Origin of the sequence: uncultured Roseobacter sp. (assembly GCF_947499265.1) — a bacterium.
In the GTDB taxonomy this organism is placed as follows: Bacteria; Pseudomonadota; Alphaproteobacteria; order Rhodobacterales; family Rhodobacteraceae; genus Roseobacter.
The window spans coordinates 283,123-339,310 of record NZ_CANMNK010000002.1; the positions used below are offsets into that span (position 1 = coordinate 283,123).

Below are 56,188 nucleotides of genomic sequence, written 5' to 3' on the forward strand. Positions count from 1 at the left end.
AGCCGCGATGATCTGGTGGCCGGGCTCATTCGGCATGGCCATCGTCACGCCCGTGCAGTGGTGGGTGAGGATGATCTTGAACGTCTTGTGCGTGAACAGGCCCGCCCCGGCGATATGGTGGTCTGCCTTGGCGCGGGGACCATCAGTGCCTGGGCCAACGGCCTGCCTGCGCGGCTGCGCAGAGGCGCCGCCTGATGTTGCTTTGGGCCGCAATCCTGTGGGTTTTTGCCTCTGCGGCGGTCGCAATGCTGCCGATGCGTCATCAATATATTCCGGGCGTTGCCTTGCTGATTGCAGCACCCTTGTTGATCCTCTGGATCGGGATGGAGGTTGCATGGTGGGCGGCGGTGCTGGCCCTCTTTGCCTTCATATCCATGTTTCGTAACCCGTTGCGTTTTTTTCTCGCCCGCGCCCGTGGGCAAAGACCGGAGATCCCTGAATGAGCCTCTCGTTGATTTTGGCCGCCTGCTGGGCCGTGGCGGCAAACGTCCTGGCGATGACGCCGAGCAAGGATCACCACTGGCGCAATGCCTATGTCCTGATCGCCATCGGCATTCCCATCGTTGGGTTCGTGACCTGGCAACATGGGCCCTGGATTGGCATGTTGGTATTGGCGGGCGGCATGTCGGTGCTGCGCTGGCCGGTCATTTACCTGGGCCGCTGGATCAAGCGCGTGACCCTGCGATAGGCTTGGCCGATGAGTGACATGCCAGAGGTTCGCGGGCGCCTGACGCCCAATCGTGCATTGAGCGATCTGACGTGGTTGCGCGTGGGCGGACCCGCCGATTGGCTGTTTCAACCGGCTGATCTTGAGGATTTGCGCGATTTTCTGCGCAATCTGCCTGCGGATGTTCCGGTGTTCCCAATGGGTGTCGGATCCAACCTGATTGTGCGCGATGGCGGCTTGCGCGCTGTGGTCATTCGCCTTGGGCGCGGGTTCAACAGCATCGAGATCGATGGCACAGCTGTGATGGCGGGGGCGGCAGCTCTTGATGCGCATGTGGCAAAGAAAGCGGCCGACGCGGGCCTTGATCTGACGTTCCTGCGCACAATCCCGGGCAGCATTGGCGGGGCCGTGCGCATGAATGCGGGCTGTTATGGCAGCTATACGGCGGATGTCCTGATCGAGGCGCAGGCTGTCACACGCAGCGGCGATGTTGTGACCTTGCGTGCTGATGACCTGCAATTCGCCTACCGGCAAAGCCATTTGCCGGCGGGATGGGTGCTCACACAAGCGACGTTTCAGGCGCCACCGGGAGACCCCGCGGAGTTGCACGCGCGCATGGCGGATCAGATCGCCAAACGCGACGCCACGCAGCCAACCAAGGACCGCAGCGCAGGCTCCACGTTCCGCAACCCCGCCGGTTTTTCCTCCACCGGTCAGTTGGATGATGTGCATGATCTCAAAGCCTGGAAGGTTATCGACGACGCAGGATTGCGTGGGGCGCGGCAGGGCGGGGCGCAAATGAGTGAGAAGCATTCGAATTTTCTGATCAACACCGGGGAGGCAACAGCGGCGGACCTGGAAGGATTGGGGGAAGCTGTGCGAAAAAAGGTTTACGCCCAAAGCGGTATCACGCTAGAATGGGAAATCATGCGCGTCGGCGAGCGTTAACGGGGCATTAACCAAACCCTCGCCAGAGTGCAGAAAGAAAATTAGCGGTGAACCGGCGCAAAAGTCGGAGCTAAAAACAAATAATGGACCGAAACGGTCCGGCAAAGAGGCACCAAAGTGGGTCAGTCGAGCAGGACACCCCAGCGTGTGGCGGTATTAATGGGCGGCCCTTCGGCTGAGCGCGAAGTGTCTCTGTCGAGCGGGCAAGCCTGTGCAGCCGCCCTGCGGGGAGAAGGATTTGAAGTGATCGAGGTCGATGCAGGCCGCGATCTCTGCACGGTTCTCGACGATATTTCACCGGATGCGATCCTGAATTGCCTGCATGGGCGGTGGGGTGAGGATGGTTGTGTGCAGGGCCTGCTGGAATGGATGGGGATGCCCTATTCGCATTCCGGCGTATTGTCCTCCGCGCTGGCCCTGGACAAACAACGCAGCAAGGATGCGTTTGTTGCTGCAGGGCTGCCCATTGTCGACAGTGTGATTGTCCCTGCCGAGGACGTGCGCAAGCGGCATGTGATGCCGCCGCCCTATGTGGTCAAGCCCAACAACGAAGGGTCTTCGGTTGGGGTCTATCTGGTGCATGAGGCCAGCAACGGGCCACCGCAGCTCTCCGATGACATGCCTAAGGACGTCATGGTGGAGGCCTTTGCGCCGGGCCGCGAGTTGACCACCACTGTGATCGGGGATCGTGCACTGACCGTGACCGATATCCTGACGGACGGTTGGTACGACTATGATGCAAAATACAAACCGGGCGGCTCGCGCCACGTCGTGCCCGCTGATGTGCCGTCGGAGATCTTCGATCTGTGTATGGATTACGCGTTGCGGGCGCATAAAGCTTTGGCTTGTCGCGGTGTCAGTCGTACCGATTTTCGCTGGGATGAAAGCAAGGGTGCTGACGGGTTGATCCTGCTCGAAACCAACACTCAGCCCGGCATGACCCCGACCTCGCTGACGCCGGAGCAGGCGCAGGCCTGCGGCATGACATTTGGTCAGCTCTGCGCCTGGATGGTGGAGGATGCCTCATGCGATCGCTGATGTCCCGCAGGCCCGCTGCAAGCGACCCGGCACCGTCGCGGTGGGCTTGGCGCATGCAGCGGTTGATGCTGACGCCTGCGTTCTTGCTGATGCTGCGCGCGGGCGTGCCCATGGCGCTGACCTTTCTGGCGGGGGCCTGGTACCTGTCGGACGACGGGCGGCGACAAGCCATTCACGACACTGTCGCCGAGACACGTGCCAGTTTCGAGACACGCCCGGAGTTCATGGTCCAGCTGATGGCCATCGATGGCGGTGACGACGCGCTGGCCGAAGACATCCGCGAAGTGGTGCCGCTCAATTTCCCGGTCAGCTCCTTTGACCTCGATCTCGTCGAAATCCGGAAGACAATCGCAGCGCTTGCACCGGTGAAAACAGTGGGGGTTCGCATCCGTCCGGGCGGTATCCTGCAGGTTGACGTCACCCCACGCAGACCCGTTGCAATCTGGCGCGGACGCAAAGGGCTGATCCTGGTGGATATCACCGGCACGCATCTGGGGACGCTGCCCAAACGCATGGACCGCCCCGATTTGATGGTGATCGCTGGCGAAGGGGCCGAAGCGCAGGTCAAGGAAGCGTTGAGCCTTTACCGGGCCGCGGCCCCCTTGGGCGGGCGGCTGCGTGGCATTGTCCGGATGGGCGCGCGGCGCTGGGACGTCGTGTTGGATCGGGGTCAACGCATCCTGCTGCCCGAAACCGATGCTGTGGAAGCGCTGGAGCGGGTGATTGCGCTGGATGGGGCACAGGACATTCTGGCGCGCGACGTGGTGCGGGTCGATTTGCGGCTGGGCACGCGACCGACCGTACAGATGAGCGAACAGGCCACGGCATTGTGGTGGGACATAAAACAGTTTTCGGGGCAATAGAAACAATGGATTTATACGACAGCCAGCGCCAGATGCGGAACATGCGCAAGGCGGCCATGCAACGCGGCGTGGTGGCCATTCTGGATGTGGGCAGCTCCAAGATTTCCTGTCTGGTGCTGCGGTTCGATGGCACCGGCGATCTCGGGGATGAGGGCGAAATCGGATCCCTGGCCGGGCAGTCCGGGTTTCGGGTCATCGGCGCGGCCACGACGCGGTCCCGCGGGGTCCGGTTCGGCGAGATCTGCGCCATGCAGGAAACCGAACGCGCCATTCGCACCGCCCTTCAGGGCGCTCAGAAAATGGCTGGTATCCGTGTTGATCATGTCATTGCCTGTTTCGCCGGGGCCGAGCCGCGGTCCTACGGTCTGGATGCGCAGATCGCGCTAGAAGGGCAGGCGGTCGATGAACAGGATGTGGCGCGCGTGCTGGCGGCCTGCGATGTGCCGGATTACGGACCGGGCCGCGAAGTGCTGCACGCGCAGCCGGTGAATTTCGCCATCGACCACCGCTCCGGTCTCAGCGATCCGCGCGGGCAGTTGGGCAATGCGCTCTCGGTGGACATGCACATGCTGACCATCGACGGCGCGGCGGTGCAGCATCTGGCGCATTGCATCAAACGCTGTGATCTGGAGCTCGCGGGCATTGCCTCATCGGCCTATGTCAGTGGCATTTCCGCGCTTGTGGAGGATGAGCAGGAATTGGGCGCAGCCTGTATCGATCTCGGCGGCGGGTCCACGGGCGTGTCGATCTTCATCAAGAAACACATGATCTACGCCGATACCGTACGCATGGGCGGCGACCATGTGTCCGGGGATATTTCCATGGGGCTGCAGGTGCCGATGGCGATGGCCGAGCGGATCAAGACCATGCACGGCGGGGTGCATGCCACCGGAATGGACGACCGGGAGATGATCGAGATCGGCGGCGACACCGGCGATTTTGAGCACGACCGCCGGACGGCCAGCCGCGCCGAAGTGATCGGGATCATGCGGCCCAGGGTCGAGGAAATTCTGGAGGAGGTGCGGGCGCGTCTGGATGCGGCTGGTTTCGACCACTTGCCCAGCCAGCAGATCGTTCTGACCGGCGGCGGCAGCCAGATCCCGGGGCTTGATGGTTTGGCCAGCAAAATTCTCGGACAACAGGTGCGGTTGGGGCGCCCCCTGCGGGTACATGGGTTGCCGCAGGCGGCAACTGGTCCAGGATTTGCATCCGTGGTTGGGCTCACGCTCTTTGCGGCGCATCCGCAGGACGAATGGTGGGATTTCGATATTCCGGCTGAGCGTTACCCGAACCGGTCGCTGAAACGCGCCGTCCGCTGGTTTCGCGATAACTGGTAAGACTTTAGCGAATCACGATGACGCGTCGCGTGCGTTGTGATACGATTCCACTAAGGCCCATAAGAGGCCCGAGGCGACCGAGCAGTCGTCCTGAAATTGCTGACCACGACGCGCTAGCGCGGATCAGATGCCCTGCATCTGGCCGAATCCCCTGCGCGTTTTCTAGCGTCTTGATGCGCGATTTGCGCAACATCTTGCCAAAGAACACTCCCTGAAGCGGAGTGAGGCCGGATTTGGGCCATATTTTGTGGCGAAAATGCGTTTTTTGCGTGACGCTGCGGCGCTCAAAGGGTAGTGTCAAGCCGGAATAGGCACAAAAACACCCGCGAATGCGGGGCAGCAGCACAGGCGGATTTTACCATGACCCTTACTCTTTCCATGCCCGGACAGGCAGATCTCAGACCTCGTATCACCGTGTTCGGCGTTGGTGGTGCCGGTGGGAATGCGGTCAACAACATGATCGAGAAGGAGCTCGACGGCGTAGAGTTCGTCGTGGCCAATACCGACGCGCAAGCGCTGCAGCAGGCGAAATCGGACAACCGGGTGCAACTGGGCATCAAGGTCACCGAAGGTCTGGGCGCGGGCGCCCGCGCGACGGTTGGGGCCGCCGCCGCTGAGGAAAGCATTGAACAGATCGTCGACCATCTGGCCGGCGCGCATATGTGTTTCATCACCGCAGGTATGGGCGGCGGCACCGGCACCGGGGCCGCACCGATCATCGCGCAGGCTGCGCGCGAGCTGGGTGTGCTGACCGTTGGTGTCGTGACCAAACCCTTCCAGTTTGAAGGCGCCAAGCGGATGCGTCAGGCCGAAGACGGCGTTGAGGCGCTGCAAAAAGTTGTCGACACGCTGATCATTATTCCAAACCAGAACCTGTTCCGTCTGGCCAATGAAAAAACCACCTTCACCGAAGCCTTCTCCATGGCGGATGACGTGCTTTATCAGGGTGTTAAGGGGGTGACCGACCTGATGGTCCGTCCGGGCCTGATCAACCTCGACTTTGCCGATGTGCGCGCCGTGATGGACGAAATGGGCAAGGCAATGATGGGCACGGGGGAAGATGACGGCGAAGATCGCGCCATCCAGGCCGCCGAGAAGGCCATCGCCAACCCGCTGCTGGACGAGATCAGCCTGCGTGGCGCCAAAGGTGTCCTCATCAACATCACCGGCGGTCATGACCTGACCCTGTTTGAACTGGACGAGGCGGCAAACCGCATTCGTGAGGAAGTGGACCCAGAGGCCAACATCATCGTGGGTTCCACGCTGGATACGGATATGGGGGGCCTGATGCGCGTCAGCGTCGTGGCCACAGGCATCGACGCGACGGATGTGAACACCGAAATGCCCGTACCGCGCCGCTCTTTGTCCCAGCCGCTCAAGCCTGCAGAGGTTGTTGAGGAAGAAACGCCAGCACCGGCAGTGGCCGCCGTGGCCACGATGCCTGAACCTCAGGAAAGCGTGGTCGCCGAAGCAGCGGAAGAGCCCTCGCTCTTTGAATCGCTGGACGTGCACCAGGCCGCTCCCGAGGATACGCGCGACGATGTTTTTGCACATGACACACCCGCGCAGGATGACGACGATCTGCCGCCCCCGGCCTATCAGCCGCAGGTTGCCGCCTTTGAACCCAGCCGTGTTGACACGGATGTCGAGCCCGAAAGCTTTGTCGCACCCCGTGCGCCGACCCCCGGAACACCATCGCCAGAAGCCATGGCGCGGTTGCGGGCGGCTGCGCAAAAAGCAGCGCCACAGCAGTCCGCCCCACGGGAGGTCGCTGAACCTCGCGATGCGGCACAGGGTGATCGCCCCCGCTTCGGGATCAATTCCCTGATCAACCGGATGACCGGACATGCTGAAGGCGGCGCACAGCCTGCGCCGCGCCAGCAACCCCCTGTGCAACAGCGCGCGCATGAACCTGCGCCAATGCCCCAGGAACAGGCGGATCCGGATCAGGAGCGGATCGAAATTCCCGCGTTTTTGCGGCGTCAGGCGAACTAAATACTTCACGAAATTCGAAGAAGGAGCCGCAGAGATGCGGCTCTTTTTTATTTAAAAACAGTAATTTAGGGCGTGGCAGGCGTCTTTGTGCTCAAATGTAACAGATGTGTTTCAGTCGGTTGCAAAGATTGAGTTGAGGCTGGAGCGATCAACCCATAGTTACCATTGCAACCGGGCCAAAGGGCTCGAAGAATGTGGGGCAACCAGTGCAGACGACGATCAAATCACCGATCAGCTTTTCCGGCTGTGGTCTTCATACAGGCCACAAAGCCACCGTGACGATCCGTCCGGCGGGTGCCGAACATGGCATCTGGTTCTCGCGCACGGATATTGCCGTCGGTGATCGCCTGATCCCCGCGCGCTGGGATGCCGTTCTGCGGTCGCCCCTCTGCACAAAAATCGAAAATGGTGCTGGCCTTCAGGTGTCCACCGTTGAGCATATCATGGCGGCGCTGGCCGGCTGTGGCGTGCACAACGCGCTGGTTGAAATCGACGGTCCGGAAGTGCCGATCCTGGATGGATCTGCGGTCCCATTCGTGCGCGGTATCATGCAACGCGGACTGCGGAAGCTCGCAGCACCCGTGCGCGCCTTTGAGGTGTTGAAAACCGTAACGGTCACCGATGGGCTTGCATCTGCAACGCTGGCCCCGGCGGACACGCTGCGGATCGATTTCGAGATTGATTTTGACGACCTGGCGATCGGCCATCAGAAGAAGTCGCTGGTGATGAACAACGGCAGCTTTGCGCGCGAGCTGTGCGACAGCCGTACCTTCTGCCGTCAGGCGGATGTGGATGCGATGCGCGCGAACGGCTTGGCCCTGGGCGGCACACCTGGTGAGAACGCAGTTGTTTTTGACGGTGAGCGGGTCCTGAGCCCCGGCGGTCTGCGCCACAGCGACGAGCCCGTGCGTCACAAGATGCTGGACGCGCTGGGTGACCTGGCGCTTGCCGGGGCGCCGTTGATCGGACATTACACCGGCGTGCGGGCCGGGCACTCCCTGACCAACACGCTTTTGCGCAGCCTCTTTGCAACGCCGGATGCGGTGCGCATGGTGGTCTGTGATCAAAGCACGGCATCGCGGCTGCCGGGCTACGGCCTCGTCTGGGACGAGATCCCCGCGGTCGCATAAGGTCATGTCGCGGCTTGGCGGCAAGAGGCCTCTCATTTTCCCAAGCTTTCTCACCCTCGCGTTCACAAAGGATGCAATGGGCGTTTTGCATGGGAAATTTCTATGCTAGGACCTCTGAGAGTTGACGTGAAATGCAGCTCACAGGGGTACGGAGCAAAGGTGGCAAAGCATGAGTAGGCTTGGGTCGCGCCAGCGGTGGGTAGCTGCGGTGTTGGTATCAACAACATTGGTGGCGTGTGGTGACGGGAATCCCGGGCGCACCACAGGTAATTTCTTTAACCCACAGGAAATTCCGCTTGAAACCTATTCTCCGGAACAGATTTTCGAGCGGGGTGAGTTCGAGCTCACCCGGAGCCGACCCGATGACGCGGCATTCTATTTCGCCGAGATCGAGCGGCTTTATCCCTATTCCGATTGGGCGCGCCGGGCGCTGATCATGCAGGCGTTTTCCTACCACCGCGACCAGGACTACCCCAATAGCCGGTCGGCGGCGCAGCGGTTCATTGATTTCTACCCCGATGATGAAGATGCCGCCTACGCCCAGTATCTTCTGGCGCTGAGCTATTACGATCAGATCGATGAGGTCGGTCGCGATCAGGGTCTGACATTCCAGGCGTTGCAAGCGCTGCGCGAAGTGATCGAACGCTATCCGGACAGCGACTATGCACGCTCCGCCATTTTGAAATTTGATCTCGCCTTTGACCACCTGGCGGGCAAGGAAATGGAGATCGGACGCTACTATCTGCGCCGCGATCATTACACCGCTGCGATCAACCGTTTCCGCGTCGTGGTCGAGGATTTCCAGACCACGTCGCACACCCCGGAAGCGCTGCACCGTCTGGTTGAAGCTTATCTGTCACTCGGTCTGACCGATGAGGCGCGGACCGCCGGGGCGATCCTCGGCTTCAACTACCGATCCACCGATTGGTACGAGGACAGTTTTGCGCTGCTGACCGGGCAGGGGCTCACGCTTGAGGCCGCTGGCGATGGTTGGTTGCGTCAGGTTTACCGCCAAACTGTCAGGGGCGATTGGCTCTGACCCGGCGGGGATAACGGAAAAGGCCAATGCTGCGCGGGCTCGATATCTCCGACATGCTCATCATCGACCGGTTGGAACTCAGCTTCCAGCCGGGGTTGAATGTGCTGACGGGCGAGACCGGCGCGGGCAAATCCATCTTGTTGGACTCTTTGGGGTTTGTGCTCGGCTGGCGCGGTCGCGCGGACCTTGTACGCCAGGGCGCGGCGCAGGGCGAGGTCACCGCGTGGTTTGATCTGGTCGAGGGGCATCCGGCCCATGCCATTCTGAGCGAGGCGGGGCTGCCGGGGGGGGATGAGTTGATCCTGCGCCGCATCAACACGGTTGATGGCCGGAAAACCGCCTGGATCAACGACCGGCGGTGTTCCGGAGAGGTGCTGCGGCGGCTGTCGGAAACGCTGGTGGAACTGCATGGCCAACATGATGACCGCGGGCTGCTTAACCCGCGCGGACACCGGCTGATCCTGGATGACTTCGCCGGGCTGGACAAAGCCAAGGCAAAGTGCCGCGCCGCTTGGACCGAAAAAGGCAAGGCCGCCAAGGCATTGGCCGCGGCGGAGGCGGCAATGGCGATGATCCGGGAGGAGGAGGACTTCCTGCGCCACGCGGTTGCCGAACTGGATGCGCTGAGCCCGGAACCCGGCGAAGAGGCCACATTGGATACGCAGCGCCGGGCGATGCAAAACGCCGAGAAAATCCGCAGCGATGTGGTGCGTGCGCATGAAATACTGAGCGGGCAGGGCGCCGAAGCGGCGCTCAGTGACGCGCTGCGCTGGCTCGATGGCGCAGCTGAACAGGCGGAGGGGGCGCTCGAAGCGCCCATGGCCGCGCTGTCACGGGCGCTTGTCGAGCTGGATGATGCGACGGCGGGCATTTCCGCGGCGATCGAGGGGTTGTCGTTCAACCCCATAGAGTTGGAAGATACCGAAGAACGCCTCTTTGCCATCCGCGCCCTGGCGCGCAAACATGAGGTGCTGGCAGACGATCTTGCCGCTTTTGCCGATACCCTGCGCGGCAAATTGGCGGCCCTCGACGCCGGGGATGCGGATCTAGCGCAATTGGGCCGGGATCTGGCGGCGGCAGAAGCCGCCTATGACGCCGAGGCGGCACACTTGACCAGCGCACGCCAAAAAGCAGCCAAAGCACTGGACGAGGCTGTCACCGCAGAACTCGCGCCGCTCAAGATGGAGCGCGCGGTTTTTGAGACGCAAATCACCGCGGATGCACCCGGCCCGGAAGGCGCCGATGCCGTGGCCTTCACCGTGGCGACAAACCCCGGCGCGCCCTCGGGACCTCTGAACAAGATCGCCTCCGGTGGCGAACTGAGCAGATTTTTACTGGCGCTGAAGGTTTGTTTGACCAAGGGGCAAAGCGGGCTGACCATGATCTTTGATGAAATCGACCGCGGCGTAGGCGGCGCGACCGCAGATGCGGTGGGGCGCCGCTTGGCGACGCTGGCCAGTGACGGGCAGGTTCTGGTGGTGACGCATTCGCCGCAGGTGGCCGCCCTGGGCGCGCATCACTGGCGCGTGGAAAAACGCGTGGCCGCCGGCATGACGACCTCCACCGTGACGCCCCTGCCGACACCGGAGCGGGTGGATGAGATCGCGCGCATGCTCTCGGGGGACACGATTACAGAAGAGGCGCGGGGTGCTGCGCGCGCGCTTCTGGCCGGGTAGGACCACCAAGGGGCTTTCCACACATCACCGGGTGGCCTAGACAGGAAGCAGCCAGAGTAAAGTTGATGTCCAGCCCAAAGCGATCCATCCTGTCCCAGCAGCTTGATATAGCGCTGACCACCTGTCGGGATGGATTGCGGGTGATACGCCACCGCGGTCCCAATCAGATCCAGTTCTGGTTCATCGCCCTGGCCATCGGGATTGCGGCTGGCTTTGCTGCGCTGTTTTTCCGCAAGGGCGTCAATGCGCTGCAGACCTATCTTTATGGCACCGAGGACGTGCGTCTGCTGCATAGTTTTGCGGAATCGCTGCCCTGGTATCTGATCCTGATCATCCCGATCTGTGGCGGACTGGTGGTGGGGCTGATCCTGCATTTCTTTACACCCGACGGGCGCGCACGGTCTGTGGCGGATGTAATCCACGGCGCGGCCATGAATGACGGGCGCGTGGAGACGCGTGCAGGTCTCGCCTCGGCGCTGGCTTCGATGATCACGCTGGGCACGGGCGGATCGACCGGCCGTGAGGGACCGGTGGTGCACCTGGCCGCCGTGATTTCCACCTGGGTGAGCCGCCGCATGCACGCGGACGGGATCACCGGGCGTGATTTGCTGGGCTGTGCCGTGGCCGCCGCCGTATCGGCCAGCTTCAACGCGCCGATTGCCGGGGCGCTCTTTGCGCTGGAGGTGGTGCTGCGCCATTTTGCCGTGCATGCCTTTGCGCCCATCGTGATCGCCAGTGCCGCTGGCACGGTGATCAACCGTTTGGAATTTGGCGATGTTACGGAGTTTGCGCTCTCGACCACGGGGGCCGTGCAATTCTATCAGGAAATGCCAGCCTATCTGATACTGGGCCTTGTCTCCGGTCTGATTGCGGTGGCGCTCATGAAGGGGATTTTCTGGGCGGAAGACCTTGGCACTCTGGTGCAGAACAAGATCAGGCTGCCGGGGTATCTGCGCCCCGCCCTTGCCGGGGTGATGCTGGGGGGGCTGGCGATCTATTTCCCCCACATCATCGGCGTGGGTTATGAGACCACCTCGCTGGCGCTGACCGGGCAGCTGGCGCTGTGGAACGCCATCGTTTTTGCCATCCTCAAGGCGGTCGCGGTGGCGATCACCATGGCGGGCCGTATGGGTGGCGGTATCTTCTCGCCGTCGCTGATGATTGGCGCGCTCTCCGGTCTCAGCTTCGGGCTGATTGCCACAAGCGTCTTTCCGGATGTCTCCAGCTCGGTCACGCTCTACGCGCTGACCGGCATGGGCGCTGTGGCCGCCGCTGTGCTCGGCGCACCGATTTCAACAACGCTCATCGTGTTTGAGCTGACGGGTGACTGGCAGACGGGGCTTGCCGTGATGGTCGCCGTCTCCATTTCCACGGCTCTGGCGTCACGGTTGGTGGACCGCAGCTTCTTCCTCACCCAGCTGGAGCGGCGTGACATCCACCTTGCCGCCGGGCCGCAGGCCTATCTGCTGGCGATGTTCCGCGTCGGCTCCGTGATGCGCGCCATGGATGATCCACGCGCGGCGACCGAGGAGGAGTGCTGGGAAATGATCGGCGATGGTGTCTACATCGACAGCAACGCAACGCTGGAAGCTGCTATGCCGATCTTTGAAACCGGCGTCCGGTTCATCCCGGTCGTGACCCTCAGCGCCGACGCGTCGCCGCCCGAATTACACGGCGCGCTTTTCCACGTGGATGCGTTAAAAGTCTACAATCGTGCATTGGCCGCCACCGCCGCCGAAGAGCATTCCTGATCAGATCTGCTCCACCGTCACATCGCCATTGGTGTAAAAGGCCAGATGGTCCTTGATCCGCGCCACACCTTCCTTGGGTGTCTCGTAAGACCACACAACGTCCGACAGCGTCGTGCTTTTTGTCACCACCGAAAAATAGCTGGCGTCGCCCTTGTGCGGGCAATGGGTGGATTTTTCGGTGCGATCCAGAAAGGCCATGGCGATGTCATCACGCGGGAAATAAATCACCGAAGGGTAGTCGCCCTCGACCAGTTCCAACGCATTGGCACTTTCGCCCAGAACCGCGCCACCTGCGCGCACACTCCAGGTGCCTTCAGCTTTGCGGATGGTGATATGGTCGGCCATAGACGCGTCTCCCCCTGATCGTCAAACTGTACCTGCGCTCGCTTGGTAACACCCTCATGACATCCGCAGGGGCCTCAGATCGGCGCAGTTGCCGCATCCAACCATGTTTTTGCAGCGGGCGATAGCCGGGGGGCGATCTTTTCTGCAACCTCAGCGTGATAGCTGTTCAGCCAGTCGCGTTCCGCCGCGGTCAGCATCTCCGCGACAATCAACCGCCGGTCGATGGGCGCGAAGGTCAGTGTCCGCCAGTTCAGCATCTTGCGATGACTGTCGCCGCCCGGCAGGTCGGGTGCTTCCTGCGCCACGATCAGGTTTTCGATGCGGATGCCAAACGCCCCCTCGCGGTAGTATCCCGGCTCATTGGACAGGATCATGCCAGCCTCAAAGGGCACATGGCTGGTTCGGGCGAGCCGTTGCGGACCTTCGTGCACGCTCAGATAAGCGCCGACCCCATGACCCAACCCGTGATCAAAGTCCTGGCCCGCCAGCCACAGCGGCATCCGGCCAATGGCCTCGATGTCGCGCCCGGCAAGACCTTCCGGCCAGCGCAAGCGGCTCATGGCGATCATACCCTGCAGCACACGGGTAAAGGCTTCCATGGCCTCACGCGGCGGCGTGCCAATGGGGATCGTGCGGGTGATATCCGTGGTGCCATCCAGATACTGGCCACCGCTGTCGAGCACGATCAGCTGGCCGTCTTCCAGCTCACTGTCGGTCTCTTCGGTCACGCGGTAATGCATGATCGCACCATTGGGGCCGGTTCCGGCGATGGTCTCAAAGCTGATGTCCTGCAGCGCGTTGTCATTGCGCCGAAAGGTCTCCAGCCGGGTCACAACTTCCGTTTCACGCAAACTACCCACCGGTTGCGCATCAAGCCAGGCCAGCAGCTCGACAATCGCCGCCCCATCGCGCAGGTGCGCCGCCGCGCTGCCTTCGATTTCGGCGGCGTTTTTGCGCGCTTTCGGCATGGCGCAGGGGTCCCCGGCAAAGGCCGCGCACTCCCCCAGACGTTCCGACAGGATGAAAGGCACCGTGCCCCTGTCAACCCGCACCGGACCCTCCAACGCGGCCACGGCGTCCAGCAGGTGGTCGGGCGCATGCTGCCTGACATCAGGGCCGAGGTGATCCCCCAGCTCCACCAGTTTCTCCGCCGCCATGAACAGATCCAGCGACCCGTCATCGTGCAGAATGGCAAAGCCCTGTGCGATTGGATTGCGTGGAATATCGGCGCCCCGGATGTTCAGCAGCCAGCATACCGAATCCGGCAGGGTAATCACCGCCGCCTTGTGCCCGTCGTCGCGCAGCTCCGCCGCAAGGCGCGCGCGTTTGGCGTCATGGCTTTCACCCGCAAATTCGAGGGGGTGGATTTTCGCATGCGCCAGGGCCGGCGCAGGTTGATCCTCCCAGATACGATCCACCAGATTTGCATGCGCGCGCATGGATATGCCCGATGTCTCCAGCGTCTTTTCAAGCGTTTCAATCTGCCCCGCACTGTGCAGCCAGGGATCAAACCCCACGACACCGCCATTGGGCAGCTGTTCAGTCAACCATGATCCAAGCGAAACATCAGGCCAGGGCACCGGTGTGTAGTCTTCCGCGACCTGCGCCTTGACCTGGGTTCGGTACCGCCCGTCGATAAAAACGCCCGCGATCCCCGTCAGCGCGGCACAGAACCCGGCGGAGCCCGTGAACCCGGTGAGCCAGGCCAGACGCTCATCGCGAGGGGCAACATATTCTCCCTGATGCGCATCGGCGCGCGGGATCAGAAACCCATCCAGCCCGTCGCGCGCCATTTCATCGCGCAGCGCTGCCAGACGGGGTGGCCCCTGTTCGGGCCGCGCGGTCACCTCAAAGGTCTGAAACATGCCACTCCCCCTGATTTCTTCTGGCCAAAAATATCCCCCGCGGAGCGTCCCGCCGCATCAGCTTGCGCGTTTGATGCCCATGATACGCGCCCGCGCGCGGGGATCGCTGTCAAAAAGCGCCGCCAGCTGTTCGGTCATCGCACCCGCCAGTTGATCCACATCCGTAATGGTCACCGCGCGGTCGTAATAGCGCGTCACATCATGGCCAATGCCGATGGCCAGCAGCTCAACCGCGCGGCGTTTCTCGACCATGGCGATCACATCCCGCAGGTGTTTCTCTAGGTAATTCGCCGGGTTCACCGACAGCGTGCTGTCATCCACCGGCGCACCGTCGGAAATCACCATCAGGATCTTGCGCGCCTCATGCCGCATCAGCATACGGCGGTGCGCCCATTCCAGCGCCTCACCGTCGATGTTCTCTTTCAACAGCCCTTCTTTCATCATCAGACCCAGGTTGGGCCGGGTCCGCCGCCAGGGCGCATCAGCTGATTTATAGATGATGTGGCGCAGGTCGTTGAGACGCCCGGGTTGCTGCGGACGGCCCTCACCCAGCCAGGCTTCCCGCGCTTGCCCGCCTTTCCACGCCCGCGTGGTAAAACCCAGGATTTCAACCTTCACATTGCAGCGCTCCAGCGTGCGGGCCAGAACATCCGCGCAGATCGCCGCAATTGAAATCGGCCGCCCGCGCATGGAGCCGGAGTTGTCCAGCAGCAGCGTCACAACCGTATCGCGGAATTCGGTGTCTTTTTCGACCTTGAACGACAATGGCGTGGTGGGGTTAGCCACCACCCGCGCCAGACGCCCGGCATCCAGCATGCCTTCTTCCAGATCGAACTCCCAGGACCGGTTCTGCTGCGCCTGCAAGCGGCGTTGCAGCTTGTTGGCAAGGCGACTGACCGCGCCCTTCAGCGGTTCAAGCTGTTGATCGAGGTAGGCGCGCAGGCGTTCCAGCTCGATGGGATCGGCCAGATCTTCGGCACCGATTTCCTCATCATGATCATTCATGTAGACCAGATAATCCGGGTCTGCTTCGGAGGCAGGCGGTGGGGCAGGCGGCTCCATAGGCGCCTCGCCATCGGGCATCTCGGCCTCTTCACCCATCTCCTGATCTGCCATGTCATCCATGGAGACCTGCGCCTGTGCGGCGTCCTGCTGCTCTTCTTGCGATTGCTCGGGCGAGGCATCCGCCTCTTCGTCGTCTTGATCATCCTGACCTGTGCTGTCGGGATCGGACTCCTCCTCCGCGCCTTCTTCGGCTTCGTCTTCCTGATCCTCGTCAATCTGATCGGGGTCGTCGCCCAGCTGATCGCCATATCCCAGATCGGAAATCAACTGACGGGCAAATTTGGCAAAGGCCGCCTGATCGCTCAGCGTCTCATCCAGGTTTTCCAGCGTCCCGCCGCATTGCTCCTCAATGAAACCACGCCACAATTCCATCACGTTCTGCGCACCAGACGGCAGCTCCCGCCCCGTGGCCAAGTGCCGGATCAGATAGCCCGCCGCTGTGGCCAGGGGCGCATCCGCTGCTTGCGTGACCTGATCATAGCCCTTGCGCATCGCCTCATGCGCGATCTTGGCATCAATATTGCCAGCGGTGCCCGGCATGTCGCGTGCACCCATGGCTTCGCAGCGCGCCGTTTCCATCGCCTCATAGAGGTCTTTCGCCATCTCCCCCTGCGGCTCATAGCGCGCATGGGTCTGACCATTGTGATAGCGCCGGTTCAGTGCCAGCGCATCCGCCGTGCCGCGTGCCAGCATCACCTCGTCCCGCGTCATCCGGCGGCTGACTTGGGGCAAGCGCATTGCGTCGCCCGACATGCCGGCAGGGTCCACCGAATAGGAAACGGTCAACTCCGGATCATGGGCCATGACCTTGGTCGCTTCTGACAGCGCCTTTTTGAACGCATCAGCCGGGTTGTCTGACGGTTTGCTCATCGCTCTTTGCCTTTCGTCCCTTGCGGCAGGGTCGCGTCCCCCGTGGCCAGATCGGCCAGCAGGGCAACATGCACATCCAACGCATCAATCACTCTATACCCCGGATCATGCCCGTCAAAGGCCAAACCCAGATCGGTCCCGGCGAGCACGATGGCCTCCGCACCCTGATCTTCGACCATGAGACGCCCGGCTTCGAAAAATAACGCGCGATCCTCTTCGGTGCAGGTGCCACGCAGGGCCATATCAAGATAGATGCGCGCCACCCGATCCATGTTCTCCGCAGGAGCGAGTGCTTGCGTGGTCTGCAATTGACCGTAAAGGCGCGTGCGCATGACAACTTCGGTGCCCAACAGCCCGACAGTCTTCAGTCCCTGCGCAGCGAAGTAGGCGTCCAAGGGGGTGACGCCGCTGATCAGCGGCAGAGGGCTGATCGCCTCGGTTTCCGCGTAACAAAAATGGCCGCCCAAGGACGTGATCGCTGCGCAATCAGCGCCCGCAGCTTGCAAGCGCCCGATGAGCTCCGCATAGATCTGCGCCTGTGCCGCGCGGTTATCTGCCAGATTGTTGGCCACCAGCTCATCCGAGCTTGCCTGCACAATCGTCAGTTCAAGCTTTTTCCCGCGTTCCCGCATCAGCGCCGTCAGCCGCTGATAGTAAACCACCGTGGCTGCCGGGCCGATACCGCCGATCAACCCGATGTGCATGGACCTATCCTAAGCTCACGCTGGCAGCGCTCTCTGGCAATTCTTCGTCAAAGAGGCGCTGGTAGAATTCTGCCACGGTCTGACGCTCCAACTCGTCACACTTGTTGAGGAAGCTGAGGCGGAAAGCATAGCCGACATTGCGGAAAATTTCAGCGTTTTGTGCCCAGGCAATCACCGTCCGGGGTGACATCACCGTGGAGAGATCGCCGTTCATGAAGGCCGTGCGCGTCAGGTCCGCAACCGTGACCATCTGCTTGACGATCTTGCGGCCTTTTTCGGTATTGTAATGCGGGTTCTTGCTCAGCACGATCGCCGTCTCCGCATCAATGCTGAGGTAGTTCAGCGTTGCCACCAGCGACCAGCGGTCCATCTGACCCTGGTTGATCTGCTGTGTGCCGTGATAGAGGCCGGTGGTATCGCCGAGGCCAACGGTATTGGCCGTTGCAAAGAGGCGGAAATAGGGGTGCGGCTCAATCACCTGGTTCTGATCGAGCAGCGTCAGCTTGCCGTCCACTTCCAGCACCCGCTGGATCACGAACATCACGTCCGCGCGACCCGCGTCATATTCATCAAAGACAATCGCGGTCGGATTGCGCAGGGCCCAGGGCAGGATACCTTCTTGAAAATCAGTAACCTGCTTGCCGTCCTTCAACTTGATCGCGTCCTTGCCAATGAGGTCGATCCGGCTGATGTGACTGTCGAGGTTCACCCGCACGGCCGGCCAGTTGAGGCGGCTTGCAACCTGTTCGATGTGCGTCGATTTGCCCGTGCCGTGATAGCCCTGGATCATCACCCGGCGGTTGTGCTGGAAACCGGCAAGAATCGCCAGCGTCGTGTCGGGGTCGAATTTATAGGTGCTGTCGACTTCCGGCACCCGGTCACTGCGATCTGAGAACCCCTTGACCACCATATCGGTATCAATGCCAAAGACGTCGCGGACGTGGATCTCTTCGGTGGGCTTTGTGTTGATGTCCAGTGCGCCGTCGGCCATGAGGTTTCACCCTTATAGAAAGAACAAGAATTCGGAGCCGGTCAGGCCCGGCTCATCTGGTGCAACATATATCGGGCATGTGCAAGGGGAAGGGGCGTGCCAGTTGGCGCAAATCGGTAGCGCCATCAATCCTTGAAGTTGCGGCTGCCCTTGATTTGATCCCAGGCCCAGACAACCTCCTGCAACTGCTCTTCCTGGCTGCGGTCACCGCCGTTCATATCCGGGTGCAGGACTTTGATCAGCGCCTTATACGCCTTGCGAACCTCCGGCTTGGTCCAGGTGTCCTTGGCTTCCAGAATTTCGAGCGCCCGGCGCTCGGTGGGCGGCAGGCGACGACCCGCTTGTGCACCGCGTCCGGGGTTTTGCGTGGCATTGGCGCCCAGCACCTGATGCGGGTCTTCGATGCCCAGCCGTGCCCAGGCGCGCGCCTCCGGATCGCCCATCGGTTTGGTATTGCGTTCCCAAACCTTGTCCTTGGACATCTGCGCGTTCAATTCGGCCTCGGTGGTGCCATCAAAGAAATTCCACTTCAGATTATATTCCCGCACGTGCGCCTGACAGAACCAGAAAAAATCATCCAGAACGTCCGGCGCCTTTGGCGCGCGGTACTTGCCCGGCTCGTTGCATCCCTCATGATCGCAGATGCGTGTCGACGTCTCGGAGGCGCCGGACATGCCACGCCGACCGCGTGGGTTTTTCTTCTTGGAAGAAGAGACGGACATATCGAATCCGAAAGGATCTTGTTTTGGCATATTGGCACCTATACGAGTCGAGGCCGCTTAGTTTAGACTGCACACCGAAAGAGTGAAGGGGTCGGGCGAAAAAAATGTCGAAACGACAAGAGATTGAGGATCGGTTGCGCGAAGCTTTTGCACCGCGCGAACTGGAAGTGGTGGATGACAGCGAAAGCCATCGTGGCCATGCAGGATATCCCGAGGGGGGTGAAAGTCACTTTAACGTGGCGATCCGTGCCGAGCAGTTCAAGAGCATGAACAGACTGGCGCGGCACCGGGCGGTGCATGCAGCGCTCGGGCCCAAGCTGATCTCAGAGATCCACGCGCTTGCGCTTGACGTGGATGTTTAGCAGCACGGGCTAGTCTTCTGTTTTTTCGGGATTTCTGCTGGCCGCGAGTTGTTTCAGTGAATTCGTCATGCCTGCCACGTCACTGGGCTCCTCAACGCCATTGTCGCTGAGCATTCGGGTAGCGCCTTCGCTTTGCGAGGCATCGTCATCGGGTGTTTTGGGCGGAACAATGACCGGTTCCTTGCGGATTGGATCGGTCTCTTCCGCCGCTTCCTCCGCGTCTTCCAGGGGCTGGGATGCGATTTCCGCGACCTGCTTGCGAAACACCAGAACGTTGCGCCAGGAGGTCGTTGATGAGGTCAAACCGGAGCGCTCAACCGAGGGCAACGTTTCCGCGCGCTGATATTCCCAGCCCTCTGCCGCCATTTGGTTCATGACCTCTTCGAGCGCGTGAGAAAACCGGTCCTCGGGTGTCTTGATCCCCTTCGCCTTGACGCCGCGATTGGGGGCGGTGATCACCCGGTATTCGAACTGTGGCATAATGCCTCTCCAAACTTGTGACGTGTTTTATAGCAAGCTCGACAGCATGCGCCAATTGACCGGATGCCGTCAGGCCAGCACCCGGGGTGCGGGGTCACCCCTTGAGCTTCTGTGCCACCAGCTGGTTGACCGCCTTGGGGTTGGCTTTACCGCCCGTGGCTTTCATCACCTGTCCAACAAACCAACCCGCCAGTTTCGGGTTTTCCTGCGCCTTGGCGACCTGCTCGGGGTTGGCGGCGATGATCTCATCGACCGCAGCCTCAATCGCACCGGTATCGGTAACCTGCTTCATGCCACGCGCCTCGACGATCTCCGCAGGGTCGCCGCCTTCGGTGTAGACGATCTCAAAAAGATCCTTCGCGATCTTACCCGAAATCGCATCAGAGGCGATCAGGTCAATCACGCCGCCCAATTGCGCAGGGGTCACGGGGCTTTCAGTGATGTCCTTGTCGTCCTTTTTCAGCCGTCCAAAGAGTTCGTTGATCACCCAGTTCGCCGCCATCTTGCCGTCACGGCCCGCCGCCACGGCTTCGAAGTAGCCCGCCGACTCCAGATCGGCGGTCAGCACCGAAGCATCATAATCGCTCAGCCCGAAATCGCCGATAAAACGGGCCTTCTTGGCGTCGGGCAGTTCGGGCAGGGTGGCACCGATATCATCGACCCAGGCCTGTTCAATCACCAGCGGCAGCAGATCGGGATCGGGGAAATAGCGGTAATCATGCGCCTCTTCCTTGGAACGCATGGAGCGGGTTTCGTTTTTGTCTGGATCATAAAGCCGCGTTTCCTGATCAACGGACCCGCCTGCCTCAACAATCGCAATCTGGCGCCGGGCCTCGATATCGATGGCGGCCTGAATGAACCGCATGGAGTTCATGTTCTTGATCTCGCAGCGGGTGCCAAGGTGCGAGAAATCCTGTGTCGCCTGGTATTTCTCATAATCGCCCGGTCGGCAGATCGACACGTTCACATCTGCGCGCATCGACCCCGACTGCATATTGCCGTCACAGGTGCCCAGATAGCGCAGGATCTGGCGCAGCTTGCCTAAATAAGCGGCGGCTTCCTCGGGGCCACGAATATCGGGGCGCGAGACAATTTCCATCAGCGCCACGCCGGTACGGTTCAGGTCCACAAAGGACATGTTCGGGTCCATGTCGTGGATCGATTTGCCCGCGTCCTGTTCGAGGTGAATGCGCTCGACGCGCACCAGCCGTGCCGTGCCGTCGCCCATTTCCACCAGCACTTCGCCCTCGCCGACGATGGGGTGGTAGAGCTGGCTGATCTGATACCCCTGCGGCAGATCCGGGTAGAAATAGTTCTTGCGGTCAAAGGCGCTTTGCAAATGGATCTCGGCCTTGAGGCCCAGGCCCGTGCGCACCGCCTGTTCCACGCAGAATTCGTTGATCGTCGGCAGCATGCCCGGCATCGCGGCGTCGACGAAGGACACGTTGTTGTTGGGCTCGGCGCCGAATTTCGTGGAGGCTGCGGAAAAAAGCTTCGCGTTGGAGGTGACCTGCGCATGCACCTCCATGCCGATCACCAGTTCCCAGTCATGTTTGGCGCCTGCAATGGTCTTGGGTTTCGGCGTTTCAAAGGTCAAGTCAAGCATTGCGGTCCCTCGTCAGGCAGGTCTGATCGTGCCAGAGGTCTTAGGCCAGTGTGCGGAGTGCTGCAAGCCCCCGCACCGCCCGTTCAGTTGCTTGTGGGCAGGTCGCGCCAATGAATTTCGAATGTGCCCTCGCGCTGGTCGGGCAAGGACGCACGCCGCATCATCCGACCCTCTGCCACGAAATTATTGTTGATGCGCACAACGATCAGACACCAGAACGGTTTTGCCAAATCCACGGTCACGATGTTCAACGGATTGTTCGGCGCAAGCGTGATGATCTGCGCCGGTTCATTGTCCGCGTTGCACATCAATCTGCTTTCAGATGGCAGATCAAAGGCAAGCGCGGCATGGACCTTTGCAATGTCTTCATAGATGGGCAGGTGATCCCCTGTGAGCGTGAAATAGGCTCGGGCACATTGCAACATACGCATGTGCAGCGTGTGCAGGCGCGCGCGCGGGTCTTCGGACGGTGCGGCACAGGGAGGATTGGCGGGCAGCTGCGCGTTGCGGTGCCAGTCGATCCAGTCGCCTGTATCCCAATGGGTTGCGTCGGTGGGTATCTCGCCCATGATGCGTCCTTTCTTCTCGTCTAGCTCGGTTCTGCCACGGGACCATCCGCGGTGAAAATGATGCGATGCCCGGAGGCGATTTCGCGTTTGAAGAGATCCGCAATGATGCGCAGCGCTTCTTTCTGTCCGGCCAGGGCAAAACCCCGGGCGGATTTTACGGTGAGGTTGTTGTCAAAACCAACTGCCGCATGCGCCCAGATCATTGGGTGCAATTCGGTCATATGGTTGCGGACAATCCCGCCCGCGCAGGCGGCGATGCGGGCGCGGGTCTGGTCGGCCGTGTCACACCCGGTCAAATTGCCGCCGATGGTATGGGCGCAATAGGCCGCGAGCAGATTGACCATATGCTGGTTCGGGGTGCGGGCGAGGATGTCGTGCAGACCTTCGACAAAGAATTCCAGATCGAGGTTGGCGCAGGCGACGTCGTCGCCGGACAGCGCGTCGAACATCACCCAGGTATAGGCGCCAGCGCCCCAAACGTCCTGCGTCCGGGCCGCTGTTCTGCGGGCTTCGAGCTCAAGCTTTTGATAGCTGCCGAACCAGCGTGGTGACAGGAAGTTGCCCATGGCGCGCATCGGGCCGGGATTGCCCGGGGCCAGATCGATGAGCGCCTCGTAGTCGGCGGCGAGCCGGTCGCTTTGGTCGTATCCCACGCCGTGCAACGCGCATTTCGCCGCCGCCAATGTGGGGGATTGCGTTTCAGCCACGGAAAACCGGGCAAGGATATCGCGGGCACGGTCAAAATGCGCCTCAAAGGCGTCCCGGTTGCGCCGCGGCACCTGACTGTCCCAACCGGTGCCGCGCCAGGCCCAGGCGATGTCCATATGCGCATGGGCCACCACCGTGGACAGGAGCATATCATTGCCCGCTTCCGCCAGCACTTCCTCGAGCGCTTCGATCCCGCGCAGCATGGGTGCGCCGCGGGCCGGACGCCCGTCAAAAAGCGCATGTTCTACGGCCAGCACCACGTCGGAGCGCGCGCCATAGCTCAGCAAATCGGCTACTGGCATGGCGCTCGGGGTCGCACGCCGGGCATCTTCGGCCAGCCGGATATCCTCGACCAATTCGGTCCAGCGGTCCTGACGCGCCAGGAACTGTCCACGCATCTGATGCGTGTCGCGCGCAGTTTCTTCCGCGGTAGGATTGGGGCAGGCGATCATCAGCGCTCCTTCAGGGCGTACACTTGGCGGGTGCGCGGCGTGAGGGGAGGTCTCATCGGAGAATTTTGCCGCCCTACGGACGCTCCGGCGAAACGGCGCCAACGAACCTTTGGCAACACGGTACAGCAGTGACATTTACAAATTCCAACTTCGGTAACAGATTTAAACATTGCGGTTCTTTTGGGCTGAATAAAGGCGGTCGCGCGGAGATATCGCGTTGATTGGAAGCGGTGAAGGAGACAATTGTTCGCAGTTGTTCAGAAACCGACAACGATCTTTTAAGGCGCCTTTGGGGCGTGCGCGGGTTTTGGTCGGTCTGCGCCCGGGTGGACACAAGAGGCTTGAAAAGACAAAAGTTTTTGGCGCATAGATGCGGGATGAAAGCCCTCATGCGCCTTGTGATATGTGTGATTTGCCTGCCTTTGAGCGTGGCCGCAAAAGATCCCGACCCCGGTGACCAATCCGCGCCGCTGCCGCAGATGCGGTGGAGCCATATGCCCAATCAGCACCTGTGGAACGAAGCCGCCCTGGCGGCCCTGCGCGCGCACGGGCAACCGCTGACATCCATGGTACCTGCCGATATTGCGCAGTGGTGCCCCTATTATGAGGCGGCGGATCAGACCGGGCGGCAGGCCTTTTGGGTCGGGTTCATGTCGGCGCTGGCGAAACACGAGAGCACATACAAGCCGCGCGCGGTGGGCGGCGGCGGCAAATGGTTCGGTCTGCTCCAGATCGCGCCCGCCACGGCGCGGGGCTATGAATGCCGTGCAGGATCCGGCGAGGCGTTGAAGAACGGCGGTGACAACCTGAGCTGTGCGATCCGGATCATGGCGGTGACCGTGCCGCGCGATGGCGTGATCTTTGCCCGGGAGCCCCGCTGGAGCGGCGTTGCAGCCGATTGGGGCCCGATGCGCAGCCCAACCAAGCGGCGCGACATCGCGGGCTGGTTGCAGCAACAACCCTATTGTCAGGCTCCCGTGGAACCGGTGCGACAACGCCGGCGGTATTCATCCGAGGAACGCTAGGCGACCCGGCATCAGCCGATCAGCGAGAAGTGATGCCGTTCGGTGCGGATGCCGATGGCGTGCAGTGCGTCTTCCAGCGCCTGATGCGGCGGGGTGGCTTCATAGGGCAGCCTGATCTTGCGCCCGGTTTCCAAGACCGCCGTCGCGCGCACGGAGAAGTCCAACCTCGTATCAAGCCGCATGTGGTCGACTTCAGACCAGGGCAGCATGCCCGTGCGGTTGCCGCTGAACCAGCTGATCTGCTGGTCGTCAAATGTGAGACCCGCGCCCGGGTTGGCGTAAAGATCCCAGAGCGCGGGCAGGGTAAAAAGGGCGATGATGCCCATCAGCCAGGGCGCGGCATCCACCCAGATGATGGCCAGCAAGAGCACCGCCCAGACGGCAAGAACCGCCCAGAGCGTCGCCCGGTTGCGCCCGTCACGCCGGAAGCTGAAGGGCTCATCGGCCACCGGTGACGTCCAGCGTCGATCCGGTGACATAGCTCGCATCATCCGACAGCAGCCAGACCACCGCCTGCGCCACTTCTTCGGCGGAGCCTTTGCGTTTCATCGGCACCATATGCGCGAGCTTGTCGGCGCGGCCCGGCTCCCCGCCCTTGGCGTGCAATTCGGTTTCAATCAGGCCGGGGCGCACGGCCATGACGCGGATGTTATCCGCTGCAACCTCGTCTGATAAGCCTTTGGTAAAGCAATCAATTGCTGCTTTGGAGGCTGCGTAGTCCACATATTGATTGCCAGATCCCAACCGCGCCGCCGCCGAGGAGATATTGACGATCACCCCGCCTGCGCCGCGGGTCTGCATGCGGATCACCGCCTCTTTTGCCACCAGAATGGCGCCGATCACATTGATATCAAACATGCGGCGTAATCTTGCGTGGTCGATATCGGTCACTTTCGCGGTCTGATCGACCACGCCGGCGTTGTTGATCAGCGCATCGAGGCGGCCAAAACTCTCATCTAATTTTGCGTAGATGTCGGCAATCGCCTGCGGATCGGACACGTCACCCGGGCAGAGAATGACCTTGGCCCCGGCCTTCCGGCAGGCGGCAGCGACCGTTTCGGCACCCGCCGTATCCGTCCGGAAGTTCAGCGCCAGATCAAAGCCCTGGGCCGCGGAGATGCGGGCGCAGGCGGCGCCAATGCCAGCGGAACCGCCGGTGATTAAGAGTACGGGTCTCATGATGTAGTTCCTCGGATACGGGTCAGCATTTCGGTGGTGTCTGGGGAGAGGTCGGGCGTGCCCAATATCCGGTCCAGCTGGGCGGCGATCAGGCCCTGACGGTTCGCATCATAGCGCCGCCAGGTCTGGAAGGCGGAGCACATGCGTGCCGTGGTCTGCGGGTTGACCGGATCCAGTTTGATCAGCCAGTCGGCCAGCAATTGATAACCGGCACCATCGGCTTTGTGGAACCCGGCGTGATGCGACGCCAGCGGGCCCAGCACCGCGCGGAACCGGTTGGGGTTCTTCCAGTTGAAATCCGGATGCTCGGTCAGCCTTGCGGCGGTGGCGGCGACCTGATCCGGTCGGGCCTGCATGACCTGCAGCGCGAACCACTTGTCCATGACCAGGCGATCATTCTGCCATTGCTTGGCGAAAGATTTCAACGCGTCCTCCCCGGCGCTTTCCCGCAGCAGCACGGCCAATCCGGCCAATTGCTGTGTCATGTTGTCGGCGGCATCATATTGTGTCTGCGCCCGCGTCGGCCCGTCGCGCAGACACAGCAGCCGAAGCGTCGCATTGGCAAGGCTGCGTCTGCCAGCCTGATCGGCGTTGGGCTGATAGGGTTCCGTGACCTGATGCTGGTCAAAGAGCCGGTCGAGCAGATCGCCGAAATGCGCCGCCTGCGCCTGCGCCATTTTTTCGGTCGCGGCCCAGATCGCATCCGGATCGGGCGTGTCGCCCTCATTGTGCAGCGTCGTCGCCAGATCGGATTGCCCGGGCAGGTTCAGTATCAGCGCGCGGTAGGCCGGATCAAGGCTGTCGTCCGCCAGCACCGCCTGCAGCCCGTCAAGATACCCGGTATCCGGCTTCGCATCCTCGCGGATCATCGCCAGAAGGCTGGCGCGGGCGAGGCTGCGCCCGGCCTCCCACCGGTTGAAGGGATCGGTGTCATGGGCGAGCAGGAAGGTGGTATGTTCCTGTGACAAGTCCCGTTCCAGCACCACAGGGGCGGAAAACCCGCGCAGGACGGAGGGGATCGGACGCTCTGGCAAACCTTCGAAGGTGAAAGACTGCGAGGCCTCGGTCAGTTCGAGGATCTGGCTTGGCACCAGTTCCTCGCCTGACGGCGAAAACAGCGCCGTGGCGATTGGGATCACCTGCGGTTGTGGGTCCGGGGTCGGCGTCGACGGCTTCAGATTTTGTGTGAAGGTCAGGATGTAACTGCCTGCATACCAAGCATCTTTCACGGTCACCGTTGGCGTGCCCGCCTGTGAATACCAGCGCTTGAACTGGCTGAGATCGCGCCCCGTGGCATCCTCAAACACCTTGAGCCAGTCTTCGATTGTGCAGGCCTGCCCGTCGTGCCGTTCGAAATAGAGGTCCAGCGCCTTGCTGTAAGCCTCCGCCCCGACCAGACGGCGCAGCATGCCGATGACCTCCGCGCCTTTTTCATAGACGGTGGCGGTGTAGAAGTTGTTGATTTCTTGAAAGCTTTCGGGCCGTACCGGGTGGGCGAGCGGGCCTTGATCTTCGGGAAACTGTCGCGCGCGCAGATCGATGACATCGGCAATGCGTTTGACGGGGGCCGAGCGCATGTCGGAGGTGAACTGGCTGTCACGGAAAACCGTCAGACCCTCCTTCAGACACAGCTGGAACCAGTCGCGGCAGGTGATGCGGTTGCCCGTCCAGTTGTGGAAGTATTCATGTGCAATGATGGCCTCGATGCGTTCGAAATTGCCATCTGTCGAGGTTTCGGGCGAGCCCAACACAGCCGAGGAATTGAAAACATTCAGTCCCTTGTTTTCCATGGCCCCCATGTTGAAATCATCCACGGCGACGATGTTGAAGATGTCGAGGTCATATTCACGCCCATAAACCTCCTCATCCCATTTCATCGAATCCTTCAGCGCCTGCATGCCAAAAGCGCATTTGTCCTCATCGCCCGGACGGACATAGAGGTTCAGATCAACCTTGCGCCCTGATTTTGTCGTGAATTCTCCGGGGTGGGCAACCAATTCACCTGCGACCAGCGCAAACAGATAGGCCGGTTTGGGCCAGGGGTCATGCCATTCTGCCGCCCCCTCCGAGGCCGAAACCGGGTTGCCATTGGAGAGCAGCACCGCGTGCGGACCATTGATGCGCACGGTGAAAACGCTCATCACATCCGGACGGTCGGGGTAGTAGGTGATTTTGCGAAACCCTTCGGCCTCGCATTGGGTGCAATACATGCCGTTTGACATATAGAGCCCCTCAAGCGCGGTGTTGCCCGCCGGATCGATCTCAACCTCAGCTTCCCAGATGAAGGATGCCGCGGGCACATCGCAGGTCAGACCTGCCGCCGTTAGGGTTGGTGAGACGGGGGCACCGTCGATATGCGCGGAGATTAGCTTAAGATTTTCGCCATGCAGAAAGAGCGTCGGGTCGGTACCGGGTTTCGGCACGAAAGCGATGCGGCTTTTGACCCGCGTGGCTGTCGGGTGCAGATCGAAGGTTAGCTCAACCGAGCTGACATCATACCCGAAAGGTTTGTAATCGCTCAGATAAATGGTTTGAGGGGTGGCGTCGCGCATGGTCACCTACATCTTTTTTTGGAACGGATCAGACAGCGCAGACGTTAGGTGCCCAAGACACAAGCTGCAAGTCGGCTTGGCCAAGCAATTCGAAGGAGACCTCATGTCAGCGCCTGACACAAACATCGCGAAACAGAAAACCCGGCATCGGCCCGCGCTTTGGGGGCTCTGGACGGGTGTGTTGCTCGCCATCGTTGTCGGATCGATCCTGGCCTGGACGCTCAGCGCGGATGAAGCCGCCGCGTCCCTCGCGGCCCTTGAGTTGTTTGTCTAGGTGGCCATGCGGCGCAAAGGCGATTTGCCGACAAAGACCTGTGCCACCTGTCAGCGCCCCTTCGCATGGCGGAAGAAATGGGCGAAAACCTGGGAGGAGGTGCGCTATTGTTCGGATAGATGCCGACGCGAGCGTCGCTCGAATGCCTCAACAGAGGCGACAAACCAGTGATTGGTAAAATAGTCTGACCAGTCTTGTTGCCTATCGGAAACAAACTTCTTACACCTTCGGTCCAAACAAAGACGCCGAAGTTGGGGAGTGTTCCGGATGGCCGAGTTTCTTCAGAAAAATGATCTTCAGGTGGCGGCGGAGCTCGTGCGCTTTATCGAAGACCGCGCCTTGCCCGGAACGGATGTCGACCCGGCCAGCTTCTGGTCGGGTTTTTCGCAACTGGTGAATGATGCGGCACCTGAAAACCGTGCATTGCTGGAAAACCGTGAGGCCATTCAGGCGCAGATCGATGCCTGGCATAAGGAACGTCGCAGCGCCCCCCATGACCACGAAGCCTACTGCGCCTTCCTGCGCGAGATCGGCTATCTGGTCCCCGAAGGCGACAGTTTCGAGATCGACACCGCCAATGTGGATGATGAGATCGCGCGCGTGCCCGGGCCGCAGCTGGTCGTGCCGATCACCAATGCGCGCTATGCGCTCAATGCAGCGAACGCCCGGTGGGGCAGCCTCTATGACGGTTTCTATGGTACGGACGCGATGGGCAGCGCGCCGCCAAAGGGGGGCTATGATCAGGGCCGGGGGGCCCGCGTGGTGGCCCGCGCCCGCGTGTTTCTGGACGAGGCCTTCCCGATTGAGAAGACCAGTCACGCCGACGCGCGCCGTTACTATGTGCACAACGGTGCCTTGCTGATTGACGATCAGCCCCTGATCGATCCGGCCAAATTCGTGGGCTACACCGGCCACCCAAAGGCGCCGGATCGCATCGTGCTGCGCAACAACGGGCTGCATGTCGAACTGGTGTTCGACCGGACACATCCGATTGGCAGCCGCGATCAGGCCGGGCTGGCCGATGTGCAGATGGAAAGCGCTGTTTCCGCGATCATGGATTGTGAAGATTCCGTCGCCTGCGTCGATGCCGAAGACAAGGTTGTCGCCTATGACAATTGGCTGGGGCTGATGAAAGGCGATTTGCAGGAGAGCTTTGACAAGGGCGGCAAGACGATCACCCGCGCGCTCAATCCGGATCGCGCATACACCGGCCCGGACGGTTTGAAAGTGACGCTCAAGGGGCGGGCGCTGATGCTGGTGCGCAATGTCGGTCATCTGATGACGAACCCGGCCATTCTGGACAAGGCGGGCAACGAGGTGTTCGAGGGTGTGATGGATGCGATGATCACCACGCTCATTGCCATCCATGACCTCAAACGCGACGGCGGCAATTCTCTGCACGGATCGGTCTATGTGGTCAAACCCAAGATGCATGGGCCGGAAGAGGTCGCCTTTGCCGATCGCATCTTCACCAAGGTCGAAGAAATCCTGGGGCTGCCGCAAAATACCGTGAAGCTGGGGATCATGGACGAGGAACGGCGCACAAGCGTCAACCTCAAGGAGTGCATCCGGGCGGCGAAATCCCGCGTGGCCTTCATCAACACCGGGTTTCTGGACCGCACGGGCGATGAGATACATACCTCGATGGAAGCGGGCCCCTTCAGCCGCAAGGATTTCATCAAACGCAAAGCCTGGATCGGGGCCTATGAGAACCAGAATGTGGACATCGGGCTGGAATGCGGGCTGAGCGGGAAAGCGCAGATCGGCAAAGGCATGTGGGCGATGCCCGACATGATGGCCGCGATGCTGGAACAAAAGATCGAGCATCCGAAATCCGGCGCCAATTGCGCCTGGGTGCCAAGCCCGACCGCAGCAACCTTGCACAGCCTGCATTATCACAAGGTCGATGTGTTTGCGGTGCAGAAGCAGCTGAAAAAGGGTGGGCGGCGCGCCTATGTGGATACGGTGCTGAACATTCCGTTGGCGGAGTATCAGAAATGGACCGATGCGCAGAAGCAGCGTGAAGTTGAAAACAACGCACAGGGCATTCTGGGCTACGTGGTGCGCTGGGTCGATCAGGGCGTGGGCTGCTCCAAGGTGCCCGACATGAATAACGTCGGGCTCATGGAAGACCGCGCCACCTGTCGGATTTCAGCCCAGCATATCGCCAACTGGTTGCACCACGGTGTTGTCGATGCGCAGAATGTGATGCAGGCGCTGCGCAAGATGGCTGAAGTGGTGGATGGTCAGAATGCCGGTGATCCGCTCTATCATCCGATGGCGCCGGGATATGACGGCATCGCCTTTCAGGCGGCCTGTGATCTGGTCTTCAAGGGCCGCACGCAGCCATCGGGTTATACCGAACCGGTGTTGCACGCGCGCCGTCTGGAGCTCAAAGCCAGCCACTGATCACGCCCATCGAAGCCAACAGAAGAACAGGGACAAGATATGACAATCTCACTGAACAAAGCCCGCACGATCATTCGCAAAACGCTCGCCAAAGGGCGTGAGATGGAATTCAAACCGCTCTCTGTTGTCGTGCTGGACGCGGGCGGCCATGTGCAGGCTTTCGAGCGCGAAGATGGGGCGTCGCCGGGGCGTTTCGGGATTGCCCACGGCAAGGCCCATGGCGCGATCATGCTGGGCATCCCAAGCTCCGCGCAGATGGCGCGTGCTGAAACCCAGGCCTATTTCATCAATGCGGTGAACGGCGTTTATGACGGCAAGCTGGTGCCGGTGCCGGGCGGCATCCTGCTGCGCGACAAAAAGGGCGCGGTGATCGGGGCAGTTGGGGTCACCGGCGACACTTCGGAGAACGATGTGATCGCGGGTGTGGCCGGGATCGAGGCCGCCGGATTGATCGGCGACGCCTGATTTTGCGGCAAAATCCTGCAATTGAGCGATGACGCACAGATATCTGCGCGGTCATGGGCTGTTAACTGCTTGTGTGTCACAGTATAAAATCACGTAAGGGGACAAATGTAAGGGGATATCCATGGCGCGACCCGTCGTCGGAGTTATTTGCAACCACTATTTGTTGAATGATGAATACCCGGTACACGCCGGTGGCACGATGAATTCTGACGCGGTTTCTGCGGTTTCGGGATGTGTGCCGATGATGATCCCCACCGACCCCGATTATGTCTCCGTCACTGAGCTGCTGGAAATCTGCGATGGGTTCCTGCTTACTGGCGGGCGCCCGAATGTGCATCCCGAAGAATATGGTGAGGCCCCCACGGAGGCACATGGCGCTTTTGACCGCGCGCGCGATGCGATTGCGCTGCCGCTGGTGCGGGCCTGCGTGGAACGGGGCCAGCCGTTTCTGGGCATTTGCCGGGGCTTTCAGGAGGTCAACGTGGCCATGGGCGGATCGCTCTATCCCGAGATCAGGGACCTGCCGGGCCGCATGAACCACCGCATGCCGCCCGATGGCACGCTGGAAGAGAAATTCGAACATCGCCACACTGTGTCCTTCACAGAAGGCGGCGTTTTTCACAGATTGATGGGCGCGCAGGAAGTGATGACAAACACGCTGCATGGCCAGGGCATCAAATCCTGTGGTCCAGGCGTGGTCGTCGATGGCATCGCCCCTGATGGGACGCCTGAAGCGATCTATGTCGACGGTGCGCCGGGCTTTACCCTGGCGGTGCAGTGGCACCCGGAGTATGAGGCCGCGCAGGATCCCGTCTCACGCCCGCTGTTTGCCGCCTTTGGAGAGGCGACGCGCGCCTGGTCCAACGGCCAGAAACTGCGCCCCGCGCAGGTTGCGTAAGCGCCGCTGTTAAGTGGGCGCCGGGTTTTTCAGCTTTAAGGCTCCAAAAGGTTTGGGCGGCTCGGGGTATGTTGCAGGGTGTGCAACGGCCATGTCCCGATGCAACGACGTCCAGGCCCAATCTGAAGGATCGTCGACCAGCCCGGCCTGAACCGGCGCGGTGTGAATGAGCGTCCGATGGAGCGCCAGATCCTGTGGCGAACGAATGCGGTGCTCCCAAAAGTGACGTTGCCAGATGCCTTTGTCGGTCCGGACCCTCTTTACATTTGGGTGGTCTTCCGCTGTCGGCACCGCCCGGGAAAACGCGCTCTTCAGGAAGCGCCACCGGATGCTGCAATCCGCATCGCCCCGGGGCAGTGTCCAAAGCGTGTGAATCGCTGCGGGCAGGATCACCACCGCGTCGATCTCGAAGGGGTAGCGCTGGCGGGTCAGCCGGGTCACCTGGCGCAATAGCTCGATCCGATCCGTCAACAAGGTGCTGTTGCGGTCGGCCAGACGGGCGGTGAAGAAATAGGTGGCACCGGGCGGTTGGGAGCGGATGTAATGTGACATGCGCCATGTCTAGCGCCGACATGGTTAATGGAAATTGAACAGCGGTTGATCGAAATCCGGTCAGAGCGGACGCGCCTGAGCATCGCTTTACGCCGCGCTTACATCTGACCGCCCGCAATCTCGATCGCCTGACCATTCACGCTTTCGGAGCCGGGGGAGACCAGCCAAAGCGCTGCTGCGGAGACCTCCTGAGGCGCGATCAACCGGTTGTGACGATTGGCGGAGACCATCATCGCCTTTGCCTTATCCTCGCTGACGCCTGCGCGTTCGGCAATGGAGGTGGTGTTGCGGGTCACGATGGGCGTGTCGACATAGGCCGGGCAGAGCGCGTTGAAGGTAATTGGCTTGCCCAGATAATCTTCGCTGAGCGCCCGGATCAGCCCGATCAACCCATGTTTGGATGCCGAATAGCAGGCCGCCCCCTGCAACCCGCGCAACCCGGCAATCGAAGAGACGGCAATCACACGGCCCCACTCGGCCTGCCGCATCGATGTGAGCGATTCCCGAATGGTCAGAAACGCACCATCCAGATTGGTGGCCATCATGTTGCGCCAGAATTCCAGATCGGTCTTGTGCACCGCGCGCCCTTCGGCAATGCCCGCATTGGCGACGCAAATCTGAATGGGGCCGCGTGCGGCAACCGCCGCTGCAATGGTCGCCACCACATCCGCCTCATCCCGCACGTCCATGGCCATGCCAAAAATGCCCTGGCCGCTGACCGCGTCCAAGACCTCCTGGCGACGGCCGGTGATGGTCACAACACAGCCCTGTGCGGCCAGATCACGGGCAATTGCGAGGCCGATCCCCGTGCCACCCCCTGTGACCAATGCGTGTTTTCCTGCAAGCGACATGACACCTCCTCCGGTTTCAGACGTTCAGCTTAGAGGCAGGGGAAGCGGGTGCAAGGGAGAGTGGAAGATTGTTTTACCCCTGCGGGGCAGGTAGCATGGCTCTGTGGTCAAAGGGGAAACATCATGCAGAAAATCACCGGCATCGGCGGCTTCTTTTTCAGATCGAACGACCCAAAGGCGTTATCGGCCTGGTACGCAACCCATTTCGGCATATCGGAAGTCCCGCAGGATTACGAAACCCCGGTCTGGACCCAGGAGGCGGGGCCAACCGTCTTTGCCCCTTTCGCACGGGACACCGAGTATTTTGGCAATTCAAACAACCAGTGGATGCTGAATTTCCGGGTGGATGATCTTGATGCGATGGCCGCGCAACTGCGCGCGGCGGAGATTGATGTCGAGATGCACCCAGAGACCTTACCCAACGGGCGGTTTGCGCGGGTCTACGACCCTGAGGGCAACCCGATCGAGCTTTGGGAACCCAAGGAGGTCGAAATACCGGCATGAAGTGGCTCGATTTGCCGCCTGTCTGGTTGGTCCTCTGCCTCGCGCTGGCCTGGGGCCAGGCGCAATACTATTCGCTCGGTCTGAGCCTGGCGCATCCGATCACGTTTTTGTTGGCAGGGCTGTTTGTGGGCGGTGGCATCGTGATCACGCTGTTGGCGGTGATGGAGTTTCGCCGCCACAAGACCACGATCATCCCGCATGAAACGCCCAGTGCGCTGATCCAGTCGGGCATCTTTGGCCGCTCCCGCAATCCGATCTATCTGGCGGATGTCCTGATTCTGGCGGGCCTATGCCTCTGGTGGGATGCGGTGCTCGCGCTGGTTCTGGTGCCTCTTCTGGTCTGGGTTCTGGAGAAACGGTTCATCATCCCCGAAGAAAATCGTATGCGTCGGGAATTCCGCGCCGATTTTGCCCGATACGTCCAAAAAACACGCAGGTGGGTGTGAGTTCTGTGCAACCGTCAGCGCTCACATCTTGCCACGCGCTTGTACCTTGCGGGCGTAGGCGATAGTGGACATGCCAGTTTAGTGCACCATTTTGCGCAAATACGCATCAAACGGGGGAGCTCCAATTGAAGATCGGGACGCCAAAAGAGATTTTTGAAGGCGAAGCACGGGTTGCAATGACACCGGCTTCGGCAAAGGACCTGCAGAAGCTGGGTCATGAATGTGTCATTGAGGCCGGGGCCGGTGCGGCTGCCGGATTTTCGGACGCAGACTACAAAGAGGCCGGTGTCACGGTTGTCAAAACAGCAGCCGCCCTGTGGAAGGCCGCGGATGTCGTGGCCAAGGTGCGGGTCCCTGACGCGGCGGAAATGAAGCGGCTGCGCGAGGGGCAGACGCTGATCTCCTTCTTCAGCCCGGTGGCGGATGAAGCCAAGATGCAGGCCGCCGCGAAAAAGGGCGCGACCGTGATCGCGATGGAAATGATCCCCCGGATCAGCCGCGCGCAGAAGATGGATGCGCTGTCGTCGATGGCCAATATCGCGGGCTACCGCGCGGTGATCGAAGCGGGCAACAACTTTGGCCGGTTCTTTACCGGGCAGATCACGGCGGCGGGCAAGGTACCGCCGGCCAAGGTTCTGGTGGTCGGTGCCGGTGTCGCCGGTCTGGCGGCCATCGGGACGTCGACCTCGCTGGGCGCGATCACCTATGCTTTCGATGTGCGGCCCGAGGTGGCCGAGCAGGTGGAATCGATGGGCGCGGAGTTCGTCTATCTTGATTTCGAGGAAGAACAGCAGGACGGCTCCGCCTCTGGTGGCTATGCCTCTGTTTCTTCGCCGGAATTTCGCGAAGCGCAGCTAGCGAAGTTCCGCGAACTGGCCCCCGATGTGGACATCGTGATCACCACAGCACTGATCCCGAACCGCGAGGCACCGGAGCTCTGGACCGAAGACATGGTGAAATCCATGAAGCCCGGCTCGGTCATTGTCGATCTGGCGGCGGAGAAGGGCGGCAACTGCAAGCTGACCGTGGCCGATGAGAAGATCGTGACCGACAACGGCGTGACCATCATTGGCTATACCGATTTCCCCAGCCGCATGGGCACACAGGCCTCCAACCTCTATGCGACCAACATCCGGCATCTGATGACGGACCTCACACCGGAAAAAGACGGTGTGATCAACCACGACATGGAAGACGACGTGATCCGGGGTGCCACCATCGCGCACGCCAAGGAGGTTACCTTCCCGCCGCCGCCCCCCAAGGTGGCGGCAATCGCGGCAGCCCCCAAGAAAGAAGCGCCCAAGGAACTGACCGCAGAAGAAAAACGCGCTCAGGAATTGGCGGAGTTCAAGACGCAGACCCGCAATCAGGTCGGCCTGTTGGCCATCGGGGCGGCGTTGGTGCTGGCCGTTGGGCTGGTGGCGCCCGCGAGCTTCATGCAGCACTTCATCGTGTTTTTGCTCTCGGTGTTCATCGGGTTCCAGGTGATCTGGGGCGTGGCGCACAGCCTGCATACGCCGTTGATGGCGGTGACCAACGCGATCTCCTCGATCATCATTCTGGGGGCGCTCATCCAGATCGGGTCAAGCTCGCTGCTGATCACGCTGCTGGCGGCATTGGCGATCTTTATGGCTTCCGTCAATATTTTCGGCGGCTTCCTTGTGACACGGCGCATGCTCGCCATGTTCCAGAAATCGTAAGGGGTAGGGAACAATGGAATACGGATTTACGATTGCGGCCTATGCGGTCGCGGCTGTTCTCTTCATCCTCAGCCTGGGCGGTCTGAGCGGTCAGGAAAGCGCAAAACGCGCGGTCTGGTATGGCATCGTCGGGATGGCCATTGCGGTGCTGGCGACCCTCATCGGGCCCGGTCAGGGGCTTGGGATCGCGTCGATCATTCTGATCGGTCTGGGGGCGGCTGTTGGCTATCAGCTGGCCACCAAGGTACAGATGACGCAGATGCCCGAGCTTGTGGCCATCATGCACAGCCTGGTGGGTCTGGCGGCGGTCTTTGTAGGCTTCAATGCCGATATCATGATCAACAACCTCGATAGCCTTTTTGTCGCTAACAATCTGGTTCTCGGTGCGACGGAAGCGGACGGCTTCACGGCCATTGGTTTGCCCAAGGAGATTTACGAGGGGCTGTCGTCCTTTGGTCAGCTGATTGCCAAGAAATCGCAGGTCGAGATCAATATCCTGAAGGTAGAGCTGGTGCTGGGCATCTGGATTGGTGCCGTGACCTTCACCGGATCGGTCATTGCCTACGGCAAGCTTGCGGGCAAGGTGGACAGCGCTGCGACAAAACTGCCCGGCGGTCATCTGCTGAATGCCGGTGCGGCTGGATTGTCTCTGATCTTTACGATCATGTATCTGGGCGGATCCGGCAGCTGGACGCTGGTACTCCTGACACTGCTGGCGCTCTTTATCGGCTACCACCTGATCATGGGCATTGGCGGCGCGGATATGCCGGTGGTTGTCTCCATGCTCAACAGCTATTCCGGCTGGGCGGCTGCGGCGATTGGCTTCTCGCTTGGCAACGATCTGCTGATCGTGGTGGGCGCGCTGGTCGGCTCCTCGGGTGCAATCCTCTCCTACATCATGTGTAAGGCGATGAACCGGTCTTTTGTCAGCGTGATCCTCGGGGGCTTTGGTGGCCCTGCGGGTGAGCAGATGGCGGTCGAAGGTGAGCAGATCGCCATTGAGGCGGACGGCGTTGCGGCGACCCTGAACGAAGCCGACAGCGTGATCATCATCCCCGGCTACGGCATGGCCGTAGCACAGGCACAACAGGGCGTGGCCGAGCTGGTCCGCAAGCTGCGCGCGCAGGGCAAGACCGTGCGGTTTGCGATCCACCCGGTGGCGGGGCGTCTGCCCGGGCACATGAACGTGCTGCTGGCCGAGGCCAAGGTGCCTTATGACATCGTGATGGAAATGGATGAGATCAACGAGGACTTTCCGGAGACGGATGTGGCCATCGTGATCGGCTCCAATGACATCGTGAACCCGGCGGCCCAGGACGATCCGAACTCGCCCATCGCCGGTATGCCGGTGCTGGAGTGCTGGAAGGCCAAGCAGGTCTTTGTCTCCAAGCGGGGGCAGGGCACGGGCTATTCCGGCATCGAAAATCCGCTGTTCTTCAAGGAGAACACGCGCATGTTCTACGGCGATGCCAAGGCAAGCCTCGACAAGCTTTTGCCGATGATCGACTGACGCACCATTGGTGTGGTGATCGATCCGGTGGATTTGCAAGATGGATGATACGCCTGAAAAATCTGGTCGCCCCGAAGAGGGCGATCAGATCCTTGCCATTCGCACCATTGCCATGCCCGCGGATACCAATCCGGCGGGTGACATTTTTGGCGGTTGGCTCATGTCCCAGATGGACCTTGCGGCCGGGAACATTGCGGCCATGATTTCCGGCGGGCGCAGCGCGACCGTCGCGGTGGATGGGATGCAATTCCTCAGCCCGGTGAAGGTCGGCGACGAGGTATCCCTCTATGCCGAAGCCACCAGGATTGGCCGAACCTCCATGCGCATTCATGTCGAGGCCTGGCGGCGCGTGCGGCATCATGAAACGCGTGTGAAAGTGACGGATGCGCATTTTACCTTTGTAGCGCTGGATGAAAACGGGCGGCCCCGACCGGTAATCGCCGCGGATTAGGGCGTTTTACGGCCCGATCCCGGATCAACCGCCTGCGCGCCTGATTGCCGGGCAGTATGCAAAGGTGTACTGCTAAGGTAATGAATAAAAAGGCGTTTTTCTTTACTTCTATCTGGTCGAGTACTAGTTGAGCTAAAACCCTCTGGAAAGTACATATGGCACCGATCACTGATCACCCTTTGCGGTACAAGCTGGCCAATGAGCTGCATGCGCGCCCGTTTCCGTCGTTGAGCGCGCCGTGCTCGGCGGTCTATATCGCCATCAAGCAGCCCAATGATGCGGTGAGCCGGGATCGGGCGCAGGATCTGGCGCATCTCACGGCGCTGCTCGACCGTCACGGGGCGCCGCATCCGCAGCCGGGGGCCACGCATTACTATGGTCAGATCGGGAAGCACTGGCTCAAATGGGAGCAGCACACCGAGTTTGTGACCTATACGGCGTTTTCGGAAACGATTTACGAGCGCCCCTTCGACCCCGCGCAGTTTGATGTCTTTCCCTCGGACTGGCTGGAGGCGGCGCCGGGGCAGCGTATGACCTCGGTGCTGCTGCACATTGAGCAGCAACCAGGCGATATCGCGGAGGTGAGCACTCGATTGGACGATTGGTTTGTCTCTGAAAGCCTTGCCGTGTCAGAGGTGCTCGATCAGGCCGCGATTGTTGCCGGAGATTTCCGGATCGATCAAAACGGGCATTTGCGATTTGCCGTTTTTGCCAAGCCGGAGACCGGGACACGGCGCATCGGTCGGATCGTGCAGCGCCTTTGTGAGATCGAAACCTACAAGACCATGTCGATGCTGGGCTTTGCCCGGGTGCGGGCGCTGCAGCCCAAGCTCAACGATCTGGACACCAAGCTGACCGGATTGATGAGTGACATGTCCGATGAGGATGCGCCCGCAGAGTGGACGCTGCACAACCTGCTGGCGATTTCGGCGGAGCTGGAAACCCTGTCGGCGCAATCGTCCTTTCGCTTTGGCGCGACGGGGGCCTATGAAGCGCTGGTCAATCAGCGGATCGCGGCGCTGCGCGAGGCGCGGTATCAGGGGCGGCAGCATTTCGGCGAGTTTATGATGCGACGCTATGCCCCTGCGATGCGCACCGTCCATTCCGCGGAATCGCGGCTGGAGGCGATGTCGAGCCGGTCGATCCGGGCGTCGAACCTGCTGCGGACGCGGGTGGATGTGGAGCGTTCGGCACAGAACCAATCCTTGCTGGAGAGCATGGACCGCCGTTCCGATTTGCAACTGCGGTTGCAGCGCACGGTGGAGGGGCTGTCTGTGGTGGCCATCAGCTATTATGCGGTCTCGCTGGTGGGCTATCTGATCTATCCGCTGACACAGGCCACCGGGATGAGCAAGGGGATGCTGACGGCGCTGGCAACGGTGCCTGTGGTGCTGCTTGTGTGGTGGATGGTGCGCAGGTTGCGGAAGTCAGTAGAGTAGATCGAGTTTTCCGAAGGAAAGTCGACCCGTGCGGACAAGTGGGTTTCTGAAAGAAACCTGCGGTCCGGCACCCGGTTCTGATGTTGGGATGACGGCTGAACGGCGCTCTTTGGGCTTGCGCCAAAGACGCCCCGCCCGCCGTCCCGTATTCGGTCCCCGAAATCGAGAGTGGTGCGGCCTCCGCCCAAATCCTATGGATTTTCACGCGGTCCGCACCCGGATCAGAGGGCTTTAACGCCCTCTGATCCGGGGATCCAACGCGTCCCTTAGCCCGTCGCCCAGATAGTTCACGGACAAGACGGTGAGAGAGATCAGGATACCGGGGAGCATCACCCGTTCTGGGAATTCCTCCATCCGTGGCACGGCGTCCGACAGCAGTTTGCCCCAGGTGGGGAAGTCGGAAGGAAAGCCAACGCCGAGAAAGCTCAGCGCGCTTTCAGTGATGATGGCGGTGGCCAGACCAAGGGTAGCAGACACCATGATTGGCGAGACCACATTTGGCAGCAAGTGCCGCCGGATGATCGCAAAAGGCTTGGTGCCGATGGAGCGCGCCGCGAGGATGAATTCCCGTTCCTTGAGGGCGAGGATTTCGCCGCGCACAATCCGGGCCGTTTGCATCCAGGAGGTGATGCCGATCACCCCGACAATCAGGATAAACATGCCCGTTTCCGGCCCGAAGTTGGCCCTCAAGGGTTGTCGGAAGAGGGTCACCGCAACCAGCAGGAGCGGCAGGATGGGCAGGGACAGGAACAGGTCTGTCAGACGCATCAGCGGGCCGTCCAGGCGCTTGAAATACCCGGCAGAGACGCCCACGGCCGTGCCGATGAAAAGGGCGAGGATCATCGCCGTCCAACCGACCGCCATGGAGGCGCGCCCGCCGGCGATGAGGGTCGCCAGAATATCGCGCCCGAGGTTGTCCGAGCCCAGCGGCTTGGCCCAGCTGGTCTTGGCCTCGCCATCCCAGAGCAGCGTATACATCGGGCGCATGTCCTTGTTGCGGATGTCGAGCGCTTTGGGATCCACATCCCAGACCACCGGGCCGATCAGCACGGCCAGCGTGATGAACAGCAAAAAGCCGCCACCAATCATCGCGCCCTTGTGTTTGCGGAATTGGTCCCAGACGTCTTTCCACTGGCTGCGCGGCTCCTTGGGCGGCTCCTTATCCTTGAGCGCGCCGTAGAGTTCGATCTCGGACGGGTCGGTGATTTGATCAGTCATAGCGGATCCTCGGATCGAGAATGCCGTAGAGCACGTCAGCGATCAGATTGAAGAGAACGATGAGGATGGCGAAGATGAAGGTCAGTGTCATCACCATCGGCAGGTCGTTGGCAAAGAGCGCTGTCAGCAAGAGCTGCCCGATGCCATTCACCTTGAAGAGCGTTTCGGTGATGATCGCACCGCCGAAGATCGCCGGGATGCCAAGTGCGATCACGGTGATGATCGGGATCATCGAATTGCGCAGCACATGCACGAGGACCACGGCGCTTTCCTTCAGCCCTTTGGCGCGGGCGGTGCGCACGTAGTCCTGGTTGAGATTGTCGAGCATGGAGGCCCGCATGAAGCGGCTGATCTGGGCTGTGGTCTGCAGGGCGAGCACCATCACGGGCATGATCATCTGCTTGAATTGCACCACGAAACTGTCCCAGTCCGTGACCACATGGGTGGTGTCGTAGATCGAGGGGAACCAGCCCAGATTGACCGAGAAGATCACGATCACCAGCACGCCGGAGAAGAAGGGCGGAATGGAAAATCCGATCATCGACACGAACGTACCCGCCTGATCGAAGAGCGAATACTGCTTATAGGCGGAATAGATGCCGATGGGCAGCGCGATCAGGATGCCCACGACATAGGACATGCCAACCACCCAGAGCGTCTGTGGCATCCGCTGCATGACGATGTCCATCACCGGCGAGCGGGTCTGCCAGGAGATCACGCGCAGCTTGCCTTCGGCAAAACTGGTGCCGAACCAATGATCGATCAGCACCTGCGGTTCGATCCAGAAAAACTGCACCAGCCATTTCCAGTATTGCACATGCGCGGGCGCTCCGAGGCCCAGGGCTTCGCGCATCTTCTGTTTCACTTCGGGGGGGACGGTCAGGGGCACCTGCGCCATCGGATCGCCGGGCGCCAGTTGCAAAAGTGCGAAAATGACAAGGCTGATAAAAAGCAAAGTCGGGATCGACAGGACCAGCCGTCGGATCGTGTAAGTCAGCATGTGCTACGCCTCTATGCGTCAGTCTTGTTATTGTTGCGAGCTATGCGGCGCATAAATCAATTTCGCCGCCACAAAAAGAGGGCAGGGGCGCATCTTATTGTGCGCCCCTGCTCAAATTTGTGTCAGTTACTGATGCGGTACCAGTCCGCGGCATTCCACAATTCGGAATCCCAGGTGTTCAGGATCACACCGCCCAGCGTCGTCGAGTGTGCCGACACACGACCACGGTCCACCAGCGGCACGATCGTCATTGTCTCGCGGGTGATGATGTCGTTCAGGCGCTTGGCAATTTCGCCGCGCTTGTCGAGCTCACCGGTGCGGGCCAATTCATCGAGAAGGGCATCATATTCTTCGTTGCAGAAGCGGTTGATGTTCTCACCCTGCCATTGGCTGGAGGGTTTAGGCTCGCCACCGCAACGGTAGGCCGACAGGTAGGCCTGCGGGTCGGTGCCGTCGAAGTTGTTGGCGTACATTTCCACATCCGCGTAGAACTTCTGGAAGGTGTCGGGCGAGCCCGGGTCACCGCCGAAGAACACGGAGGCGTCAAGGTTCCGCAACTCGGTTTCAACACCGATCTGGTTCCACCAGTCCTTGATCAGGGCCTGGAAGTCCTGACGCACCGCGTTGGTCGAGGTCTGGTAGAGGATCGACAGTTTCACGCCGTCCTTGTCCCGCACGCCGTCACCGTCGCTATCGACCCAACCGGCCTCATCCAGCAGCGCCTTGGCGCCGTCGATGTCCTGCGTCAGGCATTCCGTATTGTCGGAGGCATAAAGCGCCGGAGCAGGTACGAGGTTACAGGTCGCGCGACCCGCCTGACCGTAGCCGATCTCGACCAGCAGTTCGCGGTCGATGGCCATGGACAGCGCCTTGCGCACGTTGAAATCAGACAGGAAGGGGTGTGGATGCGCAATGGTGGAGCGCTCGCCTTCCGGCAGGTCCGGCGAAGGGTTGGTGAGGTTCATCTCGAGCCGCTCAACCAGCGTGCCGAAGGCCGAGACAGGCACACCTTTGCCGGCTTCGGCCATTTTGGCCAGAACGTCGGGGGCCAGTTGCAGGTTCCAGGCGTAGTCGAATTCGCCGGTCTCCAGAACCGCGCGGCCTGCCGCTGTTGCGTCACCGCCGCCCTTGAAGGTCAGTGAGGCAAAGGCTGGCTTGCCTTCGTGGCGGAAGTTTTCATTCGCCACCATCTGGATCACGTCATTGGGACGGAAATCCGTGACGACGAAGGGGCCGGTGCCGATGGGGTTGAAGTTCGCTTCTGTGCACTCAGGCGCTTTGGCCCCGAGGCAGTCTGCAAACTGCGCCTTTTGAATGATCGGGGATTGGCCGCCCATGAAGGGGCCGTAAGGGTTCGGTTTGGCGTCGACGAAGTTAACTTTGACCGTCAGGTCATCAAGGATCTCTACGCTTTCCACGCCGTCAAATTTGGACGCCTGCGCGCAGCCGCCTTCGGGGTGCATGCAGTATTCAGCGGTAAAGGCAACATCCGCCGAGGTCACAGGGGAGCCGTCTGACCAGACAAGGCCTTCGCTCAGTTTCCAGGTGATGGATTTCAGATCTGCGCTGACGCCACCATTCTCAACGGTCGGGATCTCGTCGACCAGATAGGGCACCAGATTGCCGTTTTCGTCGTAGCGGCCCAGCGGCTCAATCACCAGCGAGGCAGATTCGAGATCTTTCGTACCACCGGAAAGGTAAGGGTTCAGGATCGATGGGGCCTGCCAGTAGATGATGTTGACCTGACCATCTCTGCCACGTTCGCCCTCATGGCCGTCTGCAAATGCGACGGGTGCCAGTGCGGTTGTGGCGATTGCCCCCAATAGTAGGGTTTTGAGTTTCATTTTGTACTCCATGTTGGACACGTGAATGCCGTTGCGCGCCTCGATTGCGTCTTGGGCGCTTGAGTGCTGACCGGAAGCAATGTGAGAACACTGACCTAACTTTGCGAAAAGACGCAACTTTTGAGCCGAGCCCCCGGGGGTGCATATGCCCATCGAAGCATCTTTTTCGGAAAAAGCAACCCTTGTGATGGATGACTTTGTGGCAACTGCCCCGGACGGGTTTGACACCACTGGCGTCTTGGCTTTAGCGTCCCGGGACAAGAACATCAGGGGCGACCATGCTGGATCACGAACAACAAAGCGGTGCTGTGCATCCTATTGCACAAATCAAAGGGCTGCGGGTCGAATTCCAAACCAAGGACGGGCCGGTTATCGGGGTCGAGGATGTTTCCTTTGACATCAACCCGGGCGAGACCGTCTGCGTGGTGGGCGAAAGCGGGTCCGGCAAGTCGGTGTCATCGCTCTCCCTGATGCGGCTTGTGGAGTTTGGCGGCGGCGAAATCACTGGTGGGCAGCTGTGGTTTGATCGCCCGGATGCCGATGATGTTGACCTGGCCAGCACCGATCCGGAAAAGATGCGCTCGATCCGGGGCAATGAGATCGGGATGATCTTTCAGGAGCCGATGACGGCGCTGAACCCGGTGTTCACCGTCGGGCGGCAGCTGACCGAGGGGCTGCGTCTGCACAAGGATATGACGCGCGCTGAAGCCGAGGCGCGGGCGCTGGAGCTGTTGCGCGAGGTCCGCATTCCGGAACCGGAGCGGCGTTTGGTGCAATACCCGCACGAGCTTTCGGGCGGGATGCGACAACGTGTGGTGATTGCCATGGCGTTGGCCTGCAAGCCGCGTCTGCTGATCGCCGACGAGCCGACAACCGCCTTGGATGTGACCATTCAGGCGGAAATTCTGGCGTTGATGGACCGGTTGAAGCGTGAGACCGGCACGGCGGTGATGTTCATCACCCATGACATGGCGGTGGTGGCACAGATGGCCGACCGCGTGGTTGTGATGTTCCGCGGCAACAAGGTCGAAGAAGGCCCCGTGGCCGAGATTTTCGAGAACCCGCAGCACCCCTATACCAAGGCGCTGCTGGCAGCGGTGCCGAAACTGGGGGAAATGACCGGCAAGGCATTCCCGGAGCCGATGAAGCTCTTGGGCACCGAGGGCCATGAGATCAAACCGATCACCGGTACGGATGAGGTGCTGCTGTCGGTCAAGAACCTGACCACGCGATTCCCGGTCAAGGGTGGCTTTTTCCGACGTACCGTGGCCAATGTGCACGCGGTGGAGGATGTCTCTTTCACCATCAACAAGGGGCAGACACTGAGCCTTGTTGGCGAAAGCGGCTGTGGCAAATCCACCGCCGGGCGGTCGATCCTGCGGCTTGTCGATCCGATGTCCGGTGAGGTCAACCTCGACGGCACTGATGTCATGGCGCTGGATCACAACGCGCTGCGCGAGGCGCGGCTCGACATGCAGATGATCTTTCAGGATCCCTTCGCCTCGCTCAATCCGCAGATGCAGCTGAGCGATCAGGTGGCCGAACCGATGCACAACTACGGCACGCTTAAGGGGTCGGCCGTGCAGGACCGCGTCGGCATGCTCTTTGACCGGGTGGAACTGCCCCGCAGCTTCATGCGCCGCTTTCCGCACGAGCTTTCGGGTGGGCAGCGGCAACGGGTGGCCATCGCCCGCGCCCTGGCGCTCAATCCGAAACTGATCATCGCGGATGAGGCCGTCTCGGCGCTGGATGTGTCGGTGCAGGCGCAGGTGCTGAACCTGATGCTGGAGCTGCAGGCCGAAATGGGGCTGTCGTTCCTGTTCATCAGCCATGACATGGCGGTGGTTGAACGCGTCAGCCATCAGGTGGGCGTGATGTATCTGGGCCGGATTGTCGAACTGGGGCCGCGCGCGCGGGTCTTCGAAAACCCGCAGCATGCCTATACGCAGGCGCTGATGAAGGCGGTGCCCATCGCGGACCCGCGCAAACGCAAGGACGAGCGGGATCTGAACTTCAAACCGATCCCATCGCCGATCCATCCGGTTGGCTACGCGCCCGGACCTTCAGTCTATGACGAAGTTGAACCGGGGCATTTTGTGTTGCAGGGCGACTGGGGCGGCTATAAGCGCGATGACGCATTGGTGCGCACAGAAAACCGACTGCGCGAAGGGCAGGACGCCCCGGAAGGGTTGAGCGGACGCCGCCTGTATGACTGACCGGCTCACCCCATTGGAGCTGATGCGCCAACTGGTCAGCTTCCCCACCGTCAGCCGTGACACCAACCTGCCCTTGATCGACTGGGTGGATGACTATCTCAGCAGTCACGGGATCGCATCGCATCGCTACGATCATCCCGATGAACCCAAGGCGGCGCTCTTTGCGCATGTTGGACCTTGGGAAGAAGGCGCGATCGTGCTCTCCGGTCACACCGATGTGGTCCCGGTGGATGGCCAGCCCTGGGACAGCGATCCCTTTGATCTGGTGGAGAGAGACGACAAGTATTTCGGGCGCGGCACCTGCGATATGAAGGGGTTCGACGCGCTGGCGATCTGGGCAATGGTCGAGGCACATCACGCAGGGATCAAACGACCGCTGCAGATTGCGCTGAGCTTTGATGAGGAAATCGGCTGCATCGGTGCGCCGCCGATGATTGCGGCCATGCAGCCGGTCTTGCCCAAAGGGTCCGCCGTGATCGTGGGCGAGCCCTCGTCGATGCGCGTGGTGGCCGGCCACAAGGGCGGCACCGGGTTCAATACCCATATCCGCGGCTTTGAAGTGCATTCCTCGCTGCTGGACCGCGGTGTGAATGCGATCATGTATGGTGCCAAGCTGATCGAATGGGCCAATGAGATGAACGCGCAAAACCAGAGCGCCACACCCGGCGCCATGGCGGCGATGTTCGACCCGGCCTACACCACGGTTCATGTCGGGATGATCGAGGGCGGCACGGCGCATAACATCACCGCCAAGGATTGTTATTTCGCGGTCGATTTCCGCGTGGTGCCCGGCGAGAGCAAATCGGATTGGGAGGCGCGTTACCGCGCGCGTGTCGCCGAGGTCGAAGCGCTCATGCAGGCGGTGGTGCCGGAGACGAAGATCGAAATCTCACCCCGCTTTGATGTGCCGGGGTTGCAGCCTGAGGTCGAGGGTGAAGCCGAGAGCCTGGTGCGGATGCTGACCGGCGACAATGCCAGCCATGTGGTCAGCTACGGCACGGAAGCCGGGCAATTTCAGGAAGCGGGATATTCTGCTGTCATCTGCGGTCCGGGTGATATTGCACAGGCGCATCAGCCCAACGAATTTATTTCAGTTGCAGAATTCAACGCAGGCCACAGCTTTATGCAGAAGCTGGTCACCCGATTGTGCCAATGAGCCGGTTGGCCTGGTGTGGAAAAACCCCGCAATGCGCGGCAGATCGTCTTGTTGAGACACGCTTTGCCTGATATGCAGTCTTTTCCCTTTTCAGACGCAACAACCCGACGTTTTTCCGCAGCGCTGCCAGCGCAGGCGGATGTTGTCGTCGTGGGTGGCGGGGTTGTGGGGGTCTCAACGGCTCTTTTCCTGACGCGCGCGGGTCAAAAGGTGGTTCTGCTGGAAAAAGGCTGCATTGCGGGCGAACAATCCAGCCGCAACTGGGGGTGGATCCGCCAGCAGGGACGCGACCCGGATGAGCTGCCGATCATGGTGGAGGCCAATCGCCTCTGGCGTGAGCTGGCGACCCAGACCAATCAGGATATCGGGCTCACGCAGGGCGGCGTGACCTATCTGGCACAGTCTGAGGCGCAGATGGCCCGTTATGCAGACTGGATCGCCCATGCCCGCGATGCGGGCGTCGATACACGGCTCCTGTCCGCAACTGAGGCTGCAGATTTGGTGCCCGGCATGTCCAAAAAATACGCCGGCGCGCTGCACACCGCTTCCGACATGCGGGCTGAACCCTGGCTGGCGGTGCCTGCTGTGGCCGAGATTGCGCAGCGCGAAGGTGCCGTACTCATCGAGAATTGTGCCGTGCGCTGCCTTGATCTTGCGGCCGGGCGGGTGGCCGGGGTTGTCACGGAACGGGGCAGGGTCGCCGCCCCGGAAGTGGTTTTGGCAGGCGGCGCGTGGTCCGCGCTTTTCCTGCGCAATCATGGTGTGGCGCTGCCGCAGTTGTCCGTGCGCGCAACCGTTGCGGCCACGTCGGCGCTGCCGGTGGTGGCCCCAGGTGGCGTCGCGGATGATGAGATTGCCTTTCGTGCCCGCGTGGATGGCGGGTACACCCTTGCGCCGGGCGGGTTTCATGAGCTGTTTCTGGGGTGGGACGCTCTGCGCGCCTTGCCGAAATTCCTGACCCAGCTGCGCGCGGCCCCCTTTGGCACCAGATTTCTGCCCGTCGCACCCAAAGGGTATCCCGATGGCTGGCGCACACCCCGACACTGGTCGGGGGATCAGCCCAGCCCCTTTGAGGCCCTGCGCGTGTTGAACCCGAAACCGAACATGAGCCGGGCAAATCGCCTGAAAAGCCAATTCGCACAGCTGTTTCCGGAACTACCCGATTTTCAGCTGTCGCATGCCTGGGCCGGCATGATCGATACCATGCCCGACATCGTGCCCGTGGTGGACAGGGTGGCGGCATTGCCGGGGCTCACCCTGGGCACGGGCATGAGCGGCCACGGGTTTGGCATCGGTCCAGCAATGGGGCGGGTGCTTGCGGATCTGGCGCAGGGCAAACCACCGGGGCATGATCTGACCCGCTTCAGACTGGCACGTTTTTCAGACGGCAGCAGGATGCACCTTGGTCCGGCCCTCTAGCGCTGCCCTGGATATTGTCCATGAATTTTCGCGATCTGGTTGAAGACCCGGCACAGCGGGTTAAGATACCGGTAAGCGGTCGGAATCGCGCCCGCATTTCCGTGCCCTGAAGGCACCCAACGCCCAAAAGCCTGAACCATGGTGGCCATTTGCCTTATGCAAGAAGCGCCGTACGTGGTCGCATGGCCGTCAAGGAGACGATACGCATGCCTGTCAAAAACCGTTTTGCCGAACTGCATGATGAAATCACCGCATGGCGACGCGACTTGCATGAGCACCCGGAGTTGCTTTTCGATACGCATCGCACCTCCGCGTTGGTGGCGGAAAAGCTGACGGCCTTCGGGTGTGACGAGGTCGTCACGGGCATCGGGCGCACCGGTGTCGTGGGCGTGATCAAGGGCAATTCGGACACCTCCGGCAAGGTGATCGGCTTGCGTGCGGATATGGATGCCCTGCCGATATTGGAACAGACTGGTGTTGAATATGCCTCCAAAACACCGGGCGCGATGCACGCCTGTGGGCATGACGGGCATACTGCAATGCTGCTGGGGGCGGCGAAATACCTCGCGGAGACGCGCAATTTCGATGGCACGGCCGTGGTGATCTTCCAGCCTGCCGAAGAGGGCGGAGGTGGTGGCCGCGAAATGTGCGAAGACGGGATGATGGACCGTTTCGGTATTCAGGAAGTTTACGGCATGCACAATTGGCCGGGCCGTCCCTTGGGCAGTTTCGCGATCCGCCCCGGTGCGTTTTTTGCTGCGACGGATATCTTTGAGATTGAGGTCGAAGGTTTGGGGGGTCACGCCGCAAAGCCGCATGAAACCGTGGATACCACCGTTGTGGCGAGCCAGATTGTCGTTGCCTTGCAGACCATTGCCAGCCGTTTCGCGGATCCGGTTGATCAGGTCGTGGTCTCCGTCACCTCGTTCGAGACCTCCTCCAAGGCGTTCAATGTCATCCCGCAGCGGGTGGCCCTCAAGGGTACGGTGCGCACGATGTCCGGTGAGATGCGGGACCTTGCAGAAACGCGTCTGAAGAAGATTGCGACAGGTGTGGCGGAGAGCTTTGGTGCCGAGGCGCGGGTGGATTATGTGCGCAATTATCCGGTCATGGTGAACCACGATGAGCAGACCAAATTTGCAGCAGATGTCGCGACCAAGATCAGCGGCTCCTGTGCCGACGCACCGCTGGTCATGGGCGGCGAGGATTTCGCCTTCATGCTCGAAGAACGCCCGGGCGCCTATATTCTGGTCGGCAACGGACCGGGCGCGGCGGTGCACCACCCGGAGTACAATTTCAACGATGAGGCGATCCCGGCAGGCTGTAGCTGGTGGGCGGAGATCGTTGAACAACGGCTGCCCGTCGCCTCATAGTGGGCCAGGCCGGGATTAGGCGGCGAGCAGCTTGCGGTACACCGCGATGATGGCAGCAGCCTCCTGTTCGATGCGGAAGTTGTCGACCACGTTTTGCCGGGCGGCCTCCGACATCGATTGAAGGTTTTCCGGGGATGACAGGATCCGGCTGACCCGGTCCGCGATGGCGGACGCGTCTTCGATCTCCACCAGATGCCCGGTCTCCCCTTCCACCACCAACTCTTCAAAAGCGCCCACTTTCGTGGCGACAACGGGCGCACCGCAGGCCATGGCCTCCAGCGGTGTCAGCCCGAACCCTTCCCAACGTTGCGGGGCCACATAGAGGTCCAGCGCCTGAAAATGACGGGCCAAATCCGCAATCGGCACCTCATCCCGGAACAGAATCCGATCCGACAATCCCGCGCTTTCAACGTCATCCTTGAGCTTTTTCAGGAAATCCTGATGTTCCGCCGTCGCCCGCCCCATGATGAGGGCCTTGCCCTCGGGGTGTTTACTGAAAACGTCGATCATCGCAGCGACAAAGAGATCATTGCCCTTTTGATGCCGGATGCGGCCAAAGCAGCCGATCAGGGGGCCATCAGGGGGTAAATCCAGCGCGATACGCAAGGCTGCCCGGTCGTCAACCGGTTGAAACTGTTCGCAATCCACACCGTGCCGGATCACCGTTGCATCGCGTTCCAGATAGCTCGCGGATTTCGACGAGGTTGCGATGATCGCGTCCATTTGCCGGATCAGCCACCGGGTGAACCCGGTGTGCCGTCGCTGTGCCGCAGAGGTGAAAAGCAGCTTGAGCTTCTTGCCGGTGATGTATTTCAGCGCAAGACCCGCGATCATTTCGACGTTGCGACGCGCGTGCCAGACCCGGGCGCCGGAAGGGCCGCGTCGCGGCAGGCGCAACAGCCGCACCGGCGCCATGTTCGGCACCTCGGGCGGCAGATCGGGCGCGCAGGCAGTGATCGCGATGTCATGCGCCTGCAGCGGCACCAGACGGATCACGGTCGACGTCACGCCGGAATGGCGACGTTTGAAATTCGGCGCAATCACCTCAATGTCTCGCAGCACTGGCGCGGGAACAGAACTCATCGGATGTCATCCTCAAGCTTGAGCATATGGATCAGGCGGGCCGCAATGGAGCCCAGTTCGTCCGATTTCCCCCGCACAAACTGGTCCGCCGCCGTCAGACTGGCAGCAGCATGGGCGGGGTCCTTCAACAGCCTTCCGGCGGCCTTTGCAAGGGCGGGCGCGTCATCGACAATTTCCGCGGCCCCCATTTCCGTCATGTCCGAATAGGTTTCCGCAAAACTGGTCACATGCGGCCCCGACAGCACCGCAGCCTGCGCTTGCACCACCTCAAATGGATTATGCCCGCCGATGGGCAGCAGCGAGCCACCGAGAAAGGCGAAATCGGTGAGCGTGTACCAATTGCCCAGCTCGCCCAGCGTATCCGCGAGGTAGACCGCGTCCTCCGCCGTTGGCAGCGCCTGCTGCGAGCGGGTGGCATGGCTGAGGCCGTGATCCGATATCAGTGCGGCCACCTCATCGCTGCGATCCGGATGACGCGGCACCAGGATCAGCAGCAGATCGGGGATATCTTCCAGCAGCGCCTTATGCGCCGCCAGCACCGTGGCCTCTTCTCCCTTGTGGGTAGAGGCCGCGACCCAGATCGGGCGCGCCTTGATGGCGGTGCGCACCTGCGCCAGCACCGCCGGGTCGGTGGGCAGTGGCGAGGACATGGCCTTGAGATTGGTGCCGCGCGCGACCCGATCCACCGGGGCGTGCATCGCCACCATCGCCTGCGCCATCTCGTCATTCTGCGTCAGGATCAGATCGAAGACATCCAGCACATAGGCCGCCAGCGCCGGTTTGCTGGCCCAGGCCGCACGGGATTTCGCACTCAGCCGCGCGTTGACCAGCGCCATGGGGGTGCCCCTGTCGCGGGTCATGCGCAGCATCCGGGGCCAAAGCTCACTTTCCACAAAGATCGCGGCGGCCGGGCGCCAATGCCCCAGAAACCGGCTAAGCGGGCCGCGCGCGTCCAGCGGTGCAAACTGATGCACGGTCCGCGGTGGCATCCGGTCTGCGACCAGCTTGGCTGAGGTCGGTGTGCCGGAGGTGATCAAAAAATACGCGCGCGGCAGCATTTCACCCATTTTGGCAATCAGCGCCAGCACCGAGAGGCTCTCGCCGACGGAGGCGGCGTGAAACCAGATCAGATGGCCCGCCCCGGAGCGCGGCTGGCTGGCATGGCCCATCTTCTCATGCGCGCGTAACACCGAGACGCCTTGCCGGCGCAATTTGCGAATTTCGGACCAGGCCGCAAAGGGCGCCAACAGGACGGTCGCGGCCACATAGACGTGAAAGAGCGGCGGCGCGCGCATGGCTCGGATCAGCCGCCCGTATGGCTCATATGCCGGGGCATCTGTCCGTCGAGACGTTGGCGTGAGTAGTCGAAATCATGACCCTTGGGCTTCAGCGCGATCGCGGCACGGATCGCATCTTCGAGCGGTCCGTTGTCCTCCGGATGCGCCCGCAAGGGCGCGCGCAGGTCCGCGGCATCTTCCTGCCCCAGGCACATGAAGATCTCGCCCGTGCAGGTCAGCCGCACCCGGTTGCAGCTTTCGCAGAAATTGTGGCTGAGCGGTGTGATGAAGCCGATCTTCTGCCCGGTTTCTTCCAGACGGACATAGCGGGCAGGGCCGCCGGTGCGTTCTGCCAGATCGGTCACGGTATAGTGCTCGCTGTAGCGCGCGCGCACATCTTTCAATGACCAATACTGCCCCAGGCGATCTTCATTGCCGATATCGCCCATCGGCATCACTTCGATCCACGTCAGATCAATACCGCGCGCTGCACACCATTCGGTGATGTAGGGCAGCTCAACCTCGTTGAAATCCTTGAGCGCCACCGCGTTCAGTTTCACGCGCAGCCCCGCATCCTGCGCCGCATCAATCCCGCGCAGCACCTGTGGCAGGCGACCCCAGCGGGTGATCTCCGCGAATTTGCTCTCATCCAACGTGTCCAGCGAGACATTCACCCGGCGCACGCCCGCGGCATAGAGGTCCTTGGCAAACCGTTCCAACTGGCTGCCATTGGTCGTCAGCGTCAGCTCTTTCAACGCGCCGCTGTCCAGGTGCCGCGTCATGCCCTGAAAGAACGTCATGATGCCCTTGCGCACCAAAGGCTCGCCGCCGGTGATCCGCAGCTTTTCCACGCCCAGCCCGATGAAGGTCGAACACATGCGGTCCAATTCTTCCAGCGTCAGCAATTCTTTCTTGGGCAGAAAGGTCATGTTTTCAGACATGCAATAGACGCATCGGAAATCGCAGCGATCGGTTACCGAAACTCTCAGGTAGGTAATCGCGCGGGCAAAGGGATCAATCAATGGGGCTGTCATGGCACCATAGGTAATGGTCTGGGGCTGGCGCAGCAAGAGGTTAACGCCATTGATGGAACACCGCACATGTGATTTAGACGGGTCATGTTGAAAACCATGGTGTCCTGGATTGCCTGTGTTGGCGCGCTTCTTGCCATTTCTGGCTGCGCGGAATTTGAACAGCTCGGCGCCGCGCTGGGGGTCGCCAAACCGGAAACGACCGCGCCGGCGCCCGCGAGCGACGGTGTGCCGACAACCGGTCTCAGCACAGCGGAAGCCCTGGATCAAACCACTGACGCCGAACGGCAGGCCGCGGCGCAAACCGGGGGCGGGCGTGCCTTGGGACAAACCGTTGCTTCACTGGGCAGCCCGGCGGAACCGGGCTTCTGGTTGAAAACGCCGCTGGTACAAGCGGAAACGGCAGGTCGCGTCAGAGACCCGGCAACCGGGCTGTCAGTCGCGGTGACGCTGATCCCCATAGACGGCCCCGAAACGGCAGGCAGCCGCTTGTCGCTCTCTGCGATGCGGCTGCTGGAGGTCAACCTGACCGATCTGGTGACCCTTCAGGTTCTGGCCTGATTTCAGCCCTCTTGCGGGTCGAGAATATGCGTTGGCGCGCCATCGATGGTCTGCCTGTTGCGTGTATCCCAATAGGCCGCAATGCCGTCGGGGCCTTTGTCTTCGGCCCATTTCTTCAGCACATCGCGGTCGCCGGCATAGTCCATGAAGGGCACCGCATAGCCGCAGCTGGTCTGGACAATGTCGATGGCCAGATCATAGATCTGCCGCGCCGCGTCCGATTGTGGGAAAAGCGCGTTGAGTTCCGCGAAATCCGCATCGCGCGGGTGCAGCGTTCGTGCAGATCCATAGGTGCGCAAAATCATCGGTTTGGCTTCAAATCCACACCACATCAGCGTCATGCGGTTGGCTTGCGCTAGGTGCCCGGCGGTTTCATTCCCCGATCCGGTCAGATTGCGCCAGGCGATCCGGTTCGGGCCCAGCACGCGCAGGCTGTCCATGCCTTTTGGCGAGATATTCACCTTTCCCTCTGCTGCGGCAGTGCCGACAAAGAAAATATGCTGTGCTTCGATGAAGCGGGTCAGCACGTCACTCAGGTGATCAAATTGCTTGGCCATGATTTATTCCACCGTAACAGATTTTGCGAGGTTGCGCGGTTGGTCCACATCCGTCCCCTTGGCCACGGCCGTATGGTAGGCCAGCAGCTGTGCGGGGATGGCATAAAGGATCGGGGTGACGGCATCGGGCACGGTGGGCAGCTCGATGGTGGCAAAAGCCCCTTCGCCAGCCTCTTTGAGCCCCTGCCGGTCAGAGATCAGGATGACCCGACCCTTGCGTGCCATAACCTCCTGCATATTGCTCACCGTCTTGTCGAACAGCGCGTCGCGTGGGGCCATTACCACCACGGGGACGGTCTTGTCCACCAGTGCGATGGGCCCGTGTTTCAACTCGCCGGACGCATAAGCTTCGGCATGTATATAGCTGATTTCCTTTAGTTTTAGAGCTCCTTCCAGCGCCAGTGGGAACATCAGCCCCCGCCCCAGGAACAGCACGTCACGTGCCTCCGCCAGCTTGAGCGAGGCTTTCTGCATCTCGGCATTGGCCTCCAGCGCGGTGCTGAGCACGCTGGGAATGCTACGCAGGGCCGAGAGGTGCTCGGCCAGGGTCTCGGCGTCAATCTCTCCACGATCCTGTGCCGCCTTGAGCGCCAGAATGAAAAGCACCGCGAGCTGGCAGGTGAAAGCCTTGGTCGAGGCCACACCAATCTCGACGCCTGCGTGAATGGGCAGGACAAGATCGCTTTCGCGGGCAATCGAGCTTTCGGGCACATTCACCACGGAGACGATGCGATCCGCCTTGCCTTCGCAATAGCGCAGGGCGGCCAGCGTATCGGCGGTCTCCCCCGATTGGCTGACAAAAAGCGCTGCGGTGCGCGCAGGAATGGGCGGCTCGCGGTAGCGGAATTCCGACGCTACATCGACATCCACGGGCAGGCGCGCGATCTGTTCAAACCAGTATTTCGCGGTGAGGCAAGCATAGGATGCGGTGCCACAGGCCACCATGGTCAGCCGGTCAACGGTGGAGAAATCAAGCCCCTGATCCGGCAGGATGATCTTGCCTTCATTGTCTAGGTAATTGCTCAGCGCCTGTCCGATCACGGTCGGCTGTTCGGCGATTTCTTTGGCCATGAAATGCTTGTGGCCGCCCTTGTCGATACGGGTATCACCGATCTGGACGGTCTTGATCGCACGATTGGCCAGCGCGCCGTTGATATCGCGTATCTCGACTGTGCCGCGGGTCACAACCGCCCGGTCGCCCTCTTCGAGATAGCTGATCCGGTCGGTCAGCGGCGACAGGGCAATGGCGTCCGAGCCCACGAACATTTCGCCGTCACCATGGCCGATGGCAAGCGGCGAGCCTTTGCGCGCGGCCACGATCAGATCGTCCTCGCCAGCGAAGAGAAACGCCAGGGCAAAAGCCCCTTCAAGACGGTCCAGCGCCTTGTTGGCGGCCTCAACGGCGTTTGCACCACCCGACATGTAGTGCTCCGTCAGAAGGGCGACAGTTTCCGTATCCGTTTCGGTGACAAAGGAAATTCCTAGCTCCGCCAGCTCCGTGCGCAATTCCCTGAAATTCTCGATGATCCCGTTGTGGACAACGGCGACGCGCCCGGCCTGATGCGGGTGGGCGTTGGTGACCGTAGGCGCACCATGGGTGGCCCAGCGGGTGTGCCCGATCCCGGATTTGCCGGTCAGCGGCTCGTGCACCAACAGATCCGACAGGTTGACCAGCTTGCCCACCGCGCGGCGACGGTCCAGCTTGCCCGCATCGATGGTCGCAATGCCCGCGCTGTCATAGCCGCGATACTCAAGGCGTTTGAGCGCCTCCACCAGAATGGGTGCGGCTTCGTGATGGCCCAAAACCCCTACAATTCCACACATTTTAGCTGCCTCTTTGGAGTTTGGCCTTTTTGGCCCTTAGAATTTGGAACAATTTCGCCGCCATGCCCGGTTTTTCGACCTGCGGGGCCCGGGCGATGGCCAGGGCGTCGGCATCGACGTCCGAGGTGATCACCGAGCCGCTGCCGGTCATCGCACCATCGCCGACATGCACGGGTGCGACCAGCATGGTG

General features: G+C 61.1%; 54 protein-coding genes (2 of these 54 running past the window's edge). 30 read left to right on the forward strand and 24 right to left on the reverse strand.

Annotated features, from left to right (window positions below):
* The 12 genes from murC to Q1A63_RS06035 form a co-directional block, all read left to right on the forward strand.
* Window positions 1–195, forward strand: the 3' portion of a protein-coding gene (murC, locus tag Q1A63_RS05980) for a UDP-N-acetylmuramate--L-alanine ligase (RefSeq protein WP_298969983.1). Its footprint begins 1,212 nt before the window's first position; the window shows 195 of its 1,407 coding nt (coding positions 1,213–1,407); its start codon lies off the left edge, out of view; the stop codon is at window positions 193–195.
* Window positions 192–443, forward strand: a complete 252-nt coding sequence (locus Q1A63_RS05985) for a DUF2484 family protein (RefSeq protein WP_298970486.1) — start codon at window positions 192–194, stop codon at window positions 441–443. Before murC ends, Q1A63_RS05985 begins: the two co-directional genes overlap by 4 nt.
* Window positions 440–688, forward strand: a complete 249-nt coding sequence (locus Q1A63_RS05990) for a DUF2484 family protein (protein ID WP_298969982.1) — start codon at window positions 440–442, stop codon at window positions 686–688. Before Q1A63_RS05985 ends, Q1A63_RS05990 begins: the two co-directional genes overlap by 4 nt.
* 9 nt (window positions 689–697) lie before the next feature.
* Window positions 698–1,615, forward strand: coding sequence for a UDP-N-acetylmuramate dehydrogenase (gene murB, locus Q1A63_RS05995; RefSeq protein WP_298969981.1), 918 nt, complete (start codon window positions 698–700; stop codon window positions 1,613–1,615).
* 159 nt (window positions 1,616–1,774) lie between these two features.
* The gene (locus Q1A63_RS06000) at window positions 1,775–2,653 is read left to right on the forward strand and encodes a D-alanine--D-alanine ligase (protein ID WP_298969980.1); all 879 of its coding nucleotides are present in this window, start codon (window positions 1,775–1,777) and stop codon (window positions 2,651–2,653) included.
* Window positions 2,641–3,516 (forward strand): cell division protein FtsQ/DivIB, encoded by an 876-nt coding sequence (locus Q1A63_RS06005; protein WP_298969979.1) that lies wholly within the window; start codon window positions 2,641–2,643, stop codon window positions 3,514–3,516. The genes Q1A63_RS06000 and Q1A63_RS06005 overlap by 13 nt, the downstream gene beginning before the upstream one ends.
* A gap of 32 nt (window positions 3,517–3,548) precedes the next feature.
* Window positions 3,549–4,853, forward strand: coding sequence for a cell division protein FtsA (ftsA, locus tag Q1A63_RS06010; protein ID WP_298970485.1), 1,305 nt, complete (start codon window positions 3,549–3,551; stop codon window positions 4,851–4,853).
* A 360-nt stretch (window positions 4,854–5,213) separates the two neighbouring features.
* Window positions 5,214–6,848 (forward strand): cell division protein FtsZ, encoded by a 1,635-nt coding sequence (ftsZ, locus tag Q1A63_RS06015; RefSeq protein ID WP_298969978.1) that lies wholly within the window; start codon window positions 5,214–5,216, stop codon window positions 6,846–6,848.
* Between the two features lie 206 nt (window positions 6,849–7,054).
* Entirely contained in the window at window positions 7,055–7,978 is a 924-nt protein-coding gene (lpxC, locus tag Q1A63_RS06020) for a UDP-3-O-acyl-N-acetylglucosamine deacetylase (RefSeq protein ID WP_298969977.1), read from the forward strand.
* 169 nt (window positions 7,979–8,147) lie between these two features.
* Window positions 8,148–9,017, forward strand: coding sequence for an outer membrane protein assembly factor BamD (locus Q1A63_RS06025; protein WP_298969976.1), 870 nt, complete (start codon window positions 8,148–8,150; stop codon window positions 9,015–9,017).
* A 26-nt stretch (window positions 9,018–9,043) separates the two neighbouring features.
* Complete coding sequence (recN, locus tag Q1A63_RS06030) at window positions 9,044–10,693, forward strand: DNA repair protein RecN (protein WP_298969975.1); 1,650 nt, start codon at window positions 9,044–9,046, stop codon at window positions 10,691–10,693.
* A gap of 65 nt (window positions 10,694–10,758) precedes the next feature.
* Window positions 10,759–12,444 (forward strand): chloride channel protein, encoded by a 1,686-nt coding sequence (locus Q1A63_RS06035; RefSeq protein WP_299631036.1) that lies wholly within the window; start codon window positions 10,759–10,761, stop codon window positions 12,442–12,444.
* On the opposite strand, the gene Q1A63_RS06040 is transcribed toward Q1A63_RS06035, so the two are convergent.
* The 6 genes from Q1A63_RS06040 to Q1A63_RS06065 all read right to left on the reverse strand — a co-directional run bounded on the left by Q1A63_RS06040 (window position 12,445) and on the right by Q1A63_RS06065 (window position 19,036).
* Entirely contained in the window at window positions 12,445–12,789 is a 345-nt protein-coding gene (locus Q1A63_RS06040; protein WP_298969973.1) for a DUF427 domain-containing protein, read from the reverse strand. It lies immediately after the preceding gene.
* Between the two features lie 74 nt (window positions 12,790–12,863).
* A complete protein-coding gene (locus tag Q1A63_RS06045; RefSeq protein ID WP_298969972.1) occupies window positions 12,864–14,654 on the reverse strand; it encodes an aminopeptidase P family protein in 1,791 nt (596 codons plus the stop codon).
* 57 nt (window positions 14,655–14,711) lie between these two features.
* Entirely contained in the window at window positions 14,712–16,589 is a 1,878-nt protein-coding gene (gene cobT / locus Q1A63_RS06050) for a cobaltochelatase subunit CobT (protein WP_298969971.1), read from the reverse strand.
* A complete protein-coding gene (locus tag Q1A63_RS06055) occupies window positions 16,586–17,293 on the reverse strand; it encodes an aspartate/glutamate racemase family protein (protein WP_298969970.1) in 708 nt (235 codons plus the stop codon). The genes cobT and Q1A63_RS06055 overlap by 4 nt, the downstream gene beginning before the upstream one ends.
* Window positions 17,294–17,297: 4 nt before the next feature.
* Window positions 17,298–18,284: a cobaltochelatase subunit CobS gene (cobS, locus tag Q1A63_RS06060; protein ID WP_298969969.1), complete on the reverse strand. Its 987-nt coding sequence runs from the start codon at window positions 18,282–18,284 to the stop codon at window positions 17,298–17,300.
* 125 nt (window positions 18,285–18,409) lie between these two features.
* Entirely contained in the window at window positions 18,410–19,036 is a 627-nt protein-coding gene (locus tag Q1A63_RS06065) for a J domain-containing protein (protein ID WP_298969968.1), read from the reverse strand.
* A gap of 74 nt (window positions 19,037–19,110) precedes the next feature.
* On the opposite strand from Q1A63_RS06065, the gene Q1A63_RS06070 reads away from it, so the two are divergent.
* Entirely contained in the window at window positions 19,111–19,368 is a 258-nt protein-coding gene (locus tag Q1A63_RS06070) for a BolA family protein (RefSeq protein WP_298969967.1), read from the forward strand.
* A 9-nt stretch (window positions 19,369–19,377) separates the two neighbouring features.
* Here the strand turns inward: Q1A63_RS06070 and Q1A63_RS06075 are convergent, their stop codons facing one another.
* From Q1A63_RS06075 to Q1A63_RS06090, 4 genes are all read right to left on the reverse strand, one after another.
* Window positions 19,378–19,848, reverse strand: a complete 471-nt coding sequence (locus Q1A63_RS06075) for a DUF4177 domain-containing protein (RefSeq protein WP_298969966.1) — start codon at window positions 19,846–19,848, stop codon at window positions 19,378–19,380.
* Between the two features lie 94 nt (window positions 19,849–19,942).
* Window positions 19,943–21,454, reverse strand: a complete 1,512-nt coding sequence (gene gatB / locus Q1A63_RS06080) for an Asp-tRNA(Asn)/Glu-tRNA(Gln) amidotransferase subunit GatB (RefSeq protein WP_298969965.1) — start codon at window positions 21,452–21,454, stop codon at window positions 19,943–19,945.
* A gap of 83 nt (window positions 21,455–21,537) precedes the next feature.
* Window positions 21,538–22,023, reverse strand: coding sequence for a hypothetical protein (locus Q1A63_RS06085; RefSeq protein ID WP_298969964.1), 486 nt, complete (start codon window positions 22,021–22,023; stop codon window positions 21,538–21,540).
* Between the two features lie 20 nt (window positions 22,024–22,043).
* On the reverse strand, window positions 22,044–23,183 hold the full coding sequence (locus tag Q1A63_RS06090) for a hypothetical protein (protein WP_298969963.1): 1,140 nt from the start codon (window positions 23,181–23,183) through the stop codon (window positions 22,044–22,046).
* A 377-nt stretch (window positions 23,184–23,560) separates the two neighbouring features.
* Here Q1A63_RS06090 and Q1A63_RS06095 point away from each other — a divergent pair, with 377 nt between their 5' ends.
* Entirely contained in the window at window positions 23,561–24,208 is a 648-nt protein-coding gene (locus Q1A63_RS06095; RefSeq protein ID WP_298969962.1) for a transglycosylase SLT domain-containing protein, read from the forward strand.
* 11 nt (window positions 24,209–24,219) lie between these two features.
* Here the strand turns inward: Q1A63_RS06095 and Q1A63_RS06100 are convergent, their stop codons facing one another.
* The 3 genes from Q1A63_RS06100 to pepN are packed head-to-tail and all read right to left on the reverse strand — an operon-like array spanning window position 24,220 to window position 27,939.
* On the reverse strand, window positions 24,220–24,687 hold the full coding sequence (locus Q1A63_RS06100) for a hypothetical protein (protein ID WP_298969961.1): 468 nt from the start codon (window positions 24,685–24,687) through the stop codon (window positions 24,220–24,222).
* Window positions 24,647–25,387, reverse strand: coding sequence for an SDR family oxidoreductase (locus Q1A63_RS06105; protein WP_298969960.1), 741 nt, complete (start codon window positions 25,385–25,387; stop codon window positions 24,647–24,649). Before Q1A63_RS06105 ends, Q1A63_RS06100 begins: the two co-directional genes overlap by 41 nt.
* The gene (pepN, locus tag Q1A63_RS06110; RefSeq protein WP_299631178.1) at window positions 25,384–27,939 is read right to left on the reverse strand and encodes an aminopeptidase N; all 2,556 of its coding nucleotides are present in this window, start codon (window positions 27,937–27,939) and stop codon (window positions 25,384–25,386) included. Before pepN ends, Q1A63_RS06105 begins: the two co-directional genes overlap by 4 nt.
* A 103-nt stretch (window positions 27,940–28,042) precedes the next feature.
* On the opposite strand from pepN, the gene Q1A63_RS06115 reads away from it, so the two are divergent.
* From Q1A63_RS06115 to Q1A63_RS06135, 5 genes are all read left to right on the forward strand, one after another.
* Window positions 28,043–28,213: a hypothetical protein gene (locus Q1A63_RS06115; RefSeq protein ID WP_298969958.1), complete on the forward strand. Its 171-nt coding sequence runs from the start codon at window positions 28,043–28,045 to the stop codon at window positions 28,211–28,213.
* Between the two features lie 6 nt (window positions 28,214–28,219).
* A complete protein-coding gene (locus tag Q1A63_RS06120) occupies window positions 28,220–28,384 on the forward strand; it encodes a DUF2256 domain-containing protein (protein WP_298969957.1) in 165 nt (54 codons plus the stop codon).
* Between the two features lie 96 nt (window positions 28,385–28,480).
* Window positions 28,481–30,622, forward strand: coding sequence for a malate synthase G (locus Q1A63_RS06125; protein WP_298969956.1), 2,142 nt, complete (start codon window positions 28,481–28,483; stop codon window positions 30,620–30,622).
* Between the two features lie 39 nt (window positions 30,623–30,661).
* Window positions 30,662–31,087 (forward strand): heme-binding protein, encoded by a 426-nt coding sequence (locus Q1A63_RS06130; protein ID WP_298969955.1) that lies wholly within the window; start codon window positions 30,662–30,664, stop codon window positions 31,085–31,087.
* Window positions 31,088–31,208: 121 nt separating this feature from the next.
* Window positions 31,209–31,985, forward strand: coding sequence for a gamma-glutamyl-gamma-aminobutyrate hydrolase family protein (locus Q1A63_RS06135; protein WP_298969954.1), 777 nt, complete (start codon window positions 31,209–31,211; stop codon window positions 31,983–31,985).
* 9 nt (window positions 31,986–31,994) lie between these two features.
* On the opposite strand, the gene Q1A63_RS06140 is transcribed toward Q1A63_RS06135, so the two are convergent.
* Both Q1A63_RS06140 and Q1A63_RS06145 read right to left on the reverse strand, forming a co-directional pair.
* Window positions 31,995–32,537, reverse strand: coding sequence for a transposase (locus Q1A63_RS06140; protein ID WP_298969953.1), 543 nt, complete (start codon window positions 32,535–32,537; stop codon window positions 31,995–31,997).
* Between the two features lie 98 nt (window positions 32,538–32,635).
* Entirely contained in the window at window positions 32,636–33,388 is a 753-nt protein-coding gene (locus Q1A63_RS06145; RefSeq protein ID WP_298969952.1) for an SDR family oxidoreductase, read from the reverse strand.
* 123 nt (window positions 33,389–33,511) lie between these two features.
* On the opposite strand from Q1A63_RS06145, the gene Q1A63_RS06150 reads away from it, so the two are divergent.
* From Q1A63_RS06150 to Q1A63_RS06175, 6 genes are all read left to right on the forward strand, one after another.
* Window positions 33,512–33,892 carry a VOC family protein gene (locus Q1A63_RS06150; RefSeq protein ID WP_298969951.1) on the forward strand — a complete coding sequence of 127 codons (381 nt, stop codon included), beginning with the start codon at window positions 33,512–33,514 and terminating at the stop codon, window positions 33,890–33,892.
* Window positions 33,889–34,338 (forward strand): isoprenylcysteine carboxylmethyltransferase family protein, encoded by a 450-nt coding sequence (locus Q1A63_RS06155; RefSeq protein WP_298969950.1) that lies wholly within the window; start codon window positions 33,889–33,891, stop codon window positions 34,336–34,338. Before Q1A63_RS06150 ends, Q1A63_RS06155 begins: the two co-directional genes overlap by 4 nt.
* A gap of 125 nt (window positions 34,339–34,463) precedes the next feature.
* Entirely contained in the window at window positions 34,464–36,038 is a 1,575-nt protein-coding gene (locus tag Q1A63_RS06160; protein ID WP_298969949.1) for a Re/Si-specific NAD(P)(+) transhydrogenase subunit alpha, read from the forward strand.
* A 13-nt stretch (window positions 36,039–36,051) separates the two neighbouring features.
* Window positions 36,052–37,548 (forward strand): NAD(P)(+) transhydrogenase (Re/Si-specific) subunit beta, encoded by a 1,497-nt coding sequence (locus Q1A63_RS06165; RefSeq protein ID WP_298969948.1) that lies wholly within the window; start codon window positions 36,052–36,054, stop codon window positions 37,546–37,548.
* Between the two features lie 40 nt (window positions 37,549–37,588).
* Window positions 37,589–37,999: an acyl-CoA thioesterase gene (locus tag Q1A63_RS06170; protein WP_298969947.1), complete on the forward strand. Its 411-nt coding sequence runs from the start codon at window positions 37,589–37,591 to the stop codon at window positions 37,997–37,999.
* Between the two features lie 155 nt (window positions 38,000–38,154).
* A complete protein-coding gene (locus Q1A63_RS06175; RefSeq protein ID WP_298969946.1) occupies window positions 38,155–39,438 on the forward strand; it encodes a DUF3422 domain-containing protein in 1,284 nt (427 codons plus the stop codon).
* Between the two features lie 231 nt (window positions 39,439–39,669).
* On the opposite strand, the gene Q1A63_RS06180 is transcribed toward Q1A63_RS06175, so the two are convergent.
* The 3 genes from Q1A63_RS06180 to Q1A63_RS06190 form a co-directional block, all read right to left on the reverse strand.
* Window positions 39,670–40,656, reverse strand: coding sequence for an ABC transporter permease (locus Q1A63_RS06180; protein ID WP_298969945.1), 987 nt, complete (start codon window positions 40,654–40,656; stop codon window positions 39,670–39,672).
* The gene (locus Q1A63_RS06185; protein WP_298969944.1) at window positions 40,649–41,656 is read right to left on the reverse strand and encodes an ABC transporter permease; all 1,008 of its coding nucleotides are present in this window, start codon (window positions 41,654–41,656) and stop codon (window positions 40,649–40,651) included. Before Q1A63_RS06185 ends, Q1A63_RS06180 begins: the two co-directional genes overlap by 8 nt.
* A gap of 122 nt (window positions 41,657–41,778) precedes the next feature.
* Window positions 41,779–43,500 (reverse strand): peptide ABC transporter substrate-binding protein, encoded by a 1,722-nt coding sequence (locus tag Q1A63_RS06190; RefSeq protein WP_298969943.1) that lies wholly within the window; start codon window positions 43,498–43,500, stop codon window positions 41,779–41,781.
* Between the two features lie 278 nt (window positions 43,501–43,778).
* Between Q1A63_RS06190 and Q1A63_RS06195 the strand changes: the two genes are divergently transcribed.
* The 4 genes from Q1A63_RS06195 to Q1A63_RS06210 all read left to right on the forward strand — a co-directional run bounded on the left by Q1A63_RS06195 (window position 43,779) and on the right by Q1A63_RS06210 (window position 49,664).
* Window positions 43,779–45,716 carry an ABC transporter ATP-binding protein gene (locus Q1A63_RS06195; RefSeq protein WP_298969942.1) on the forward strand — a complete coding sequence of 646 codons (1,938 nt, stop codon included), beginning with the start codon at window positions 43,779–43,781 and terminating at the stop codon, window positions 45,714–45,716.
* Window positions 45,709–46,872, forward strand: coding sequence for an acetylornithine deacetylase (gene argE / locus Q1A63_RS06200; RefSeq protein ID WP_299631049.1), 1,164 nt, complete (start codon window positions 45,709–45,711; stop codon window positions 46,870–46,872). Before Q1A63_RS06195 ends, argE begins: the two co-directional genes overlap by 8 nt.
* Window positions 46,873–46,944: 72 nt before the next feature.
* Window positions 46,945–48,291, forward strand: coding sequence for an FAD-binding oxidoreductase (locus Q1A63_RS06205; protein ID WP_298969940.1), 1,347 nt, complete (start codon window positions 46,945–46,947; stop codon window positions 48,289–48,291).
* 206 nt (window positions 48,292–48,497) lie between these two features.
* Window positions 48,498–49,664, forward strand: a complete 1,167-nt coding sequence (locus tag Q1A63_RS06210; protein WP_298969939.1) for a M20 aminoacylase family protein — start codon at window positions 48,498–48,500, stop codon at window positions 49,662–49,664.
* A 15-nt stretch (window positions 49,665–49,679) separates the two neighbouring features.
* On the opposite strand, the gene Q1A63_RS06215 is transcribed toward Q1A63_RS06210, so the two are convergent.
* Genes Q1A63_RS06215 through moaA form a run of 3 tightly spaced genes read right to left on the reverse strand, consistent with a single transcriptional unit; the run spans window position 49,680 to window position 53,058 of the window.
* Window positions 49,680–50,747 carry a glycosyltransferase family 4 protein gene (locus Q1A63_RS06215; protein WP_299631052.1) on the reverse strand — a complete coding sequence of 356 codons (1,068 nt, stop codon included), beginning with the start codon at window positions 50,745–50,747 and terminating at the stop codon, window positions 49,680–49,682.
* The gene (locus tag Q1A63_RS06220; protein ID WP_299631054.1) at window positions 50,744–52,042 is read right to left on the reverse strand and encodes a 3-deoxy-D-manno-octulosonic acid transferase; all 1,299 of its coding nucleotides are present in this window, start codon (window positions 52,040–52,042) and stop codon (window positions 50,744–50,746) included. The genes Q1A63_RS06215 and Q1A63_RS06220 overlap by 4 nt, the downstream gene beginning before the upstream one ends.
* A gap of 8 nt (window positions 52,043–52,050) precedes the next feature.
* Window positions 52,051–53,058, reverse strand: a complete 1,008-nt coding sequence (moaA, locus tag Q1A63_RS06225; protein ID WP_299631056.1) for a GTP 3',8-cyclase MoaA — start codon at window positions 53,056–53,058, stop codon at window positions 52,051–52,053.
* 84 nt (window positions 53,059–53,142) lie between these two features.
* Between moaA and Q1A63_RS06230 the strand changes: the two genes are divergently transcribed.
* On the forward strand, window positions 53,143–53,616 hold the full coding sequence (locus tag Q1A63_RS06230; protein ID WP_299499242.1) for a hypothetical protein: 474 nt from the start codon (window positions 53,143–53,145) through the stop codon (window positions 53,614–53,616).
* Window positions 53,617–53,618: 2 nt separating this feature from the next.
* Here Q1A63_RS06230 and Q1A63_RS06235 read toward each other — a convergent pair whose 3' ends face one another.
* The 3 genes in view from Q1A63_RS06235 to glmU are tightly spaced (at most 3 nt apart) and all read right to left on the reverse strand, a layout consistent with a single transcriptional unit that may run on beyond the window.
* On the reverse strand, window positions 53,619–54,173 hold the full coding sequence (locus Q1A63_RS06235) for a pyridoxamine 5'-phosphate oxidase family protein (RefSeq protein ID WP_298969934.1): 555 nt from the start codon (window positions 54,171–54,173) through the stop codon (window positions 53,619–53,621).
* Window positions 54,174–54,176: 3 nt separating this feature from the next.
* A complete protein-coding gene (gene glmS / locus Q1A63_RS06240) occupies window positions 54,177–55,997 on the reverse strand; it encodes a glutamine--fructose-6-phosphate transaminase (isomerizing) (protein ID WP_298969933.1) in 1,821 nt (606 codons plus the stop codon).
* A 1-nt stretch (window position 55,998) separates the two neighbouring features.
* Window positions 55,999–56,188: the end of a bifunctional UDP-N-acetylglucosamine diphosphorylase/glucosamine-1-phosphate N-acetyltransferase GlmU gene (gene glmU / locus Q1A63_RS06245; RefSeq protein ID WP_298969932.1), read on the reverse strand. Its footprint extends 1,163 nt past the window's final position; only the last 190 of its 1,353 coding nucleotides appear in the window; its start codon lies off the right edge, out of view; it ends in the stop codon at window positions 55,999–56,001.

Coding starts and splice junctions, on each gene's coding strand:
- Q1A63_RS05990 (WP_298969982.1), top strand. CDS start 440: ATGAGCCTCTCGTTGATTTTGGCCGCCTGCTGGGCCGTGGCGGCAAAC.
- murB (WP_298969981.1), top strand. CDS start 698: ATGAGTGACATGCCAGAGGTTCGCGGGCGCCTGACGCCCAATCGTGCA.
- Q1A63_RS06000 (WP_298969980.1), top strand. CDS start 1,775: ATGGGCGGCCCTTCGGCTGAGCGCGAAGTGTCTCTGTCGAGCGGGCAA.
- Q1A63_RS06005 (WP_298969979.1), top strand. CDS start 2,641: ATGCGATCGCTGATGTCCCGCAGGCCCGCTGCAAGCGACCCGGCACCG.
- ftsA (WP_298970485.1), top strand. CDS start 3,549: ATGCGGAACATGCGCAAGGCGGCCATGCAACGCGGCGTGGTGGCCATT.
- ftsZ (WP_298969978.1), top strand. CDS start 5,214: ATGACCCTTACTCTTTCCATGCCCGGACAGGCAGATCTCAGACCTCGT.
- Q1A63_RS06025 (WP_298969976.1), top strand. CDS start 8,148: ATGAGTAGGCTTGGGTCGCGCCAGCGGTGGGTAGCTGCGGTGTTGGTA.
- recN (WP_298969975.1), top strand. CDS start 9,044: ATGCTGCGCGGGCTCGATATCTCCGACATGCTCATCATCGACCGGTTG.
- Q1A63_RS06035 (WP_299631036.1), top strand. CDS start 10,759: ATGTCCAGCCCAAAGCGATCCATCCTGTCCCAGCAGCTTGATATAGCG.
- Q1A63_RS06040 (WP_298969973.1), bottom strand. CDS start 12,789: ATGGCCGACCATATCACCATCCGCAAAGCTGAAGGCACCTGGAGTGTG.
- Q1A63_RS06045 (WP_298969972.1), bottom strand. CDS start 14,654: ATGTTTCAGACCTTTGAGGTGACCGCGCGGCCCGAACAGGGGCCACCC.
- cobT (WP_298969971.1), bottom strand. CDS start 16,589: ATGAGCAAACCGTCAGACAACCCGGCTGATGCGTTCAAAAAGGCGCTG.
- Q1A63_RS06055 (WP_298969970.1), bottom strand. CDS start 17,293: ATGCACATCGGGTTGATCGGCGGTATCGGCCCGGCAGCCACGGTGGTT.
- cobS (WP_298969969.1), bottom strand. CDS start 18,284: ATGGCCGACGGCGCACTGGACATCAACACAAAGCCCACCGAAGAGATC.
- Q1A63_RS06065 (WP_298969968.1), bottom strand. CDS start 19,036: ATGCCAAAACAAGATCCTTTCGGATTCGATATGTCCGTCTCTTCTTCC.
- Q1A63_RS06070 (WP_298969967.1), top strand. CDS start 19,111: ATGTCGAAACGACAAGAGATTGAGGATCGGTTGCGCGAAGCTTTTGCA.
- Q1A63_RS06075 (WP_298969966.1), bottom strand. CDS start 19,848: ATGCCACAGTTCGAATACCGGGTGATCACCGCCCCCAATCGCGGCGTC.
- gatB (WP_298969965.1), bottom strand. CDS start 21,454: ATGCTTGACTTGACCTTTGAAACGCCGAAACCCAAGACCATTGCAGGC.
- Q1A63_RS06085 (WP_298969964.1), bottom strand. CDS start 22,023: ATGGGCGAGATACCCACCGACGCAACCCATTGGGATACAGGCGACTGG.
- Q1A63_RS06090 (WP_298969963.1), bottom strand. CDS start 23,183: ATGATCGCCTGCCCCAATCCTACCGCGGAAGAAACTGCGCGCGACACG.
- Q1A63_RS06095 (WP_298969962.1), top strand. CDS start 23,561: ATGAAAGCCCTCATGCGCCTTGTGATATGTGTGATTTGCCTGCCTTTG.
- Q1A63_RS06100 (WP_298969961.1), bottom strand. CDS start 24,687: ATGTCACCGGATCGACGCTGGACGTCACCGGTGGCCGATGAGCCCTTC.
- Q1A63_RS06105 (WP_298969960.1), bottom strand. CDS start 25,387: ATGAGACCCGTACTCTTAATCACCGGCGGTTCCGCTGGCATTGGCGCC.
- pepN (WP_299631178.1), bottom strand. CDS start 27,939: ATGCGCGACGCCACCCCTCAAACCATTTATCTGAGCGATTACAAACCT.
- Q1A63_RS06115 (WP_298969958.1), top strand. CDS start 28,043: ATGTCAGCGCCTGACACAAACATCGCGAAACAGAAAACCCGGCATCGG.
- Q1A63_RS06120 (WP_298969957.1), top strand. CDS start 28,220: ATGCGGCGCAAAGGCGATTTGCCGACAAAGACCTGTGCCACCTGTCAG.
- Q1A63_RS06125 (WP_298969956.1), top strand. CDS start 28,481: ATGGCCGAGTTTCTTCAGAAAAATGATCTTCAGGTGGCGGCGGAGCTC.
- Q1A63_RS06130 (WP_298969955.1), top strand. CDS start 30,662: ATGACAATCTCACTGAACAAAGCCCGCACGATCATTCGCAAAACGCTC.
- Q1A63_RS06135 (WP_298969954.1), top strand. CDS start 31,209: ATGGCGCGACCCGTCGTCGGAGTTATTTGCAACCACTATTTGTTGAAT.
- Q1A63_RS06140 (WP_298969953.1), bottom strand. CDS start 32,537: ATGTCACATTACATCCGCTCCCAACCGCCCGGTGCCACCTATTTCTTC.
- Q1A63_RS06145 (WP_298969952.1), bottom strand. CDS start 33,388: ATGTCGCTTGCAGGAAAACACGCATTGGTCACAGGGGGTGGCACGGGG.
- Q1A63_RS06150 (WP_298969951.1), top strand. CDS start 33,512: ATGCAGAAAATCACCGGCATCGGCGGCTTCTTTTTCAGATCGAACGAC.
- Q1A63_RS06155 (WP_298969950.1), top strand. CDS start 33,889: ATGAAGTGGCTCGATTTGCCGCCTGTCTGGTTGGTCCTCTGCCTCGCG.
- Q1A63_RS06165 (WP_298969948.1), top strand. CDS start 36,052: ATGGAATACGGATTTACGATTGCGGCCTATGCGGTCGCGGCTGTTCTC.
- Q1A63_RS06170 (WP_298969947.1), top strand. CDS start 37,589: ATGGATGATACGCCTGAAAAATCTGGTCGCCCCGAAGAGGGCGATCAG.
- Q1A63_RS06175 (WP_298969946.1), top strand. CDS start 38,155: ATGGCACCGATCACTGATCACCCTTTGCGGTACAAGCTGGCCAATGAG.
- Q1A63_RS06180 (WP_298969945.1), bottom strand. CDS start 40,656: ATGACTGATCAAATCACCGACCCGTCCGAGATCGAACTCTACGGCGCG.
- Q1A63_RS06185 (WP_298969944.1), bottom strand. CDS start 41,656: ATGCTGACTTACACGATCCGACGGCTGGTCCTGTCGATCCCGACTTTG.
- Q1A63_RS06190 (WP_298969943.1), bottom strand. CDS start 43,500: ATGAAACTCAAAACCCTACTATTGGGGGCAATCGCCACAACCGCACTG.
- Q1A63_RS06195 (WP_298969942.1), top strand. CDS start 43,779: ATGCTGGATCACGAACAACAAAGCGGTGCTGTGCATCCTATTGCACAA.
- argE (WP_299631049.1), top strand. CDS start 45,709: ATGACTGACCGGCTCACCCCATTGGAGCTGATGCGCCAACTGGTCAGC.
- Q1A63_RS06205 (WP_298969940.1), top strand. CDS start 46,945: ATGCAGTCTTTTCCCTTTTCAGACGCAACAACCCGACGTTTTTCCGCA.
- Q1A63_RS06210 (WP_298969939.1), top strand. CDS start 48,498: ATGCCTGTCAAAAACCGTTTTGCCGAACTGCATGATGAAATCACCGCA.
- Q1A63_RS06215 (WP_299631052.1), bottom strand. CDS start 50,747: ATGAGTTCTGTTCCCGCGCCAGTGCTGCGAGACATTGAGGTGATTGCG.
- Q1A63_RS06220 (WP_299631054.1), bottom strand. CDS start 52,042: ATGCGCGCGCCGCCGCTCTTTCACGTCTATGTGGCCGCGACCGTCCTG.
- moaA (WP_299631056.1), bottom strand. CDS start 53,058: ATGACAGCCCCATTGATTGATCCCTTTGCCCGCGCGATTACCTACCTG.
- Q1A63_RS06230 (WP_299499242.1), top strand. CDS start 53,143: ATGTTGAAAACCATGGTGTCCTGGATTGCCTGTGTTGGCGCGCTTCTT.
- Q1A63_RS06235 (WP_298969934.1), bottom strand. CDS start 54,173: ATGGCCAAGCAATTTGATCACCTGAGTGACGTGCTGACCCGCTTCATC.
- glmS (WP_298969933.1), bottom strand. CDS start 55,997: ATGTGTGGAATTGTAGGGGTTTTGGGCCATCACGAAGCCGCACCCATT.